The organism is Cupriavidus sp. FW306-01-F10A, from assembly GCF_058782785.1.
The window spans coordinates 1-44,356 of the sequence record NZ_JBYSYA010000036.1 but is presented as its reverse complement, the minus strand read 5'-3'; the positions used below and the strand labels follow the sequence as shown (position 1 = coordinate 44,356).

The window sequence follows — 44,356 nt, the reverse complement described above, 5'->3', positions numbered from 1 at the left end:
AACTACACGGGCCGGTCTGGCCGTCTAAACGACGCTCAGACTTTACCGCACTGGTCTGGTTTGAACATACAAGCGGCACCAGGCGCCTGTCAGCGGCCGCCGCCCTGGCGGCCGCCCTCCGCCCTGCGCTCAGTCGTAGATGACCTTGTAGCGCTTGCCAATCCGCTGCCATTCGTCAGCCTCCTGTGCCAGGCTGTATTCGATCAGCGGATTGGCCTCGATCCACACCTTCGGCAGGCGCACGGTGAAGCCTTCGTCCAGCGCCTCGGCCAGCTGGCTCACGCGGATATCGGGCAAGGCCACGTCCGAGCGGCGGCGGCACAGCACAAAGGCCAGGCGCAGGCTGAACAGCATGCGCCAGTCGACGAACCTGCCGCTGCCCGACAGCTTGCCGAGCTTGCCCGCATGGCCCAGCAGCAGCGTCGCCAGCCGCGCCTGGTCGGTCTTGGAAAAGCCCGGCATGTCGGCATGGGTGGCGATATAGGCCGAATGCTTGTGGTAGCCGCTGTGCGAGATCGACATGCCGGTCTCATGCAGGCTGGCGGCCCAGCCCAGCAGCGCCAGGTTGTCCTCGCGCCGTTCGTTGGCCGGCTCCGGGAACTGTGACAGCAGCGTCTGCGCGGCACGGCGCACGCGGCCGGACTGGGCCCGGTCCACGCCGTAGCGGCGCATGAACTGGTCCACCGTGACGGTGCGCATGTCCTCATGGTGGCTGCGTCCGAGCAGGTCGTACAGCACGCCCAGCCGCAGCGCGCCGTCGGTGACATCCATGCGCTCGATATCGAGTTCGGCAAACACGCCCAGCATGATCGACAAGCCGCCCGGCAGCACCGGGATGCGGTCCGCCTTGAGGCCGGTCAGCTTGACGCGGTTGGTGTTCTCGGCCTTGATCAGCGCGCGCTTGAGGCGCTCCAGCCCTTCGCGCGTGATACCGTGCTCGGCGGTGCTGTCGTTCATGCCATTGAGTTCGATCAGCTCGGCCAGCGCGCGCGCCGTGCCCGACGAGCCGACCGCCTGCTCCCAGCCCGCGGCGCGGTACTGGCGCACCAGCACCTGGATCTCGCGGCGCGCGGCCAGCTCGGCCTGCTTCATCGCGTATTCGTCGACGTTGCCGCTGGGGAAGAACTGGCGGCTGTGCGATACGCAGCCGATATACAGGCTTTCCATCAGCTTGGACTGGTAGCCGTTGCCGATGATGAACTCGGTCGAGCCGCCGCCGATATCGACCACCAGGCGGTTGCCCTGGCAGGCCGGGGCGTCGTGCGAGGCCCCGAGGTAGATCAGCCGCGCTTCCTCGCGCCCGGCGATCACTTCGATCGGGAAGCCCAGCGCGCTTTCGGCCTCGATCAGGAACTCGGACGCGTTCTTGGCCACGCGCAGTGTATTGGTGGCGACGGCACGCACCTGGTTGGGCGCGAACTCGCGCAGCCGGTCGCCGAAGCGCCGCAGCGCATCGATGCCACGGCGCCGCGCGGGCTGGTCCAGGTATTTGTCGGGAGTCAGGCCGGCGGCCAGGCGCACCGGCTCGCGCAGCGCGTCGACCTGGAAGATCTGGCTGGCCGGGCCATTGGCCGTGGGGGTCTCGTCCACCCGCCCGATCATCAGGCGGAAGCTGTTCGAACCCATGTCGACGGCAGCCAGCAGGCGTGGGGTGTTGTTCATCGTGTGCTAGGAGGGCTGGTTCGCGTTGGCGTTGCGTGGCGCGGCAGGTGCACTCTGGTGCCTGGGCCTGCCGGCGTTCGCGCCCGGGAAAAATATGTCCTGGTCATGTCTGCATCATGACAAAATCAAACTGTCATAAAAGTGACACGTTTTTATGAAAAAGTCGCCACATTACCAAAAGAAGGTCATGCTCATGTCGACGACTCCGTCCAGTACGCTGCTCAACCGCGAACTGGGCATCCTGGAATTCAATGCCCGCGTGCTGGCGCAAGCGGCGGACCCGAAGGTCCCGCTGCTGGAGCGGCTGAAATTCATCTGCATCGTGTCCAGCAACCTGGACGAGTTCTTTGAAATCCGCATGGCGGGCCTGAAGGAACAGATGCGCGACAACGCTTCGGGGCTGACGCCGGACGGCCTGTCATTCCAGCAGACCTACCAGCTTGTCACCGAGCGCACGCAACGGCTTGTGGCTTCGCAGTATGACATGCTGCAGAACACCATTTTTCCACTACTTGAAAAAGAGGGGGTCTTTTTCCACCTGACCACCACCTGGACCGACGCCCAGCGCGAATGGGCGCGCGAATTCTTCCAGCGCGAACTGGGGCCGGTGCTGACCCCGATTGCACTGGATCCCGCCCACCCCTTTCCCCGCGTGCTCAACAAGAGCCTGAACTTCGTGGTGGAATTGTCCGGCAAGGACGCCTTCGGCCGCGAGGCCGACCTGGCCATCGTGCAGGCGCCGCGCGCGCTGCCGCGCGTGGTGAAGATGCCGGAGAAGCTGTCGGGCTACCCGTATGGCTTCGTGATGCTGTCGTCGTTCATGCAGGGCTTCGTGCATGAGCTGTTCCCGGCGATTGCCGTGCACGGCTGCTACCAGTTCCGCGTCACGCGCAACTCCGACCTGTTCGTCTCGGAAGACGAGATCACCGACCTGCGCGAGGCGCTGCAGGGCGAGCTGCCCACGCGCCATTTCGGCGATACCGTGCGCCTGGAAGTCTCGTCGGACACGCCGGCACCGCTGGCGCGCCGGCTGCTGCTGGAATCGGGCCTCGCCGAGCAGGACCTGTATCGTGTTTCCGGCCCGGTGAACCTGGTGCGGCTGATGCAGATCCCCGACATGGTGGACCGGCCCGCGCTGAAGTTTGCGCCGTATGTGCCCGCCCCGGTCAAGGCCTTCTCCGCCGGCGCGTCGATGTTCGACGTGATGCGACAGCAGGACGTGCTGCTGCACCACCCGTACGAGAGCTTCAGTTCCGTGCTCGACCTGCTGCAGCTGGCCGCGGCCGACCCCAACGTGGTCGCGATCAAGCAGACCGTCTATCGCACCGGCAATGAGTCGCTGGTGATGGAAGCGCTGATGACCGCCGCGCGCAACGGCAAGGAAGTGACCGTGGTGGTGGAGCTGCTGGCGCGCTTTGACGAGGAAACCAACATCAACTGGGCCGAGCGCCTGGAATCCGCGGGCGCACACGTGATCTACGGCGTGGTCGGCCACAAGTGCCACGCCAAGATGCTGCTGATCGTGCGGCGCGAGCCCACCGGCCCCAAGGCCAAGCAGGTCAAGCTGCGGCGCTACGCCCACCTCGGCACCGGCAACTACCATCCGCGCACCGCCCGCCTCTACACCGACTTCGGCCTGCTGACGGCCAACGAGGAGATCTGCGAAGACGTGCACCACGTGTTCCAGCTGCTGACCGGCACCGCCGGCACCATCCGGCTGAACCACCTGTGGCAGTCGCCCTTCACCATGCAGAGCAACCTGGTCGACCATATCCGCGCCGAGGCCCGCAACGCGCGCGCCGGCAAGCCCGCGCGCATCATCGCCAAGATGAACGCGCTGCTGGAGCCATCGATCATCGACGAGCTGTACAAGGCCTCGCGCGCGGGGGTGAAGATCGACCTGATCGTGCGCGGCGTGTGCGCGCTGATGCCGGGCGTCCCGGGCATGTCCGAGAACATCTCGGTGCGCTCGATCATCGGCCGCTTCCTGGAACACCACCGGGTCTACTACTTCCACGCCGGCGGCGAAGAGGTGCTGTACCTGTCCAGCGCCGACTGGATGGACCGCAACCTGTTCCGCCGCGTGGAAGTTGCCTTCCCGGTGCTGGACAAGGCGCTGAAGGCACGCGTCATCAAGGAAAGCCTGCAGGTGCACCTGCGCGACAACGCCTCGGCGTGGATCATGCAGCCGGACGGCAACTATGCACGCAAGCAGACGCGCTCGAAGCGTCCACATGTGAGCCAGAACGATATGCTGGTGATGTTTGGGGGGATGCCCTGAGCGGGCTTCTGTTGCCCACCTTGCGCCAGGAGCCGAGGAGGCTTCCCTGAGGCATAACATGCAAAACCCCGCCGCGGCGGGGTTTTCCTTTCCGGCTCAGGCGGCGCGCCGCGAGGTGTCCGGCGACTGCGGCGGCGCGGTCGGGCCGCTGCCTGGCGCTGGCATGTCCGCGCCCTCCACGGCCGAACGCAGGCTGCGTTCAAGCGGGAAGATCACGCGGAACACGCTGCCCCGGCCCTCTTCGCTGGTCACGCGCAGGTCCGCATGGTGGCGTGACAGCACGTGCTTGACGATGGCCAGCCCCAGCCCGGTGCCGCCGGTGTCGCGCGAGCGGCTGCGGTCCACGCGGTAGAAGCGCTCGGTCAGCCGGGGAATATGCTCGGGAGCGATGCCCAGGCCGGTATCGGCCACCGAGAACACGGCATGACCCTCTTCCCAGGCCAGCTTGATGGTGATGCGCCCGCCGTCCGGCGTGTAGCGCACGGCGTTCGACACCAGGTTGCCCAGCGCCGACAGCAACTCGGTCTCTGCGCCGCGCATGCCGACGGTCGGGTCGATCTCGGCCGAGACCTGGTGCCGTCCCTGCGACAGCGCCTCGGCGTCGTGGGTCAGGTGCGCCACCATGGCACGGATCGGCACGATGTCATTGCCGGGCGGCTGCGCATCGCTTTCCAGCTTGGCCAGCGCCAGCAGGTCTTCGACGATGCTCTGCATGCGCACCGACTGCGCCAGCATCATGTCGATGTAGCGGCGCCGGTCGTCTTCCGATACCGGCAGGTCGCGCACGGTCTCCAGGAAGCCGGTCAGCACCGTCAGCGGCGTCTTCAGTTCGTGCGACACGTTGGCAACGAAGTCGCGCCGCATCGCCTCGGTGTTTTCGAGCTTGGTGATGTCCTGCGTGATCACCAGCTTGCGGTTGTCGCCATAGGGCAGGATCTGCACCGCGATCACGCTGTGCTTGTGTTCGCCCATGTCGCGCATCACCAGCGGATCGTCAAAACGCTGCCGGGTCAGGTAGTGGACGAACTCGGGCCGGCGGATCAGGTGGGTGATGCGCTGGCGCACGTCGCGCCGCGCGTTCAGGCCGAAGTGCTGCTCGGCCACGTCGTTGCACCACTCGATCTGGTCGGCGTCGTCCAGCATCAGCACGCCGTTGGGCGAAGCCTGGATGGCCTGGATAAAGCGCGTGTGCTGCTGCTCGACCTGCAGCACCTGGGTGCGCCAGCGCTTGACCAGCCGGTGCAGCCGGTAATACACCTCGCCCCAAAGTCCGAGTGCACTGGGGATCTCGCCGTAGACCGGCGCATCGAGCACCTTCCACAGGCGGTTGATCTGGTACAGGTAGTAGAACAGCAGCCCGAGCAGCGATACGCATGCCAGCGCCAGCGCCGGCACCGGGCCCACGGCCAGGTAAACACCGGCGGACAGCACCAGCAGGCTGATCAGGATGGCCACGGAACGGGCCCAGATGACATTCATGCGCAGGGTTCAGGCTCGCAGCCAGGGAAGGCTGCAGGGTTGCGACGGAGTGTGCCACGAATTCGCCGCGCCCTGCCAGCAGCGTGGGCTCTGGCAGGGCAGCACGTCAAGCCGCCCTCCCATGTCCGGCGCGTCAGGCGCCGGGCGTGCGCGCCAGGCGGTAGCCACTGCCGCGCACGGTTTCGATCATATTGCTGTAGCCGCCGGGGGTGAGCGCGGCGCGCAGGCGCTTGATATGGACGTCGACGGTACGCTCCTCGACAAAGACATGGTCGCCCCAGACCTGGTCGAGCAGTTGCGAGCGGCTGTGCACGCGTTCCGGATGCGTCATCAGGAAGTGCAGCAGGCGGAACTCGGTCGGACCCAGCTCCAGCTTGATCGCGCCGCTCTCGTCCTGGCCGGTGACGCGGTGCGTGGCCGGGTCCAGGCGCAGGCCGTTGATGGCCACCACATCGTCGGTCAGCTGCGGCGCACGGCGGCGCAGCACCGCCTTGATCCGCGCCAGCAGTTCCTTGGGCGAGAACGGCTTGGTGACGTAGTCGTCGGCGCCGGCCTCAAGCCCCATCACCTTGTCCTGCTCCTCGCCGCGGGCGGTCAGCATGATGATGGGGATCTGGCGGGTGCGGTCGTTGGCCCGCAACTCCTTGGCGAAGTTCGCGCCCGACTTGCCCGGGAGCATCCAGTCGAGCAGCACCAGGTCGGGCAGCACATCGCTCATCAGCGACAGCGCCTGCTCGGCGTTATAGGCCCGGATCGGATAGTGCCCCGCGTGCTGCAGGTTCACGGCGATCAGTTCGGCGATCGCCGGTTCGTCTTCGACAACGAGAATACTGCTTGGCATGTAATTGTTCTCCGTGGGCGGCTGAGTTCAGCTCAGCGCTTCGCGCTCCATGTCCTCGCGCGAGACATGGCGGACGTCCGTCCCCTTGACAATGTAAATGATAAATTCCGCGATGTTCTTGGCGTGATCGCCGATGCGCTCGACGGCCTTGGCGATGAACAGGAAATCCAGCGCGACCGAGATCGTACGCGGGTCTTCCATCATGTACGTGATCAGCTTGCGCACGAAGCCGCGGAATTCCTCGTCGATGGCCTTGTCGTCCTTGACGATGCGCGCCGCCGCCACGGTGTCCAGGCGCGCAAAGGCGTCCAGCGCCTGGCGCAGCAGCGAGATCGCCATCTCGCCCGAGAGCTTGACCTCGGCGTAGTTGATGCTGTGCGCCGACGCGTCTTCCATGATGTGCTTGGTGCGCTTGGCGATCTTCTCGGCTTCGTCGCCGGCGCGCTCCAGGTTGGTGATGGTCTTGGAGATGGCCATCACCAGGCGCAGGTCGCGCGCGGTCGGCTGGCGCCGGGCAATGATGTTGCCGCAGTCGGCATCGATCTCGACTTCCAGCGCGTTGAGCTGGATCTCCCGGGCGATGACCTGGTCGGCGGTCTCGCCATCGAAGTCGGCCAGCGCGCGCATGGCGAGCTCGATCTGCGACTCGACCAGGCCGCCCATCTGCAGCAGCTTGGTGTTGATCGCGTTGAGGTCGGCGTCGAACTGGGTCGACAGGTGCTTGTCTGGCATGGGATTCTCCTGGCCGCTTATGGATATGCTACGCCCTGCGGTAACGATCAGCCGAACCGGCCTGTAATGTAGTCTTCCGTTTCCTTGCGGTGCGGCTTGATGAAGATCTTCTCGGTCTCGCCGAACTCGATCAGCTCGCCCAGGTACATGTAGGCGGTGTAGTCCGAGCAGCGCGCCGCCTGCTGCATGTTGTGGGTAACGATCACCACGGTGTACTCATCCTTCAGTTCCGCGATCAGCTCTTCGATGCGGCCGGTGGAGATCGGGTCAAGCGCCGAGCATGGCTCGTCCAGCAGCAGCACTTCCGGGCGGATGGCAATGCCGCGCGCGATGCACAGGCGCTGCTGCTGGCCGCCGGACAGGCCGTAGCCGGACTGGTGCAGCTTGTCCTTGGCCTCGTTCCACAGCGCCGCCTTGGTCAGCGCCCATTCCACGCGGTCGTCCATCTCCGAGCGCGACAGCTTCTCGAACAGGCGCACGCCGAAGGCGATGTTGTCGTAGATCGACATCGGGAACGGCGTCGGTTTCTGGAACACCATGCCGACCTTGGCGCGCAGCAGCGCGATGTCCTGGCGCGCGGTCAGCAGGTTTTCGCCGTCCATGTTGATCTCACCCTCGGCGCGCTGCTCGGGGTACAGCGCATACATCTTGTTGAAGGTGCGCAGCAGCGTCGACTTGCCGCAGCCCGACGGCCCGATAAAGGCCGTGACCTTGCGGTCCGGGATCGACATGTTGATGTCTTTCAGCGCATGGAACTGGCTGTAGTAGAAGTTCAGATTGCGCACGTCGATCTTGGCGCGTACCGAATCGGGAATGTCGATGACGGTGGAGGTCATTGCGTTTCTCGCTTGCAGTCTTTGGGGCGGGACGGATTACCGGCCGCGCCGCTTATTTCTTGAACAGGATGCGCGCCAGGATATTCAGGGCCAGCACGCCAATCGTAATCAGGAACACACCCGCCCAGGCCAGTTGCTGCCATTCGGTGAACGGGCTCATGGCAAAGCGGAAGATCGTCACTGGCAGGTTGGCCATCGGCTTGTTCAGGTCGCTGGTCCAGAACTGGTTGGACAGCGCGGTGAACAGCAGCGGCGCGGTCTCGCCGGCGATACGGGCGACGGCCAGCAACACCCCGGTCACAATGCCGGCGTAGGATGACTTCACCGTGATCGACAGCACCATCTTCCACTTGGGGGTGCCGAGTGCGAAGGCCGCCTCGCGCAGCGCGTTGGGCACCAGGTTCAGCATGTTCTCGGTGGTGCGCACCACGATCGGCACCTGCAGCAGCGCCAACGCGCAGATCCCGGCCCAGCCCGAGAAGTGGCCCATGCGGGTCACCACCAGCGCGTAGACAAAGAGCCCGATCACGATCGACGGCGCCGACAGCAGGATGTCGTTGATAAAGCGGATAAAGCTGGCCAGCGGCGAGCTCTTGCCGTACTCGGCCAGGTAGATGCCGGCCAGGATGCCCAGCGGCGTGCCAAACAGCGTGGCCATGCCGACCATCACGAAGCTGCCGAAGATGGCGTTGGCCAGGCCGCCGCCGGCGGTATTCGGCGCCGGGGTCATCTGCGTGAACAGGTCCAGCGACAGGCCGCCCACGCCCAGCGTGACGGTGGTCCACAGGATCCACGCCAGCCAGAACAGGCCGAAGCCCATCGCCACCAGCGAGGCGGTCAGTGCATACAGGTTGGTGCGGCGGCGGCGCGCCTGCAGCCGGGTGCGGATGGCATCCGCGTCGGGGCGGACCGCCGGGATCGATACGGTAGACACGGCTTGACTCGCGCTCATTTGGTTCCCTCATTCTTTGCCAGTCGCAGCAGCAGCAGCTTGGACAGCGCCAGCACCACAAAGGTAATGAAGAACAGGATCAGGCCCAGTTCCATCAGCGCGGCGGTGTGCAGGCCGGCGCCGGCTTCGGCGAATTCGTTGGCGAGCGCCGAGGTGATGCTGTTGCCCGGCGAGAACAGCGAGGCGCTGTCCAGCAGGTTGGTGTTGCCGATCACGAAGGTGACGGCCATGGTCTCGCCCAGCGCGCGGCCCAGGCCCAGCATCACGCCGCCGATGACACCCGCGCGGGTATAGGGCAGCACCACGTTCCACATCACTTCCCAGGTGGTGCAGCCCACGCCGTAGGCGGATTCCTTGAGCAGCACCGGGGTGACTTCAAACACGTCGCGCATCACCGAAGCGATGTACGGGATGATCATGATCGCCAGGATCACGCCCGCGCACAGCAAGCCGATGCCCAGCGGCGCGCCCTGGAACAGCTTGCCGACCACCGGCAGCTGGCCCACCGTGGCGGCCAGGGGCTTCTGGAAATACTCGCCGAAGATCGGCGCGAACACGAGCAGGCCCCACATGCCGTAGACGATCGACGGCACCGCGGCGAGCAGTTCGATGGCGGTGCCCAGCGGGCGGCGCAGCCAGGCCGGCGACAGCTCGGTCAGGAACAGCGCGATGCCGAAGCTCACCGGCACCGCGATGATCAGCGCGATCAGCGAGGTCACGATGGTGCCGTAGATGGGCACCAGCGCGCCATAGACATCGGCGGGAGGATCCCACTCCGCGGTCCACAGGAAGCGCGCGCCGAAGGTCTGGATCGACGGCCAGGCGCTGATCGCGAGCGAGACGATGATGCCGCCCAGCAGCAGCAGGGTCACGATCGCGGCGCCCCGCGTCAGGCCGCCGAACAGGATGTCGCCCATGCGGCTCGGGGGCTGGACGTTGCGGATCTCGGAGGGGGTAGTCGCCATGTCGGGAATTCAGGGTGGATCGCCGCTCCCGCCTGGGCGGGAGCCCGGTGTCCGGGCCAGTTTCGGGCAGCCCGGCCACCGGCCCCGCACTCGCGCGGGGCCGGCGATGCCGTCAGGATCAGTACAGCGCCTTGCCCGAGGCGTCCTTGACGCTGGTCTTCCAGGTCGAACGGATCTGGTTCACAACGTTTTCCGGCAGCGGCACGTAGTCGAGGTCGGCAGCCATGTTGGCGCCGCTCTTGTAGGCCCAGTCGAAGAACTTCAGCACTTCGGCACCCTGCGCGGCCTTTTCCTGGTTCTTGTGGACCAGGATGAAGGTGGCGCCGGCGATCGGCCAGGCTTCCTTGCCCGGCTGGTTGGTCAGGATCTGGTAGTAGGTCTTGCTCCAGTCCGCACCGGCGGCGGCAGCCTTGAAGGCATCGTCGCCCGGCTTGACCACGGCACCCGACGCGTTCTTCATGTTCACGTGGGTCATCTTATTCTGCTTGGCGTAGGCGTACTCGACGTAGCCGATCGCACCGTTCAGGCGCTGCACGAAGGCGGCGACGCCCTCGTTGCCCTTGCCGCCGGTGCCGCCGCCCGGCCAGTTGACCGTGGTGCCCTCGCCCACCGCGCTCTTCCAGTCCGGGCTGACCTTGGACAGGTAGTTGGTGAAGATGAAGGTCGTGCCCGAACCGTCGGCGCGGCGCACCGGCAGGATGTCCTGGCTCGGCAGCTTGGCCTGCGGGTTCAGCGCCTTGATCGCGGGGTCATCCCACTTCTTGATCTTGCCCAGGTAGATGTTGGCCAGCACTTCGCCCGTGATGGTCAGTTCGCCCGGCTTCACGCCCTGCAGGTTGATCACCGGCACCACGCCGCCGATCACGGTCGGGAACTGGACCAGGCCCTGCTTGTTCAGGTCCTCGTCCTTCAGCGGCGCGTCCGAGGCACCGAAATCGACCGTCTTGGCGCCGATCTGCTTGATCCCGCCCGACGAACCGATGGATTGATAGTTGACCTTGTTACCCGTTGCTTTTTGGTATGCGTCGGCCCACTTGGAATACACGGGCGCGGGGAAAGAAGCGCCTGCACCGGTAATTTCCGCCGCGAACGCAGTGCCCGCCACCACCATCGAAACGATGCCTGCCACGGCAGTCTTGACCAGCTTCATATGTCCTCCAGAGAACATTGGTTGGGAATGACAAATTTTTGACAAGACGAACTCTATGCTCCCTGTATGACAATTCCGTGACATCTTTAAATCTTCTTGGAACCGGCCTCCAGCAAGGGATCGCCGCTACCATCCGGCAGTCATGGTGACGCAATATGACGGCGGTTAATTGCGTTATGGAATAAAAAAACGCCGGGACTGGCCCGGCGTTTCTGGTCAGGGGGCGGCATATCAGGCGCCCAAGGCATCGGCCAGCCGCCTGGCCGCGCGCTCGGCCATTTCGGCCTGCTCGGCCTCGACCATCACCCGCACCACCGGTTCGGTGCCGGAGGCACGGATCAGCACCCGGCCGCGCCCCTCCAGTTCAGGCTCGACCGCCGCGCGCGCGGCCTGCAGGCCGGCATGCGACTGCCAGTCGAAGCCTTTCTGCACGCGCACGTTGATGAGCGTCTGCGGGAACAGCCTTACGCCCTCGAGCAACTGCGCCAGCGTCTTGCCGCTGCGGCGCAGCGCGGCCAGCACCTGCAGCGCCGACACGATGCCGTCGCCGGTGCTGTGGCGGTCCAGGCACAGCAGGTGGCCGGAGCCCTCGCCGCCAAGGGTCCAGCTGCGCTTGTTCAACTCTTCCAGCACATAGCGGTCGCCTACGTTGGCGCGCACAAATTCCACGCCCTGGCGCTTGAGCGCCAGCTCCACCGCCATATTGGTCATCAGCGTGCCCACGGCACCCGGCACCGCCTGCCCAGCGGCCTGGCGGTCGCGCACGATCAGATACAGCAATTCGTCGCCGTTGTAGAGACGGCCGTCGGCATCCACCACCTGCAAGCGGTCGGCGTCGCCGTCAAAGGCCAGGCCCAGGTCGGCTCCATGTGCCTTGACCGCCTCAACCAGCTTGCCCGGCGCCGTGGCGCCGTAGCCGTCGTTGATATTGCGGCCGTCCGGCTGGTTGCCGATCGAAACCACGTCGGCGCCCAACTCATGGAACACGTGCGGCGCGATGTGGTAGGCCGCGCCATGGGCGCAGTCGACCACCAGCTTCAGGCCGTACAGGTCCTGCTCATGCGGGAAGGTACTCTTGCAGAACTCGATATATCGGCCGGGGGCATCGTTGATGCGGCGCGCGCGGCCCAGGTCATCGGACGGCGCGCACACCATCGGCTCTTCGATGGCAGCCTCGATCTCCGCCTCGACCGCATCCGGCAGCTTGTCGCCGTCGGCCGAAAAGAACTTGATGCCGTTGTCGTAGTAGGGATTGTGGCTGGCCGAGATCACCACGCCCGCGGACAGGCGCAGCGCCCGCGTCAGGTAGGCGATGCCCGGCGTCGGCAGCGGGCCGGTCAGCAGCACGTGCACGCCGGCCGAGGTAAAGCCGGCTTCCAGCGCCGCTTCCAGCATATAGCCGGAAATGCGCGTGTCCTTGCCAATCAGCACGGTCGGCTTGCCTTGCCCGGTCTTGGCGCCGTGGGCCAGCACCTTGCCGGCCGCATGGCCCAGGCGCATCACGAAGTCCGGCGTGATCGGCGCCTCGCCGACCCTGCCCCGCACGCCATCTGTCCCGAAATACTTGCGTGTCATTCGCTGATTCCCTTTCTTTACTCTGGTCGTTGATCTGTCTGCGGTGGCCGCGGCTGATTCAGGCCGCGCCAACGGACTCGTTGCGCACCGCCCACCAGGTCTTCACGGCATCCACCGTCTGCTCCACATCATGCACGCGCACGATAAATGCTCCGCGCTCCAGCGCACACACCGCGGCGGCAATGCTGGCCGCAACACGCTGCTGCGGCGGCCGGCCACCGAGGACCGCGCCCAGCGTGGACTTGCGCGAGATGCCCGCCAGCACCGGCAGGCCCTCAAGTGCCAGCCGCGGCAGTTGGCCGAGCAGGCGCAAATTATGATCGGGTGTCTTGCCGAAGCCAAACCCCGGATCGAGGGAGATGCGCGCATCGTCGATGCCGGCAGCGCGCAGCACGGCAATGCGCTCGGCAAGGAACCCGGCCACCTCGGCGACCACGTCATCGTAGTGCGGGTCTTCCTGCATGGTCTGCGGATCGCGCTGCATATGCATCACGCACAGGCCCGCCTGCCCCGCCGCCACGGCCTCGACCGCGCCCGGCATGCGGAAACCCCAGATATCGTTGATGAGATCGGCTCCGGCCGCAAGCGCGGCGCGCATGACCTCGGGCTTGTAGGTATCGACCGAGAGCGGCTTGCCGCAGTCGCGCAGCGCTTCCACCACCGGGATCACGCGCGCCAGTTCGTCTTCCAGCGGCAGCGCCGCCGAACCGGGCCGGCTCGATTCCCCGCCGATGTCGATGATGTCCACACCCTCGGCGATCATCTGCCCGGCATGGCGCAGCGCCGCGTCGCGGCTGGCATGCTGGCCGCCATCGGAGAAAGAATCGGGCGTGACGTTGAGGATACCCATCACCAGCGGGCGCTGGTCCAGGGCAAAGCGAAAACGGCCGCACTGGAAATACCGGGTCTGAGAAGTCTGCTGCAAGGTAGGAATGCTTGATTCAATCCGGGCGCCGCGGATGCCGCGCAAAAGGAAAAGCCGGTGCACCAGGCACCGGCTTCAGGGACAGGCACTACACAGCCATCACTACGGCGTCGTCTGTGAACGAACCAGGATCAGGCCGTGGCGGGCGCGTTGGTCGGCGCCACCGGCGAGCCGCCCGGAGGCGTGCTGCCGCCGCCGTTCGGGCCCGACGCGCTGCGCGGCGGACGCGGCGGCTTGCCGGCCATGATGTCGTTGACCTGGTCGGCATCGATGGTTTCCCATTCCATCAGCGCGTTGGTCATGGCTTCGACCTTGTCGCGGTTCTCTTCGAGCAGGCGCTTGGCCAGCGCGTATTGCTCGTCGATGATGCGGCGGATCTCGGCGTCGACCTTCTGCTGCGTGGCTTCCGACACGGTCTTCGACGACAGCTTGCCGAACATGCCATCCTGCTCGGTATCCACGTAGACCATGGCACCCAGCGAATCGCTCATACCGAAGCGGGTCACCATGTCGCGGGCAAGCTTGGTGGCGCGCTCGAAGTCGTTGGAAGCACCGGTGCTCATGGCGTTGAGGAAGACCTCTTCCGCCGCGCGGCCGCCGAAGAGGATGGCAACCTCTTCCAGCATGCTGTCCTTGTACTTCGAATACTTGTCATGCTCCGGCAGCTGCCAGGTCACGCCCAGCGCCCAGCCACGCGGCATGATGGTGACCTTGTGCACCGGATCGGCCTTGGGCAGCAGCTTGGCCACCACCGCATGGCCCGACTCGTGGTAAGCCGTGGCCCGGCGCTCTTCTTCGCGCATGACCGTCGACTTGCGCTCCGGACCCATATAGATCTTGTCCTTGGCATCTTCGAAGTCCTGCATATCGACCACGCGCTTGCTCCGGCGGGCGGCAAACAGTGCGGCTTCGTTGACCAGGTTGGCCAGGTCCGCGCCCGAGAAGCCCGGGGTGCCGCGCGCGATGATCGAGGCGTCGACATCGTTGCCGATCGGCACCTTGCGCATATGGACCTTCAGGATCTGCTCGCGGCCGCGGATGTCCGGCAGGCCCACGTAGACCTGGCGGTCGAAACGGCCCGGACGCAGCAGCGCCTTGTCCAGCACGTCGGCACGGTTGGTCGCGGCGATCACGATCACGCCCGAGTTGGCCTCGAAGCCGTCCATCTCGACCAGCATCTGGTTCAGGGTCTGCTCGCGCTCGTCGTTGCCGCCGCCCATGCCGGCGCCACGATGGCGGCCAACCGCGTCGATTTCATCGATGAACACGATGCAGGGTGCTTGCTTCTTGGCGTTCTCGAACATGTCGCGCACGCGGGCCGCACCCACGCCGACGAACATTTCCACAAAGTCGGAACCCGAGATGCTGAAGAACGGTACCTTGGCCTCGCCGGCAATGGCGCGCGCCAGCAGCGTCTTGCCGGTACCCGGAGGGCCGACCAGCAGCACGCCGCGCGGGATGCGCCCGCCCAGCTTCTGGAACTTCTGCGGGTCCTTCAGGAAGTCGACCAGCTCGACCACTTCTTCCTTGGACTCGTCGCAGCCGGCCACGTCCTGGAACGTGACGGCGTTCTGGTTCTCGTCGATCAGGCGCGCACGCGATTTGCCGAATGAGAAAGCGCCGCCTTTGCCGCCCCCCTGCATCTGGCGCATCATGTAGAACCAGAACACGATGATCAGCAGGGTCGGCCCGAGGTAATACAGGGCCTGGACCAGCACGTTGGGTTCGTCGTCCGCCTTGCCGGTCACCTGGACGCCGTACTTCATCAGGTCGCCAACCATCCAGATGTCGCCCGGCGAGATGATGGTGTACTTGGCGCCTTCCTTAGGCGAGACCACCAGGTTGCGGCCCTGCACGTCGACACGCGACACCTTGCCATTCTTGGCGTCATCCATGAACTGCGAATAGGTGACGCTGTCCTGCGCACGGGGCTTGTCGAACTGCTTGAAGACGGTAAACAACACCAGCGCGATCACGAGCCAGATTGCCGCCTTTTGAAACAGGTTGTTATTCAAGGCCGAACTCCTTTGCAATTGCCTTGCCAACGGATAGCTGCATTGTAATGCAGCGCCCGCCCTCGGGGGGAAACAGAGAAACTATGATGCCGATAGCACCGGGTGGGGCACTTTCCACGCTTCTTTTTTCGCCCTGGCTTGTATCGAGACCGGTCAATCCACTGCCTTGAGGTAGCGCCCAAGGATAAAGGTTTCGGAAGACTTGTCGCGAGACGCCTTGGGCTTGCGTTTCGCAACCACTTTGAAATGCCGTTTGAACTTCTCCACGATCTGGCTGTAGCCGCTCCCGTGGAAGCACTTTACCAGCAATGCCCCCTCCGGCTTAAGGTGGGCCTGCGCAAATTCCAGCGCCAGGTCGCACAGGTACTCGATCCGTGCTGCATCGGCGAAGGCCACACCGGACAAATTGGGGGCCATGTCCGACAAAACAAGGTCAATCTTGTTACCGCCGGAGGCGTCCAGCACCACACTTTCCAGTTCGCGGAAGACCGATTCCTCGCGGAAGTCCCCCTGGATGAAAGTGACGTCGGCGACCGGTTCCATCGGCAGCAGGTCGATCGCGACCACGGCGCCATCGATCCTGCCGTCCTTGGCCCGGGGCGAGTCCGCCAGCTTGTTGCGGGCGTACTGGCTCCAGCTGCCCGGCGCCGCGCCCAGGTCGACGATCACCTGCCCCGGGCGGATCAGCTTGTCCTGCTCGTCGATCTCCTTGAGCTTGTAGGCCGCGCGGGCGCGATAGCCCTCGCGCTGGGCCATTTTCACGTACGGATCGTTGATGTGGTCGTGCAGCCACGAATGATTGAACTTGTTTTTTGCCATGCCAGTTACCAGCCTGTTCCCTGCCCCGCCCGCCGCTCAATGCCGCCCGCGAAGGTTTTCCTACTGTTTTGATGATTTTGCTGCCCGACAGTGCCGGATTGACGGATAATACGCGCCAATCCGCATACCGACCGCCGGCTCGCCTTATCAGCTGCCGGCTTGCCGCCCCCGGGCGGCCGTCGGCAGCCTGTCCTTGCCCGACCCGCCGTGTCACGACCGGCGCGGGCTGCAGCGCCCGATTTCCGGCGCCCACGCGCTCTATCACTATTTCAAGCGCCTAATAATCAGCGCCAACCTATGCCCGCTCTACAACTAGTCCCTGCCCAGCGCTCTGACCTGCGCTCCCGTGCCCATGCCCTGAACCCGGTCGTGATGGTCGGCGCCGAAGGCCTGACCCGTGCCGTACTGGCCGAGATCGACCGCAGCCTGGCCGCCCACGACCTGATCAAGATCCGCGTGTTCGGCGACGATCGCGACGCGCGCATCGCCATCTACGAGGAAATCTGCGACCAGCTCAGCGCCGCGCCGATCCAGCATATCGGCAAGCTGCTGGTGGTCTGGCGTCCGGGCGAAGCGCGCCTGAAGGAAAACCAGGCCGAAGACCTGGGCCGCCACACCCCCGCCCGCCGTGGCGGCGCGGCCCCGCGCACGGTGACGGTCAAGAAGCCCAGCGCCGCGCCGAACCGCCGTCCGACCCGCAAGGAAGTCACGGTGCTTGGCAACGAGCGCGTCACCGCCGGCGGCAATGTGAAGCGTTCGCGCGCACGCCCGACCAGCCAGAAGAAGAAGGCGCTGGGCTGAGCACGATCAGCTGAAGCATGACGGGGTTGCTGCCAGGCGACGCCCGATGCCGGCACGCCACGCCCGTGGCCGTGCCGGCGGCCGGGCCTCACTCCCCGGCCGAACGCGGCGCCGAAGCGCGCCACACCAGCACCAGCGCCAGCAGGCTTTGCAGCAGGTAGAAGGCGCTCGACACGCCGTGCAGCATGCCGAACTGCGCCTTGTAAGGCGATTCCGAAACGCCGACGCCCAGTGCCAGCGCCTTTTCCTTCAGGCCGGCCATGAACGGCTGGGTGCCGAAGTAGCCCGCCAGCACGCAGCACAACATGCCCAGCACCAGCCAGCGCAGGCCGCGATAGCGGTGGGCACCGCGCCGGATCATCACGTTGCACAGCACCAGCTGCAGCACGCCGATGGTGACCCCGACGATGGCCTCGGTATGGAACAGGTGCCCGGCGATCATGCCCGCCATCTCGCGGCTGGGCAGCACCGAAAACAAAGTCGGCGCCACCATGTAGCCGACGGTCCAGAGGCTGCCCGCCCACACCACCGTCAGCAGCAGGAAGATGCGGTGCGGCAGCGGCGGCAGATTGTTATAGGAATTGGAGAACACGTGCCGGTCTTTCCGGGGGCCGGGCCAGGTGCAAGCCTGCCGGCCGGGCCGGCGTCAGATATAGCGTACGGTAATGACTTCGTACTCGCGCTCGCCGCCAGGGGCCAGCACGGTTGCGACGTCGCCTTCGAACTTGCCGATCAGCGCACGCGCGATGGGCGAGCTGACCGAGATCTTGCCGACGTCGATGTCGGCTTCGTCATCGCCCACGATCTGGTAGCTGACGGGACTGCCGGACTCCAGGTCTTCCAGGTCCACAGTCGCGCCAAAGACGATGCGGCCGTCGGTGTCCAGCTGGGTCGGGTCGATGATCTGTGCGGCCGACAGCTTGGCCTCCACTTCCAGGATGCGGCCTTCGATAAAGGCTTGCTTTTCCTTGGCGGCGTCGTATTCGGCGTTTTCAGACAGGTCGCCCTGTGCGCGGGCTTCCGAGATCGCATTGATCACCGACGGACGCTCGACAGCCTTCAGGCGCTGCAGCTCCTCCTTCAGGAGCTCTGCGCCACGCTTGGTAATCGGAATGGTGCTCATGTCTTCGTTCAACAAAAAAATGAGCCGCAGCGGAGCTGGAGCCATCCCTGGCCAATGCTGCCAGGGCACTTCCGCTCAACCGCGGCTTTCAGACAGGACCGAATGCGGGCACGCCGCATCGATCGGCGAATTTGACGTAGTTTAGGCCAGGAAGCCCGCCGGCAGCAACTCCGGCGGGCTTCCTGGACTTGACCGGGCACAACCCGCCCGGCCAGTGGCAATGTGCCGCTTGCCTTACCTGCGGGGCTTCAGGCCAGCGAGGCGTGCAGGCTCTGCAGGTCGTAGACCTCCAGGCTCTGCATGTGCTTCAGGCCCTCCACCGCGGCGCGGGCGCCGGCGATGGTGGTGTAGTAAGGAATGCGGTGAGCCAGCGCCGAGGTCCGGATCGAGCGCGAATCGGCAATCGCGGTGCGGGTTTCGTCCACAGTGGTGAACACCAGCGCCAGTTCGCCGTTCTTGATCATGTCCACGATATGCGGACGGCCGTCCTTGACCTTGTTGACGGTCTTGACCGGGATGCCGGCGGCCTCGATGGCCGAGGCGGTGCCGCGGGTGGCAACGATCGGGTAGCCCATGTCGTGCAGCATGCGAGCCACGCCAACGGCGCGCGGCTTGTCGCTGTCCTTCACGGTGATCAGCACGGTGCCCTTCTCCGGCAGGCGCGAACCCGCGGCCAGCTGGCTCTTGAACAGCGCCTCGCCGAAGGCCTTGCCCACCCCCATCACTTCGCCGGTCGAGCGCATTTCAGGTCCGAGGACCGGATCGACGCCCGGGAACTTGTTGAACGGGAACACCGCTTCCTTGACGCTGTAGTACGGCGGGATGACTTCTTCGCCGATGCCCTGCTCGTCCAGCGACTGGCCCGCCATGCAGCGCGCGGCGATCTTGGCCAGCTGCAAGCCGGTGGCCTTGGACACGTACGGCACAGTACGCGAGGCGCGCGGGTTCACTTCCAGCACATAGACGGTATCGACGCCGTCGTTCTGCTGGATCGCGAACTGCACGTTCATCAGGCCGATCACGTTCAGCGCCTTGGCCATCGCGGCGGTCTGGCGCTTCAGTTCAGCCACGGTCTCGGCCGACAGCGAGTACGGCGGCAGCGAGCAGGCGGAGTCGCCCGAGTGCACGCCAGCCTGCTCGATGTGCTCCATCACGCCGCCGATGAAGACGCGCTTGCCGTCGGAGATGGCATCGACGTCGCACTCGATGGCGTCGTTCAGGAAGCGGTCCAGCAGCACCGGGGAATCGTTCGAGACCTTGACGGCCTCGCGCATGTAGCGCTCGAGGTCGCGCGGCTCATGCACGATTTCCATGGCGCGGCCGCCCAGCACGTACGACGGGCGCACCACCAGCGGGTAGCCGATCTCTTCGGCCAGGCGCAGCGCCTCGTCCTCGGCACGCGCGGTGCGGTTGGGCGGCTGGCGCAGGCCCAGCTCCTGCAGCAGTTTCTGGAAGCGCTCGCGGTCTTCGGCCGCGTCGATCATGTCGGGGCTGGTGCCGATGATGGGCACGCCGTTGGCTTCCAGGTCCAGCGCCAGCTTCAGCGGGGTCTGGCCGCCGTACTGCACGATCACGCCGACCGGCTTCTCGAGCGCGACGATCTCCAGCACGTCCTCCAGCGTCAGCGGCTCGAAGTACAGGCGGTCCGAGGTGTCATAGTCGGTCGACACGGTTTCCGGGTTACAGTTGACCATGATGGTCTCGTACCCGTCTTCGCGCAGCGCCAGCGCGGCGTGCACGCAGCAGTAGTCGAACTCGATGCCCTGACCGATCCGGTTCGGGCCGCCGCCCAGCACCATGATCTTCTTCTTGTCGGTCGGCTGCGCCTCGCACTCGCCATGCTCGGCCTCGTAGGTCGAGTACATGTAGGCGGTGTTGGTGGCGAACTCGGCCGCGCAGGTGTCCACGCGCTTGTAGACCGGGCGCACGTTCTGGGCGATGCGCGCTTCGCGCACGGCCTTGGCGTCGGTCTTCAGCAGCTTGGCCAGGCGGCGGTCGGAGAAGCCCTTCTGCTTCAGGAAACGCAGCTCGGCGGTCGACAGGCTTTCCAGCGTGCGCGTCTTGACCAGGCCTTCGGTCTTGATGATGTCTTCGATCTGGGCCAGGAACCAGGGGTCGATGTCGGTCTCGGCATAGACCTCTTCCAGCGACATGCCCAGGCGGAAGGCGTCGCCCACGTACCAGATGCGGTCGGGGCCGGCTTCGCCGATTTCCTCGACGACCTCGTCACGGTCCGACGACTTTTCGTCCAGGCCGTCGACGCCCACTTCCAGGCCGCGCAGGGCCTTCTGGAACGATTCCTGGAAGGTGCGGCCCATCGCCATCACCTCGCCCACCGACTTCATCTGGGTGGTCAGGTGGCTGTCGGCCTGCGGGAATTTCTCAAACGCGAAACGCGGCACCTTGGTGACCACGTAGTCGATCGACGGCTCGAACGAAGCCGGGGTCGCGCCGCCGGTGATCTCGTTCTTCAGCTCGTCCAGCGTGTAGCCCACGGCCAGCTTGGCCGCGACCTTGGCGATCGGGAAGCCGGTGGCCTTGGAGGCCAGCGCCGACGAACGCGACACGCGCGGGTTCATCTCGATGACGATCATGCGACCGTCCTTCGGGTTGATCGAGAACTGCACGTTGGAGCCGCCGGTGTCGACGCCGATCTCGCGCAGCACGGCCAGCGACGCGTTGCGCAGGATCTGGTATTCCTTGTCGGTCAGGGTCTGGGCCGGAGCGACGGTGATCGAGTCGCCGGTGTGGATGCCCATCGGGTCCAGGTTCTCGATCGAGCAGATGATGATGCAGTTGTCCTTCTTGTCGCGGACCACTTCCATCTCATACTCTTTCCAGCCCAGCAGCGATTCTTCGATCAGCAGCTCGCGCGTCGGCGACAGGTCCAGGCCGCGCTTGCAGATCTCTTCGAATTCTTCGCGGTTGTAGGCGATGCCGCCGCCGCTGCCGCCCAGCGTGAACGACGGGCGGATCACGATCGGGTAGCCGCCGGTGCCGGTTTCCTGGGCAATGCGCGACTGCACGGCCATGGCTTCGTCCATCGAGTGGGCGATGCCCGACTTGGCCGAACCCAGACCGATCTTGGTCATGGCGTCCTTGAACTTCTGGCGGTCCTCGGCCTTGTCGATGGCTTCCGGCGAGGCGCCGATCAGCTCGACCTTGTATTTCTCCAGCACGCCGTGACGGTGCAGGTCCAGCGCGCAGTTCAGCGCGGTCTGGCCGCCCATGGTCGGCAGGATCGCGTCCGGGCGTTCCTTCTCGATGATGCGCTCGACCACTTCCCAGGTGATCGGCTCGATGTAGGTCACATCGGCCGTGTTGGGGTCGGTCATGATGGTCGCCGGGTTCGAATTGACCAGGATGACCTTGAAGCCTTCCTCGCGCAGCGCCTTGCAGGCCTGGGCGCCGGAGTAGTCGAACTCGCACGCCTGGCCGATGATGATGGGGCCCGCGCCGATGATCAGGATGCTCTTGATGTCTGTGCGTTTTGGCATTGCACGCTCTCTTTATGGGCCGGCCCGCCTTGCCTGCGGACCGCGCCGGTAATCAGGGAATCCGTCAGGATTCAAAAATATCGTCTTGCTCAGTTCATCGTGGCCGTCGCCAGCTTGGCGCCGAAGCCGATGAACATCGCGCCCACCCCGCTCGACATGCCCGCCGACAGGCGCCGGCGGCGCCGGAATGCGTCGGCCAGCTTCGCGCCCACGAAGATGATCGTGGTCAGGTAGGCAAAGCTGCAGAACTGGGCGACCAGGCCCAGCACGGAGAACGACAGCACCGGGTAAGCGAAGGCCGGGTCGACAAACTGGATGAAGAACGAGATGAAGAACAGGATCGCCTTCGGGTTCAGCAGGCTGATCAGCAACGCCTTGCGGAACGGGTCGGACTGGTCGGCCTTGCTAACCGGCGCGGTGGCGGCGGCATCGCCGCGCGCGGCCCAGTTGCGCAGCGCGCCGCGCAGCATGCTGAAACCAATCCACGCCAGGTAGGCCGCGCCAACGTACTTCACCACGTAGAACAGCGCCGGGCTGGCCTTGAGCAGCGAGGCCACGCCCGCCGCCGACAGCACCATCAGCACGAAGTCGCCCAGGAACACCCCGCACGCGCCCTTGTAGCCGGCGCGCACGCCGCGCTGCGCCGCCACCGACAGCACATACATCGAGTTCGGCCCCGGCAGCAGCACGATAAAGATCGTGCCCAGCACATAGGTCCAGAAATCGGTGATGCCGAAAGCGGTATGCATGAAGGCGTTCATGGGATGTCCCTGAGGTCTGCGCTGTTCTTCTTGCCCGCTTACTTGCGCGCGTCCGTCATCAGCTTGATGAAGCGGTCGAACAGGTAAGCCACGTCGTTCGGACCGGGCGACGCCTCCGGGTGGCCCTGGAAGCAGAAAGCCGGCTTGTCGGTCAGCGCGAAACCCTGCAGCGAACCGTCGAACAGCGACTTGTGCGTCACGCGCACGTTCGACGGCAGCGTGTCCGCATCGACCGCGAAGCCGTGGTTCTGCGACGTGATCACCACGCGGCCATCGTCCAGGTCCTTGACCGGGTGGTTGGCGCCGTGGTGGCCGAACTTCATCTTCAGGGTCTTGGCGCCAACTGCCAGCGCCATGATCTGGTGGCCCAGGCAGATGCCGAAGGTCGGGATGCCGCGCTCGATGAACTCGCGCGTGGCGGCGATGGCGTAGTCGCACGGCTCGGGGTCGCCGGGGCCGTTGGACAGGAACACACCGTCCGGATTCAGCGCCAGCGCGTCGGCGGCGCTCGCCTGCGCGGGCAGCACCGTGACCTTGCAGCCGCGCTCGGCCAGCATGCGCAGGATGTTGTACTTGACGCCGTAGTCATAGGCGACCACGTGGAATTGCGGCTTGTCCTGCTTGCCGTAGCCTTCGCCCAGCTTCCATTCGGACTGGGTCCACTCGTACGGTTCCTTGACCGAGACCACCTTGGCCAGGTCCATGCCGGCCAGGCCGGGGAACGAGCGGGCCAGGTCGATGGCCTTCTGGACATTGTCTTCGCCGGCCAGGATGCAGCCGTTCTGGGCACCCTTTTCGCGCAGGATACGCGTCAGCTTGCGCGTATCGATGCCGGCGATGGCCACCACCTTTTCCTGCTTCAGGTAGTGGGCAAGGGTGTGCTCCTTGCGGAAGTTCGAGGCCAGGATCGGCAGATCCTTGATGATCAGGCCGGCGGCATGGACTTTCGTGGCTTCGACATCCTCAGGATTGACCCCGTAGTTACCGATATGCGGATACGTCAGCGTGACGATCTGCCGGGAGTAACTCGGGTCGGTGAGGATTTCCTGGTAACCGGTGATGGCGGTGTTGAACACCACTTCACCGATGGTATGGCCGGAAGCGCCAATGGAATAGCCACGAAAGACCGTGCCGTCTGCAAGCGCGAGAATGGCGGACGGAAAAGACGGTAACACGGGTAGGCTCCTGCTGGACTCACCCCGTGACCGACCAATCGACGCCTCGTGCCTCCCAGGCTGGATCCGTGACGGCGGCAGCGGCATTGCGCCGATGCGGTCGGATCCGGTTGCGACATGCTCCTTGCGTCACATTGAATGCGGACAGCAAAGGCGGCGCGGCTGGGGGCGGCGGAAGGTGGAAAGCGGTAGGCGCTAGGGTGAAGGGTTCTGAAAGCGAAACTTTCAAATTATATCCCGCGCAACCCAATTTCTCAAGTTTTCAAGGACTTGCACGCGGCAGGCGCCGGCTGCGCCACGCCGCCGGCCACCATCCAGCCCTGTGCCTGCTACGTTACGCCCGCGGCGGCACGACCGCCGTGACCTCGATTTCCACCTTGGCGCGCGGCTCCACCAGGTCCGCGACCTCGACCGCCGTCATCGCCGGAAAGTGGCGGCCGATGATGGCCCGGTAATGCTGGCCGATCGCCCCATAGGCGCCGACATATTCCGCCTTGTCCTTCACATACCAGGTCATGCGCACGATATGCTCGGGCAGCGCGTCGCCGGCCGCCAGCACGGCAACCACGTTGCGCAGCGCCTGCGCCACCTGCAGGCCGAAGTCGTCGGTCTCGAATTCACATTTGCCGGTCCAGCCGATCTGGCCGCTGACAAAGAGGAGGCGGCTGCCGACCTGCATTTCGGTCATGGTGCCGTTGGCGTAGCCACGCGGGGGCGCCCAGTCGGGCGGCTGCAGGATGTTCATGGTGCGTTTTCCTGTTGGTATCTGTATGAGTAGATGGAATTCGGGGATTCAGGCCGTCGCGACCAGGTAGGACGACATGGCCTGGCGCACGGCATCGGGCAACGGCTGCGGAGCAATCGAGCCGGTATCGACGCAGACCAGCCGCTGCGTCACTTCCATGCGGGTATCGTCATACGGGCCGGCGAAGCGGATCGCGAGGGTAAAGCTGGACTGGCCCAGCTTCAGCACGCGCAGCTCGCGCGTCAGCACCTCGCCCAGCCGGCTCGGAGCCAGGAAGCGGCACTCCAGCTCGGCGGTCGGCACGCCGGCGCGGCCCTCGCCATGCATGGCATCGAAGGGCCAGCCCAGCGCCTCGCTGAACCAGTCTTCGATCAGGTCGTTGAGCATCTCGAAATAGCGCGGGTAGAACACGATGCCCGCGGCGTCGCAGTGCTTGAAGCGCACCAGGACGGTGCTGCGGAACACGGGGCTCATGGCTTCCCCGCCTGGTTGACGCCGCCATTGCCGCCGCCATTGCCCTGCTCCGCCATCTGCCGCAGCCGGAAGCGCTGCAGCTTGCCGGTCTCGGTGCGCGGCAGCGCCGGCACGAACACAATGCGGCGCGGATACTTGTAGGGCGCGATCTGGCGCTTCACGTAGTCCTGCAGCGCGGTGCGGGTAGCGTCGTCCGCCGCCACGCCCTCGCGCAGCACCACATAGGCCATCACCACCTGGCCGCGCCCGTCGTCGGGCGCGCCGACCACACCGCATTCGGCCACTGCCTCGTGCTGCATCAGTGCGCTTTCCACCTCCGGCCCGGCGATGTTGTAGCCGGCTGAGATGATCATGTCGTCCGAACGCGCCTGGTAGAAGTAGTAGCCGTCCTCGTCGACGAAAAAGGTATCGCCCGGCAGGTTCCAGCCCGCCTTCACATAGTTGGACTGGCGTGGATCGTCCAGGTAGCGGCAGCCGGTCGGCCCCTGCACCGCGAGCTTGCCGACCTGCCCCGGCGGCAGGGGCTGCATGTTCTCGTCGACGATCTGCGCGACATAGCCCGGCACCACGCGCCCGATCGCGCCCGGCCTGACCTCTGCGCCGGCGCTGGAGATAAAGATATGCATCATCTCCGTGCCGCCGATGCCGTCGGTCATCTCGATGCCGGTGGCCGCCTTCCAGCTCTGGCGCGTGGCGTCCGGCAGGGCTTCGCCGGCCGACACGCTCTTCTTCAGGCTGGACAGGTCGTAGCGCCGCGCCAGCGCTGCCATCTGCCGGTAGAAGGTCGGGGCGGTAAAGACAATGGTGGCGCGGAAATCCTGGATCAGCCCGAGCAGCGTCTCTGGCGTCAGCTTCTCGGCCAGCACGGCGCTGGCGCCGATGCGCAGCGGGAAACACAGCATGCCGCCCAGCCCGAAGGTGAACGCGATCGGCGGCGTGCCGCAGAACACGTCGTCGGGCCGCGGGCGCAGCACGTGGCGCGGGAACAGGTCGCACATGGCCAGCACGTCGCGATGGAAGTGCATGGTGCCCTTGGGCTGGCCGGTGGTGCCGCTGGTAAAGGCGATCAGGCAGACGTCGTCGCTGGCGGTGTCGCAGGCCTCGAAGGCATCCGGCTTGCCCGCCATCGCCGCCTCCAGCGAACCCTCGCCTTCACCGTTGAAGTACAGCGTGCGCGCCAGGCTCGGGCAATGGAATTCGCCGCCGGCCTGCAGGTTGGCATCGAGTTCCTCGCGCAGCCGCGCATCGCACAGCGCGGCGCCGACCTGGGCCTTGTCGATGATCTGCTTCAGTTCCTTGGCGCGCAGCAGCGGCATGGTCGGCACCGCGACCAGGCCCGCCTTGAGCGTGGCCAGCCAGCTGGCGGCCATCATCAGGTTGTTGGGCCCGCGCAGCAGCACGCGATTGCCGGGCACCAGCTGCATGTCCTCGACCAGCACATGGGCGATGCGGTTCACCAGCGCCGCCAGCTGCGCATACGTGACCGTCTCGACCTGTCCGTCGCGGCGATGGCGGATGGCGATGCGCTCGCCGCGGCCTTCGCGCACATGGCGGTCTACCAGTTCCACCGCGGCATTCATCCGCTCCGGGTAGTCGGTATCGGCATTGAAGCGGAACACCGGCCACATATCGGGCGGCGGCAGGCGGTCGCGCGCGAAGGTATCGAGGTGGGCTGTGGTCGCCATGGCTTGTCTCCTGTCTGCTCTGTATCGGTACGGCAGTTCGTGGGTGGCACGCGGGCGCGTCAGGCTTTGCGCCCGGCCAGCGTCTCGCGCGCAATGATCAGCTTCTGCACTTCGGTGGCGCCTTCATAGATGCGCAGCGAGCGGATCTCGCGGTACAGGCTTTCCACCCGCGTGCCGACCTTGACGCCCAGGCCGCCGAACATCTGCACCGCACGGTCGATCACCTGCTGCGCATTCTCGGTCGCCACCATCTTGGCCATGGCCGCCTCGCGCGTGGTGCGCTGGCCCTTGACATCGCGCAGCCAGGCCGCGCGGTAGGTCAGCAGCGCCGCGGCGTCGATCGCGGTGGCCATGTCGCCGATGGCGGCCTGCGTCAGCTGCAGGTCGGCCAGCACGCCGCCGAACATCGGGCGCGCGCAGGCGCGCGCCAGTGCATCGTCCAGCGCGGCGCGGCCAAAGCCCAGCGCCGCCGCCGCGACCGAGGCACGGAAGATGTCGAGCGTCATCATCGCCACCTTGAAGCCCTGCCCCGCCTCGCCCAGCCGGTTGCCCACGGGCACGCGGCAGTCGTCGAAACGCAGCGTGGCGAGCGGGTGCGGCGCCATCACGTCGATGCGCTCGGCGATGGTCAGGCCCGGCGTATCGGCGTCCACCACAAAGGCGGAGATGCCGCGCGCGCCCGGCGCCTCGCCGGTGCGCACGAACACGCAGTAGAAGTCGGCAATGCCACCGTTGGAAATCCAGGTCTTGGCGCCATCGATCACATAGTGGCTGCCGTCGTCCGACAGCCGTGCGCTGCACTGCATGGCGGCCACATCGGAACCGGCCTCCGGCTCGGACAGCGCAAACGCGGCAATCGCCTCGCCGCGGGCCACGCGCGGCAGGTAATGCGCGCGCAGCGCATCGCTGCCGGCCAGCGAGATCGCGCCCGAGCCCAGCCCCTGCATGGCAAAGGCAAAATCGGCCAGGCCGTCATGGCGCGCCAGGGTCTCGCGCAGCAGGCACAGCGAGCGCGAATCCAGCGCCGGCAGCGCGCCGCCGTGCGCGGCCGGCACGCAGTAGCGCAGCCAGCCGGCATCGCCCAGCTGGCGCACCAGCGCGCGGCAGGCGGCGTCGGTATCGCTGTGGTCGACATGGAGGTGTTGCGCGCACCAGGCGTCCAGTTCGCGCTCCAGTGCGCGGTGCGCGTCGTCGAACAGCGGCAGGTCGAGATAGGTCTTGTCGGACATGGCGCTTCAGTCCCCTTCGAACACCGGCTTGGTCTTGGCGACGAAGGCCTCGTAGGCGCGGCGGAAGTCGCGCGTCTGCATGCAGATGGCCTGGGCTTCGGCCTCGGCCTCGATGGCCTCGTCCAGCCCCATGTTCCATTCCTGGTGCAGCAGCTTCTTGGTCACGCCGTGGGCAAAGGTCGGGCCGGCGGCCAGTTGCGCGGCCAGTGCCTGCGCCTGGGCCAGCACCGCTTCGGACGGATGCAGCGCATTGAAGAAGCCCCACTGCAGGCCCTCTTCCGCGCTCATCGAGCGGCCGGTGTAGAGCAGCTCGCTGGCACGCCCCTGCCCGATCACGCGCGGCAGCAGCGTGCACGCGCCCATGTCGGCGCCGGCCAGGCCGACGCGCGTGAACAGGAACGCGGTCTTGGCCTGCGCCGTGCCCAGGCGCATGTCGGAGGCCAGCGCCATCATCGCGCCGGCGCCGGCGCAGATGCCGTCGACCGCGCTCACCACCGGCTGCGGGCAGGCGCGCATGGCCTTGACCAGATCGCCGGTCATGCGCGTGAAGTCGAGCAGCTCAGGCATGGTCATGCGCGTGAGAGGCCCGATGATCTCGTGCACGTCGCCGCCCGAGCAGTAGTTGCCGCCCGCGCCCGTCACCACCACCGCCTTGATGTCGCTGGCATAGCACAGGCCGCGGAACAGATCGCGCAGCTCGGCGTAGGAATCGAAGGTCAGCGGGTTCTTGCGCTCCGGCCGGTTCAGTGTCACGGTGCCGACCTTGCCGTCGCCGGACACCGACCACAGGAAGTGCTCCGGCTGGTAGCCGGCAAAGCTGCGCTTGTGGTGGCGCATGTCGAGTGCGATCTCTGTCATGGGTTCTCTCTCAGGTCCTTGTGCTGTCGTTGTCAGCCGGCCATCACCTCGCCGCCGGCCACCGGGATTGCCTGGCCGGTGATCGCCGCGGCGGACGGCTGGCACAGCCAGGCCACGGCGTCGGCCACTTCCTCGGGCTGCACCAGGCGGCGCTGCGGATTGCGCGCGGCCAGTTCAGCGCGGGCCTCGGCTTCAGTGCGGCCGGTCTTGCCGACGATATTGGCCACCGCGTCGCGCACGATGTCGGTTTCGGTATAGCCCGGGCAGACCGCGTTGACGGTCACGCCCTTGGCCGCGGTTTCCAGCGCCAGCGCGCGCGTCAGGCCGATCACCCCATGCTTGGCCGCGCAATAGGCACTGACATAACCATAGCCGATCAGGCCGGCCGTGCTCGCCACATTGACGATACGGCCCCAGCCCGCGTCGAGCATCGCCGGCAGCGCCGCCTGCGTGCACAGGAAGGTGCCGGTCAGGTTCACGTCCAGCATGCGCTGCCACAGCGCGGCGTCGGTCTTCAGGAACGGAGCGCTGTGCGCCTGGCCGGCATTGTTGACCAGCATCGACACCGGGCCGGCCTGTTCCGCGGCGGCGGCGAAGGCGCGTGCCACGCTGTCGGCATCGGCAATATCGGCCGTGACAAAGGAGACTACGGCGCCTGCGGAAGCAAGCTCACGCAGCGCTTGCACGGTCGCCTGCAAGGCGCCGGCATCGCGGCCCAGCAGTGTCACGCTGGCGCCGTCGGCCAGCAGCCGGCGCGCGATGGCCGCGCCGATGCCGCGCCCGCCGCCGGTGACCAGCGCGTGGCGCCCTGACAGTGAACCCGTGCTGCGCGTCATCCCTGCTTCTCCTGCGCCGCGGCGCGTTCCAGGTTGGTTTCAAGTTGCCGCTTGCCGGCCTGGTACTGCTTGGGCCAGGCGATATCGCGATAGCCGATGCGCGCCGCTTCCTGCAGCGTCCAGGCCGGGTTGGCCAGATGCGGCCGCGCGATCGCGCACAGGTCGGCACGGCCCGCGGCGATGATCGAGTCGACGTGGTCGGCCTCGAAGATCGCGCCCACGGCAATGGTGGCGATGCCGGCTTCGTTGCGGATGCGGTCGGCAAACGGGGTCTGGTACATGCGGCCGTAGACCGGGGCCTGGTCCGGGCTGACCTGGCCCGACGAGCAGTCGATCATATCGGCGCCGGCGGCCTTGAAGGCGCGTGCGATCTCGATCGCGTCGTCGGGGGTGATGCCGCCTTCGACCCAGTCGTGCGCCGAGATGCGCACCGACATCGGCTTGTGTTCCGGCCACACCTCACGCACCGCGGCAAACACCTCCAGCGGGTAGCGCAGCCGCGCGGCCAGCGAACCGCCGTATTCATCTTCCCGCGTATTGGTCAGCGGCGAGATAAAGCTCGACAGCAGGTAGCCGTGCGCGCAGTGTAGCTCCAGCCAGTCGAAGCCGGCCTCGGCGGCGCGGCGCGCGCTGGCGACGAAGTCATCGCGCACACGGTCCATGTCTGCGCGCGTCATCTCGCGCGGGGTCTGCGACTCGCCCGGCAGGTAGGGCAGCGGCGAGGCCGAGATCACCGGCCAGTTGCCGTCCGGCAGCGGATGGTCCATTGCCTCCCAGCCGAGCTGGGTCGAACCCTTGCGGCCCGAGTGGCCGATCTGCATGGCGATGCGCGCATCGCTGTTGGCATGCACGAAGTCGACGATGCGGCGCCAGGCATCGCGCTGTGCGTCGTTCCACAAACCCGGGCATCCCGGCGTGATGCGCGCATCGGGCGACACGCAGGTCATCTCCGCCACCACCATGCCGGCGCCGCCCAGCGCGCGCGAACCCAGGTGGACCAGGTGGAAGTCGCCGGGCACGCCGTCGGTGCATGAGTACATCGCCATCGGCGACACCACCACGCGGTTCTTCAGCGTGACGCCGCGCATGCGGAACGGCGTGAACATCGGCGGCAGCGGCTGATGCTCGCGCAGTTGCAGGCTTTCCGGTTGCACGCCGGCCTGCCGCGCCAGCCAGTGCTCGAACTGCGCCACGTAGTCCGCATCGCGCACGCGCAGGTTCTCATGCGAGATGCGCTGCGAGCGGGTCAGCAGGGAATAGGCGAACTGCTCCGGCGGCAGGCTGCCCGCGTAGCGCTCGACGTTCTCGAACCATTCGGTCGAGTTGCGCGCCGCGTTCTGGATCTTCAGCACTTCCACGCCGCGCGTGGCTTCGTAGCGCGACAGTGCATCGGGCAGGCCGTCATGACCCCTGCCACGGATTTCCTCGGCCAGGTCAATCGCATCTTCCAGCGCCAGCTTGGTTCCCGAACCGATCGAGAAGTGCGCGGTGTGCGCGGCATCGCCCATCAGCACCACCGGCACGCGGCGGCCGTCGGGCAAGGTGTTCCAATGCACCCATTGGCGGCAGATCACGCGCGGGAAGCGGATCCAGATCGCCGAGCCGCGCAGGTGCGCCGCATTGGTGATCAGCTTGTTGCCGTCGAGGTAGCGCGCGAACAGGCGCTCGCAGTAGGCCACGCCCTCTTCCTGGCTCATCTGCTCGATGCCCGCGGCGCGCCAGACCGACTCCGGGGCCTCGACGATAAAGGTCGAGGTGGTGTCGTCAAAGCGGTAGGCGTGCGCCTGGAACCAGCCGTGCTCGGTCTTCTCGAAGGCAAAGGTGAAGGCGTCGAACAGCTTGTGCGTGCCCATCCAGACAAAGCGGCACTGGCGCGTGTCGATGTCAGGCTGGAAGGTGTCGGCGTAGCGGGTGCGGATGCGGCTGTTCAGGCCGTCCGAGGCGATCACCAGGTCGGCCTGGTATTGCATCGCCAGCGCCTGGTCGTCGGACACATCGATCTCGAACACCAGCTTCACGCCCAGCGCCTCGCAGCGTGCCTGCAGGATATTGAGCAGGCGCTTGCGGCCGATGCCGATAAAGCCATGGCCGCCGGAGCGGATGGTGCGCCCGCCGATATGGATGTCGATATCGTCCCAGTGGTTGAAGGCCGCGTTGATCTCGGCCGCGCTGACCGGGTCGGCTTGCTTCAGGTTGTCCATGGTGGCGTCAGAGAACACCACGCCCCAGCCGAAGGTGTCGTAGGGCCGGTTGCGCTCGACCACGATGACCTCGTTGGCCGGATCCTGCAGCTTCATCAGCAGCCCGAAGTACAGGCCTGCCGGGCCACCACCAATACAAAGCACTCGCATCTGTCGCCTCCTGCCGGCTGCGCCGGGCACCTTTGCCCAGGATCACACCGCCATCTAGATGATGTCTAAATATTTTATGCTTCAAATATTAGACTGCATCACGGCCGATGGCAAGGGCGGGATGCGGAGTGCCCCGCACGGCACCCGCATCCCACGCCCTCAACCCGCCATCTAGCCTTTCAGCGCTGCCTGCAACTGTTCCAGCGCACCCGGATCCTCGATCGTGGTCAGGTCGCCCGGATCGCGTCCTTCGGCCACCGCCTGCATGGCGCGCCGCAGCAACTTGCCGGAGCGCGTCTTGGGCAGCGCATTGACAAAGAATACGCGCGCCGGCCGCGCCACGGCACCCAGTTGCTGCTCCACTGTCTTCATCAGCTCGCCCTCCAATGCCAGCCGCGCTTCGGCCGTGGCCGTGCGCGCCGGATCGCGGGCGATGCAGAAGGCCATGGCCACCTGCCCCTTGAGCGCGTCCTGCACGCCCACCACCGCCACCTCGGCCACGGCGGCGTTGGACGACAGGCTTTCCTCGATCTCGCGGGTGCCCAGCCGGTGGCCGGCCACGTTGATCACGTCGTCGGTGCGGCCCAGGATAAAGACGTAGCCGTCGGCGTCGCGCACGCCCCAGTCGAAGGTCGAATAGCACAGCCGGTTCGGCACCGCCTGCCAGTAGGTGCGCACGAAGCGGTCGTCGTCGCCCCAGACCGTGCTCATGCATCCCGGCGGCAGCGGGCCGTCGATGGCGACCACGCCCTTCTGCCCCGGCGGGCATTCAGCGCCGGTGTTCTCATCGACGATCTTCAGGTCATAGCCATAGGCGGGCACGCCGGGCGAGCCCAGCTTGGGCGGCAGCGCCTCGATGCCGCGCTGGATCGCGAGGATCGGCCAGCCGGATTCGGTCTGCCAGTAGTTGTCGACCACGGGCTTGCCCAGGCCGTCCTGGATCCAGCGCGCGGTGGGCTCGTCCAGCGGCTCGCCGGCCAGGAACAGCAGGCGCAGGCTGGACAGGTCATAACGCGTCAGCCAGGCCGGGTCCTGCTTCTTCAGCACGCGGATCGCGGTCGGCGCGCTGAACATCAGGTTGACCTGGTATTGCTCCACCAGCCGCCACAGGATGCCACCGTCGGGGCGGATCGGCGTGCCTTCATACATCAGCGTGGCCATGCCGGCCAGCAGCGGGCCGTAGACGATATAGCTGTGCCCCACCACCCAGCCGATGTCCGACGCGGTGAACATGGTGTCGCCGGGCTTGCCGCAGAAGATGTATTCCATCGAGGTGGCCAGCGCCACCGCGTAGCCGCCGGTATCGCGCTGCACGCCCTTGGGCTTGCCGGTGGTGCCGGAGGTGTAGAGCACGTACGACGGCTCGCTCGATTCCAGCCACACGCACGGCACCTGCACGCCGGCCACGCGTTCGCGCCAGGCGGCGTAGTCCTCATCGCGGCCCTTGGTACGGGGCATTTGCGCCAGTTGCCGGTCCACCAGCAGCACCTTCCCGGGCTGGTGCGACGAGAGCCGGATGGCCTCGTCCAGCAGCGGCTTGTAGGGCACCACCTTGCCGGCGCGCGAGCCGGCGTCGGCGCTGACCACCACGCGCGGCCGGGCATCCTCGATGCGCGCGGCCAGGCTGACCGAGGCAAAGCCGCCGAACACCACCGAATGGATCGCGCCGATGCGCGCGCACGCCAGCATGGCAAAGGCGGCTTCCGGGATCATCGGCATGTAGATCAGCACGCGGTCGCCCTTCTGCACGCCCAGGCCCAGCAGGATCGCGGCCATGCGGCTGACTTCGTCGTGCAGCTCGGCGTAGGTAAAGGTGCGGGCCTGGTCGGTCTCGCTCGAGACCCAGTGCAGCGCCGGCTGGCTGGCGCGGGCCGCCAGGTGGCGGTCGACCGCGTTGTGGCACAGGTTGGTGCGCCCGCCGGCGAACCAGCGCGTAAAGGGCGCGCGGCTGTTGTCGAGCACCTGGCCGAACGGGGTTTCCCAGTCGATGCGCGCCGCCTGTTCGGCCCAGAACCCCTCGGGGTCGGCCAGCGAACGGGCATGCACGGCATGGCTTGCCGTCATGTCTGTCTCCTCCGCGTCTGCGGTCATTGTGATGATGACCGTAGTTTGCCACCGGCGCGGGTGCGCGTGGACACAGATTCGGAGAGGGGAGCGCGGGCCCCGGGGGCCGGCACATGAAAAAAGGGGCGTGCCGACGGCATCGCCCCTTCTTGCGCCATGCGCCGGACCAGCCGGCGCCCGCATTCGTCAGCGGGCCTTGGCCCCCTTGGCGCCGGCCTTGGCCGACGCCTTGACGGTCGGCCCCGGCTTGGACTCGCGCACCACGCGCGCCGGCGCCGCCTTGACTGCCGTTCGCCGCGAGGCCGCCTCGACGGTGACGCGCTTGCGCGGCTCCGCCTTGCCCGCCTTGCCCTTGGCCGAGACCCGCACGATGCCGCCCTTGCTGCTTCGCTCGGAACGCTCCGCACGGTCGGCGCGCTCGGCACGGTCAGCCTGTTCGGCACGTGCCGCCCGAACCGCGCCGGCGCCGCGCACCGGCACCATCAGCACCAGGCTCTGCCCGGCGACCAGCTTGGTGCCGGAGAGCTTGTTCCACGACTGCACCTGCCCCGCCGAGACGCCATAGCGCCGCGCCACCGAGGCCACGGTGTCGCGCCGGCCGGCTCGCACCACCACGCGGCGCGCATCCGGCAAATCAGGCTCCATCGCCAGCATGGCGCTGTCGGCCAGGGTCGCGCTGATATCCTGGTCGTGGCGGCCCGAGCGCGGGATCATCACGGTCGAGCCGGCCTTCAGGCGCATGCCCTTCGGGATGCTGTTGATCTCGCGCAGCGTATCGGCGTCGACGTTCAGCCGTGCCGCCAGCGCTTCGATACGCTCACGGCTGTCCACCGTCACCGCCGACCAGCTCGACAACCCGCCGCGGTAGGTGTTCAGGTTGTACTGGAAGCGCTCGGCGTTATCGAACGGCAGCAGGATCTGCGGGTTGGACGCGCCCAGGATCACGGGCCGGTTGAACGACGGGTTGAGCGCCTTGAATTCCTCTACCGACATGTCCGCCAGCTTGGCCGCCAGGTTCACGTCGATATCGCGCGAGGTGGTCACCGTGACAAAGTACGGGTGGTCCGGGATCTCGGGCAGCTTGACGCCATACGCGGCCGGGTTGGCGATGATGTTCTTGACCGCCTGCAGCTTCGGCACGTAGTAGCGCGTCTCGTTGGGCATGGGCAGGCTGGCGTAGTCGGTCGGCAGCCCTCGCGCCTGGTTGCGTGCGATCGCGCGCGACACCGCGCCCTCGCCCCAGTTGTACGCCGCCAGCGCCAGGTGCCAGTCGCCGAACATGTCGTAGAGCCGCGCCAGGTAGTCCAGCGCGGCGTCGGTCGAGGCCAGCACGTCGCGGCGCTCGTCGCGGAACATGTTCTGCTTCAGGTTGTACGACTTGCCGGTGCTCGGGATGAACTGCCACATGCCGGCCGCCTTGGCGGTGGACTGGGCCTGCGGGTTGAACGCGCTCTCGACGAACGGCAGCAGCGCCAGCTCGGTCGGCATCTTGCGCCGTTCCAGCTCTTCTACGATGTGGTACAGGTAACGGCTTGAGCGCCCGACCATCCGTTCCATGTATTCCGGCCGCTGCGCATACCACTGGGTGCGGTCATCGACCAGCGTGCCCTCCAGGTCCTGCATGGCAAAGCCGCGCCGGATGCGGTCCCAGATGTCGTTGGACGGGCCGCGCAGCCAGTCCAGGCCACCCTGGTCGACATTGATCGTGGATGCGGAAGAAAGCGCCGATTTGTCGCTGAGCGAGTTGAGCGGGTCCTGGCGCTTGGCGGTCTGGGCGGTCGCGGCGCCGTTGGCGCCATCAGGCGGCGTGGGGGTGCTGGCGCACGCTGCAAGCAGCGCGGCGCACGCGACCACCGCCAGTAATCGACCAATTTTCATTAAGTTCTCGAATCGTGACGCCAAAAGGATGCGTGATGCTAAAAAAAACCGCGTATCGCGTCAATCAGATTTTCCATATAGCCAATATCCGCCGGGCAGCCGGAAAGCCTTGCGGCGCAAGGCGCGCAGGCCAGGCAGGGCTCAGCGGAAATTGTCCTTCCAGCCGCGCAGCGCACCGAAGGCCTGCGCATCGCCCGTGGCGGCCCCGCCCTGCGCCGCCACCGCCGCGCGCACCGCGGGCTCGCGCGAGCGCAGGAAGGGATTGACCTCGCGCTCATGGGCGATGGTGGTCGGCAGCGTCGGCTGGTCCGCCGCGCGCAGCGCGTCGACCCGCTGCGCCCACGCCGCCAGCGCGGCATTGGCCGGTTCCACCGCCCGTGCAAAGCGCACATTGCTGCGCGTATATTCGTGCGCGCAATAGACGCGGGTATCGCCCGGCAGTGCCGCCAGCTTGTCGAGCGAGTCCAGCATCTGTGCCGGCGTGCCTTCGAACAGGCGCCCGCAGCCACTGGCAAACAGGGTATCGCCACAGAAGACCGCCGGGCCGGCTTCGCCCAGGTCGCCCACATAGGCGATATGGCCGGCGGTGTGCCCGGGCACGTCCAGCACGTGCAGCGTCAGGGCCGGCGTCTCCAGCGTCACGACATCGCCTTCGCGCAGGGCCCGGGTGCGCCCGCCAATGCGTTCGCCGGCCGGCCCCAGCACCGGCATCGGCGCGCCCGACGGGGTGCGCGGGTGCGCCGCCAGCAACTCGGCCACCCCGCCCTGGTGATCGCCGTGGTGATGGGTGATTACAATAGCGCCCAGAGCCAGACCGCTTTGCGCCAGGAAGCGCTCCACCGGCGCGGCCTCGCCGGGATCGACCACGGCGGCGCTATGCCCGTCGTGGATGGCCCAGATATAGTTATCCTGGAACGCCGGGATCGGCTCAACCTTCAACATGCGCATGCTCCTATGTCCAATCGTCCCAATCATCCGATTGTAAGCTGGGAAGACTGGCTGGCCTCGCCGCCCGGTGAGTACATGCTGCGCTGGGAAGCGCAGCAGTACGACCGGATCGTGACCGACATCTTCGGCTACCACGCCGTCCAGTTGGGCCTGCCCTTTATCGACACCCTGCGCGAGAACCGGATGCCGTTCTCGGCGCTGGCGCTGGACCCTTCCAGCGGACCGCACGGGCCGCGCGCCGCACATCCCGATGCGCGCCAGCTGCTGTGCCGCTTCGACGAGCTGCCGTTCGACACCCAGAGCATCGACCTGGTCACCCTGCCCCACATCCTGGAATTCGCCGAAGACCCGCACGAAGTGCTGCGCGAGGTCTCGCGGGTGCTGATGCCCGAGGGGCGCGTGGTGGTCACCTGCTTCAACCCGATGAGCCTGTGGGGCGCGCGCCAGGGCATGAACCGGCTCGGCGCCACGCCCTTCCTGCCGACGGACGCGCAGCAGATCGGCTTCGTGCGCATCAAGGACTGGCTCAAGCTGCTGGGCTTCGATATCATCCGCGGCCGCTTTGGCTGCTACTGCCCGCCCTACCGCACCGACCGCTGGCTGCAGCGCGCCGCCTTCATGGAAAAGGCCGGCGACCGCTGGTGGCCGATCTTCGGCGCGGTCTATATGATCTCGGCGATCAAGCGCGTGCGCAATATCCGCCTGGTCGGCCCGGCCTGGAAGAGCAAGCCGGCGCTGGCTCCGGTGTCATCGCCCGTGGCCACGCCTACCGGCACCCACGGCAAGACCCCCGGCGAAGAGCGCTGACGCCGGCGCGCGCCCGCGCTCTCACCCAATTCGCCCTCAAAGCGCCACCTGCCCGGCGGGTGGCCACCTTGGAATCACATGCAAGAAGTCACGATCTACTCCGACGGCGCCTGCAAGGGCAATCCCGGCCGCGGCGGCTGGGGCGCGGTGCTCGTCGCCGGCACCAGCGAGAAAGAAATGTTCGGCGGCGAGCCCAACACTACCAACAACCGCATGGAAATGACCGCCGTGATCGAAGCGCTGCGCGCGCTCAAGCGGCCCTGCGTCGTGCGCGTCTATACCGACTCGCAGTATGTCCAGAAGGGCATCAGCGAATGGCTGCCCGGCTGGAAGGCCCGCGGCTGGAAGACCGCCGACAAGAAGCCCGTCAAGAATGCCGACCTGTGGCAGGAACTGGACACCCTGGCGCAGCCGCACCAGATCTCCTGGCACTGGGTGCGCGGCCACAACGGCCACCCCGGCAATGAGCGCGCCGACGCACTGGCCAACCGCGGCGTCGAATCGATCGGCCGCTGATCCCTCTCGCTAACAAGAAACCGCGGAGCGCCCGCGCCGCTCCGCTAGAATGCCCGCCATGCGACAAATCGTTCTCGACACCGAAACCACCGGCCTGAGTGCCGCCACCGGCGACCGCCTGATCGAAATCGGCTGCGTCGAGCTGATGAACCGCCGCCTGACGGGGCGCCACCTGCACTTCTACGTCAACCCGGAACGCGATATCGACGAGGGCGCGATCGCCGTGCACGGCATCACGGTCGAGTTCCTGGCCGACAAGCCCCGCTTTGCCGAAGTCGTCAACGACATCCGCGAGTTCATCCAGGATGCCGAGCTGATCATCCACAACGCGCCGTTCGACCTGGGCTTCCTCGACATGGAATTCCAGCTGCTGGGCCTGCCGCCGTTCCGCCAGCATGCCGGCAATGTGATCGACACCCTGCGCGAAGCCCGCCAGATGTTCCCCGGCAAGCGCAACTCGCTCGACGCCCTGTGCGACCGCCTGGGCATCAGCAACGCCCACCGCACGCTGCACGGCGCCCTGCTGGATGCCGAGCTGCTGGCCGAGGTCTACCTGGCCATGACGCGCGGCCAGGATTCGCTGGTGATCGACATGCACGACAGCAGCGCAGGCAACGGCGGCGCGGTTGCCGTGGCCGACCTGTCGCGCCTGGCCCTGCCCGTGCTGCGCGCCACGGACGAAGAGCAGCAGGCCCACCTTGCCCTGCTCAAGGGCCTGGACAAGGCCAGCGGCGGCAAGACAGTGTGGCAGGAGGCCCCCGCGGCAGAGTCCGGAAGCCTCGCCGCCTGACAAAAATCAAAAAAGGGCTTTACAAGATACAAGAACCTCTGCATAATCTCACTTCTCCGCTGCACGACGGCAACGACGACGCAGTAAGGGGTGGTTAGCTCAGCGGTAGAGCACTGCCTTCACACGGCAGGGGTCACAGGTTCAATCCCTGTACCACCCACCAGACAAATGGCCAGCAACTGCCTAAGTTGCCAGGAAACCCAGACAGCGCAAGCTCTCTGGGTTTTTTGTTGCCCGGCGTTTGCCCACGTTTTCTACCCTCCCCGGAAAACCGTGGTTCATCACGCCAATCAAGGAAAGCTGGCCTGGCATATTTGCGCCTGGCACGCATACTTGTCCACAGGACGACGGGCCAGGCAGGCACAGTCGCCCTCGCTCCCACGGGCACAGCCCCTATCGCCCATCCGATCATCGACGCAGCTTTCGGGAGTCCGCCATGCCCGATTCACCCAGGACGACGATCCATGCCGGCGCGACCGTGCCGCCGGAGGATGCCCAGACACGGGAGCCGGTGCTGGACGTAGTGGATCGCGTCTCCGAGATGTGCTTCGGCCTGTTCATGGCGCTCACTTTTGTCGGCGCGGTGTCGAGCGGCACGGGCGGCCCGGATGCCAGCCGCACCATGATGCATGCCGCGCTGGGCTGCAACCTGGCCTGGGGCATGGTGGACGCGGTCATGTTCCTGATCCGTACGCTGGCGAGCCGCGGCCAGCGGATCTCCCTGGCACTTGCCGTCAGGAATGCTAGCGACCAGGCCACGGCGATCGGCCTGATTCGCGATGCGCTGCCTCGCGCAACGAAGTCGCTGGTCACCGACAAGGAACTGGAAGCCATGCGGGCACGGCTTGCCGCCGCCCCGGCACTGCCGCCCCGCCCCCGCCTGAACATGGCCGACCTGCTCGGTGCCGTGCGCATCTTCTTTATCGTTGTACTGGCCACGTTTCCGGTCGCACTGCCGTTCGTACTGCTGGACAATGTCAAACTGGCGCTACTGATCTCGCGCGGGCTGACCCTGGCCATGCTGTTCGCCGCCGGGTGGGCGCTGGGCCACTATGCCGGCTTTGGCGGCTGGGTCACTGGCGCAGCCATGACTGCGCTGGGCGTGGTCATGACCATCGCCATCATCGCGCTGGGCGGCTGAGATGCGAGGCGCGATCCTACTGCTTGCCGCCGCCCTTGGCGCGGGCACGGTCCAGGCACAGGAGCCGCCCCAGCCCGCGCCGGATGCCGCCGGGCAGGCGGCCGGCTCGCCCTGGACCTTCTCGGCAACAGGCTACTGGAACATGCCGCGCCAGAGCGGCGACTACCTCTCCGGCATCTTCATCGCCGAAAGGAAGCAGCTTCACCTCGAGGCAAGAAGCAACTACGAAGCAGTCCACTCGCAGTCAGCCTTCATCGGCTGGACCTTCTCGGGCGGCGAAACCATCCAGTTCAAGGCGACCCCCATCGCTGGCTTCGTGGGAGGCTCCACCCACGGCCTGATCGGCGGGATCGAGGCCAGCGTCGCAGTGAGCAAGTTCGACTACTACATCGAAGCCGAATACCTGGACGCGCGCGGCGAAGAGCCGGGCTATCTCTACGCCTGGAGCGAACTTGGCTTCCGCCCGGTCGAATGGCTGAGGCTGGGCCTGGTCGCGCAACGTACCCGGATCTACGCGGAAGACCGCGAACTCCAGCGAGGCGGCTTTTTCCAGGTTACGGTGCGCAGGTTCACGGCGGGCTTCTACTGGTTCAACCCGGGCTCGACGGACCAGGTCGCGATCCTTTCGCTGGGCGTGAGCTTCTAGGCCGTAGCCACGTCGCGACGCAACCTTTCCGTTGCCGGCGATAAGGCTTATCTCATATCCACCCACTCATTCGCCGGCTACCTTGACCGCTCCGACCTTTACCGGAGCACGACTTGCCATCCGCCTGCCTCCCCACCGCGACCGAAACAGAACCCGCCCTACCCTGGACCGGCCGCAACCCGGTCAGTGCCGGCTGGTTCGAGATGCGCCCGGCGCGCGTGCCGCGTGATGCGCGGCCGGTCTATGACGAAGACATGGATTGCATCATCGGCTATCACCGCAGCTTTGCCTCGGTGGCTTCCACCTATGACCTGACGGGCGCGGTCGTGGCGCTCGATGCATACGTGGATGAAGCTGGCGCGGGGCGCGCACCGCTGCTGGTTGCCGGCACGCTGTGGCAGCCGCGCGTGCGCGGCATGACGCGCAGCGGCGCCGAGGGCGAAGGGCTGGCGGCGCCCGCGGCGACGCTGGCGCGGCTGCGCGGGCGCTTCATCGCACTGGCCCGGCAGCCACTGCATTTCACGCTGGCCGCGCTGGCAGACATGCAGGAGCCGGAGCGGTTCGTCCCGCTGCATATCCTGCGGCTGGCGATGCGCTGCGGCACGCGCCTCGCTGCGGCAGCGGACATGACACGCTTTGTCGCGCCAATCACGCGGCGGGGCGTGCCGACCGCACTGGAATTGACGCTGCGCCCGCGCGACCATACCGTGCTGCGCGTGCGCACCTGGACCGTCGCTGGTTAGCCGTGCCAGGCCCCTGCGTCCGCGACGACCGTGGCGAAGCGGTCGTTCAACGCGGCCAGCGTGCTGCGGTGGAGATCGGCCGCAGGCACGGCGGGGCCGCCCAGCGGGTCAGGCAGGTCGCGCGTGGCGCAGGCCGCGGCCACCACGGTGCTGCGATAGCCGTGGTCGAGCGCGGAGCGCACCGTGGCGCTTACGCACATATGCGTCTGGAAGCCGGCCACGATCAGCTCCTTGCGGCCGAGCCTGGCCAGCTCGTCGGCCAGGGTGGTGCCGGCGAAGCTGTTGGGCAAGCCCTTGGTGACGGTAATCTCACCGGCCTGCGGCCCCACCCCTCCAATGAAGGCGGCATACGGCCCGGTCGGATCGAACGCCATGCTTCCCGGACGGCCGTGGTGCGCGACATGGATCACCGGCGTGCCGTGGCTGCGCGCCAGCGCCAGCAGCTGCGCGCAGGCAGTCACGGCCGCGGGCATGCCGACCAGCGGCAGGCGGCCGTCGACATATTCGCGTTGATGGTCTATCAGGATCAGGACGGCGGCATCCCAGGCGGAAGGGGTGCGGCTGGCGCCGGCCAGGTCGAGCAGCGTAGTCGGTAAGGTCATTGGCGTTTGGACTGGAAGGAATCGGGAACGGCAATCAGGAACCGCGAGACGGGCCCGCCACATCGCGGGCCATCCCGCATGCTAATGCCAAGCCGGAATCCATGCATGAGTGCGCGTGGCGATCTCGCCACCGGCCGCGCCCTTCGCTGTAGCGCGGCAGGCACGCTGCGCTTGCACGATGGGCGCGCGGTTGCAAACAGTTGCGAATTTCATCTTGACATCTGCTAATCTTGGTTTCACGTCCCGGACAGAATCTCGGTCGGCAACACAATGCGCCGGGGACGGGATACGGGTCAGTGCGCACAAGAAACAAGTCAATCATGCAGCACTCTTTGAAGTACCGGATGGCGTTCGCCACGGCGGGTGTGGTGACGCTGATCATCGTGCTGCGCGCGCTCTACGCGCAGTGCTACGCATACGACGGCCTGAAGACTTTGCAGCAGACGCAGCAGGACACGCTGGTCAAGATGGTGGCCGAGCAACTCGATGAAAAGCTGCAGGGCCGGGCCGCCGTCCTGCGGCGCGTGGCACGCCAGCTCTCCCCCATGCTTTCGGCAAAGCCGGCCGAGCTGCGCCGGGCCGCGGAGGGCCTGGTGGAAGTGCCCGAGACCTTCAACGCCGTCTTCCTGGCCGCGCCCGACGGGCACCTGGTGTTCAGCACCGCCGTGCCGGACGGAGTGCGCCTGCGCGTCGACGACCGCGACTATTTCCGCGATATCCAGCAAGGCCAGCCATTTGCGGTGTCGGACCTGGTCCAGGGCAAGCAGACCAATGCCCCCGGCGTGGTGCTGGCAGTGCCGCTGCACGGTCCGGGCGGCGAGCTGCGCGGCGTGGTCGGGGGCGTCCTGAACCTCGCGGACAGCAACTTCCTGCGCGAGCTTGCGCACAGCCGCGTGGGCACGACCGGCAGCTTCTGCCTGGTTTCCGCCGGCACCAATCCCCGCTATGCAATGCACCCGGACGTTGCCCGCGTGCTGAGTCCCGCACGCGCGATCGGCGAAGCCTGCGGCGCCGATCATGCCCCCGCCTTCCTGGAAGTCCTGACGCCGACGCAGCCGATCGTGGCGCGCCATCTGCTGGCATCCAACGGCTGGGAGTTGGTGGCGGTCCTGCCCGCAGCCGAAGCCTACGCGCCGCTGCTCGCGGTGCGTCAACGGACCCTGGTCATCGGCGCCATCACCATGCTGCTTGCCGCCGCGATGATGTGGCTGGTCATGCGCCGGCTGCTTGAACCGCTGCAGCGGCTGCACCGCGCCGTGCGCCAGATCGGCACCAACCCGGCCGCGGTGGCAGACCTGCCCGCCGGCCGTGCCGACGAGATTGGCGAACTGGCCGTGACCTTCGCCGAAGTGGTGGCGCAGCTGTCCGAGCGCGAAGCCGCGCTGAAAACGGCCAAGGACCGCGCCGCCGAAAGCGAGAAGCGCATCGAGGCGATCGCCAACCATGTGCCGGACTTTGTCTCGTTCATCGACATGCAGCAGCGCTATGTCTTCGTCAACCAGGCCTATGCGCAGCGCTACGGCGTGCCGGCGCAGCAGATCGTGGGACTGTCGCTGCGCGAACTGTGGGGCATGCAGGAATACCTGGCTTGCCAGCAGTACCTGGAACAAGCCCGGGCCGGGCGCTCAGTGACCTTTACGCGGGAAAGCGCCGACGGCACCGAGTGCATCGAGATCACCTGCCAGCCGGCCTGGAACGATGCCCAGGACACCGTCCTCGGCCTGCACATGTTCGGACGCAACGTCACCCATGAGCGCGAAAAACTGCGCAGCCTGGAAGCGCAAACCATCTCCGACTACCTCACCGGCCTGCTCAACCGCAAGGGTTTCGACCGGCGCCTGGCCGAATGCATGGCCCGCGCCAGCGCCGACGGCCGCTCGCTGGCGCTGCTGCTGGTGGACCTGGACGACTTCAAGGGCGTCAACGACAGCCTTGGCCACCCGGTGGGCGACCAGTTGCTGGTCGCCTTTGCACAGCGGCTGCGCGCCTGCGTGCGCAAGGGCGACGCGGTCGCGCGCATCGGCGGCGATGAGTTTGCGGTGATCCTGGACGGCGTTGCCGACCGCCAGGCCATGGCATCCATCGCCAATACCATCGTGCAGGCCGCGCGCATGCCCTTCGTGATCGATGGCCACACGCTGGCGGCCTCGGCCAGCGTCGGCTCGGCCATCCATGACGCGCGCCATGCCATGACCGCGAGCGAGCTGTTCATGCACGCCGACATAGCGCTGTATGAGGCCAAGCGGCATGGGAAGGCGCGTTATGCGGTGCAGTCAGTGGCGAACGAGCCCCACTCGGAAACATCGGACTTGGCCACGTAGAGAGCGAGCGCCGAAGTCAGGGCCGGATGACCTGTTGAGTGCCCCCCTCTCCCGCATGTATAGACCGGGGACATAGGTAACACCTGTTCGGGGACATGGGTAACACAACTAGACTGGCTGGCAGTGTCTTTTG

General features: G+C 66.5%; 37 protein-coding genes and 1 tRNA gene. 10 read left to right on the top strand and 28 right to left on the bottom strand.

Annotated features, from left to right (window positions below):
- Window positions 1–129 precede the first annotated feature (129 nt).
- Window positions 130–1,662: an exopolyphosphatase gene (gene ppx, locus AC3WLF_RS29765; protein ID WP_492320602.1), complete on the bottom strand. Its 1,533-nt coding sequence runs from the start codon at window positions 1,660–1,662 to the stop codon at window positions 130–132.
- Between the two features lie 154 nt (window positions 1,663–1,816).
- Between ppx and ppk1 the strand changes: the two genes are divergently transcribed.
- Window positions 1,817–3,943, top strand: a complete 2,127-nt coding sequence (gene ppk1 / locus AC3WLF_RS29760) for a polyphosphate kinase 1 (protein ID WP_081050189.1) — start codon at window positions 1,817–1,819, stop codon at window positions 3,941–3,943.
- Between the two features lie 96 nt (window positions 3,944–4,039).
- On the opposite strand, the gene phoR is transcribed toward ppk1, so the two are convergent.
- From phoR to AC3WLF_RS29705, 11 genes are all read right to left on the bottom strand, one after another.
- A complete protein-coding gene (phoR, locus tag AC3WLF_RS29755) occupies window positions 4,040–5,422 on the bottom strand; it encodes a phosphate regulon sensor histidine kinase PhoR (protein WP_492320601.1) in 1,383 nt (460 codons plus the stop codon).
- Between the two features lie 133 nt (window positions 5,423–5,555).
- A complete protein-coding gene (gene phoB, locus AC3WLF_RS29750) occupies window positions 5,556–6,263 on the bottom strand; it encodes a phosphate regulon transcriptional regulator PhoB (RefSeq protein WP_492320600.1) in 708 nt (235 codons plus the stop codon).
- Between the two features lie 27 nt (window positions 6,264–6,290).
- Window positions 6,291–6,995, bottom strand: coding sequence for a phosphate signaling complex protein PhoU (gene phoU, locus AC3WLF_RS29745; RefSeq protein WP_018309301.1), 705 nt, complete (start codon window positions 6,993–6,995; stop codon window positions 6,291–6,293).
- A gap of 47 nt (window positions 6,996–7,042) precedes the next feature.
- The gene (gene pstB, locus AC3WLF_RS29740; RefSeq protein ID WP_013957282.1) at window positions 7,043–7,831 is read right to left on the bottom strand and encodes a phosphate ABC transporter ATP-binding protein PstB; all 789 of its coding nucleotides are present in this window, start codon (window positions 7,829–7,831) and stop codon (window positions 7,043–7,045) included.
- 52 nt (window positions 7,832–7,883) lie between these two features.
- Window positions 7,884–8,783 (bottom strand): phosphate ABC transporter permease PstA, encoded by a 900-nt coding sequence (gene pstA, locus AC3WLF_RS29735; RefSeq protein WP_492320599.1) that lies wholly within the window; start codon window positions 8,781–8,783, stop codon window positions 7,884–7,886.
- Window positions 8,780–9,748, bottom strand: coding sequence for a phosphate ABC transporter permease PstC (pstC, locus tag AC3WLF_RS29730; RefSeq protein WP_011615657.1), 969 nt, complete (start codon window positions 9,746–9,748; stop codon window positions 8,780–8,782). The genes pstA and pstC overlap by 4 nt, the downstream gene beginning before the upstream one ends.
- Window positions 9,749–9,866: 118 nt before the next feature.
- Complete coding sequence (gene pstS, locus AC3WLF_RS29725) at window positions 9,867–10,898, bottom strand: phosphate ABC transporter substrate-binding protein PstS (protein ID WP_492320598.1); 1,032 nt, start codon at window positions 10,896–10,898, stop codon at window positions 9,867–9,869.
- 231 nt (window positions 10,899–11,129) lie between these two features.
- The gene (gene glmM / locus AC3WLF_RS29720; protein ID WP_492359217.1) at window positions 11,130–12,473 is read right to left on the bottom strand and encodes a phosphoglucosamine mutase; all 1,344 of its coding nucleotides are present in this window, start codon (window positions 12,471–12,473) and stop codon (window positions 11,130–11,132) included.
- 58 nt (window positions 12,474–12,531) lie between these two features.
- Window positions 12,532–13,398, bottom strand: coding sequence for a dihydropteroate synthase (gene folP, locus AC3WLF_RS29715; RefSeq protein ID WP_041687450.1), 867 nt, complete (start codon window positions 13,396–13,398; stop codon window positions 12,532–12,534).
- 131 nt (window positions 13,399–13,529) lie between these two features.
- Complete coding sequence (gene ftsH / locus AC3WLF_RS29710) at window positions 13,530–15,413, bottom strand: ATP-dependent zinc metalloprotease FtsH (protein ID WP_010814315.1); 1,884 nt, start codon at window positions 15,411–15,413, stop codon at window positions 13,530–13,532.
- 153 nt (window positions 15,414–15,566) lie between these two features.
- The gene (locus AC3WLF_RS29705) at window positions 15,567–16,232 is read right to left on the bottom strand and encodes an RlmE family RNA methyltransferase (RefSeq protein ID WP_010814316.1); all 666 of its coding nucleotides are present in this window, start codon (window positions 16,230–16,232) and stop codon (window positions 15,567–15,569) included.
- Between the two features lie 297 nt (window positions 16,233–16,529).
- Between AC3WLF_RS29705 and AC3WLF_RS29700 the strand changes: the two genes are divergently transcribed.
- Window positions 16,530–17,033 (top strand): YhbY family RNA-binding protein, encoded by a 504-nt coding sequence (locus AC3WLF_RS29700; RefSeq protein WP_010814317.1) that lies wholly within the window; start codon window positions 16,530–16,532, stop codon window positions 17,031–17,033.
- 88 nt (window positions 17,034–17,121) lie between these two features.
- Here the strand turns inward: AC3WLF_RS29700 and AC3WLF_RS29695 are convergent, their stop codons facing one another.
- From AC3WLF_RS29695 to gloB, 15 genes are all read right to left on the bottom strand, one after another.
- Window positions 17,122–17,625, bottom strand: coding sequence for a DUF4149 domain-containing protein (locus AC3WLF_RS29695; protein WP_010814318.1), 504 nt, complete (start codon window positions 17,623–17,625; stop codon window positions 17,122–17,124).
- Window positions 17,626–17,679: 54 nt separating this feature from the next.
- Window positions 17,680–18,156, bottom strand: a complete 477-nt coding sequence (gene greA / locus AC3WLF_RS29690) for a transcription elongation factor GreA (RefSeq protein WP_492320594.1) — start codon at window positions 18,154–18,156, stop codon at window positions 17,680–17,682.
- 248 nt (window positions 18,157–18,404) lie between these two features.
- Window positions 18,405–21,653, bottom strand: a complete 3,249-nt coding sequence (gene carB, locus AC3WLF_RS29685; protein WP_492320593.1) for a carbamoyl-phosphate synthase large subunit — start codon at window positions 21,651–21,653, stop codon at window positions 18,405–18,407.
- An 89-nt stretch (window positions 21,654–21,742) separates the two neighbouring features.
- Window positions 21,743–22,414 carry a leucine efflux protein LeuE gene (gene leuE, locus AC3WLF_RS29680; RefSeq protein WP_439670747.1) on the bottom strand — a complete coding sequence of 224 codons (672 nt, stop codon included), beginning with the start codon at window positions 22,412–22,414 and terminating at the stop codon, window positions 21,743–21,745.
- Between the two features lie 38 nt (window positions 22,415–22,452).
- Window positions 22,453–23,589 carry a glutamine-hydrolyzing carbamoyl-phosphate synthase small subunit gene (gene carA / locus AC3WLF_RS29675; protein WP_492320592.1) on the bottom strand — a complete coding sequence of 379 codons (1,137 nt, stop codon included), beginning with the start codon at window positions 23,587–23,589 and terminating at the stop codon, window positions 22,453–22,455.
- Window positions 23,590–23,923: 334 nt separating this feature from the next.
- Window positions 23,924–24,334: a RidA family protein gene (locus tag AC3WLF_RS29670; RefSeq protein ID WP_010814323.1), complete on the bottom strand. Its 411-nt coding sequence runs from the start codon at window positions 24,332–24,334 to the stop codon at window positions 23,924–23,926.
- Between the two features lie 48 nt (window positions 24,335–24,382).
- The gene (locus AC3WLF_RS29665) at window positions 24,383–24,808 is read right to left on the bottom strand and encodes an acyl-CoA thioesterase (protein WP_492359216.1); all 426 of its coding nucleotides are present in this window, start codon (window positions 24,806–24,808) and stop codon (window positions 24,383–24,385) included.
- A complete protein-coding gene (locus tag AC3WLF_RS29660) occupies window positions 24,805–26,493 on the bottom strand; it encodes an AMP-binding protein (protein WP_492356225.1) in 1,689 nt (562 codons plus the stop codon). Before AC3WLF_RS29660 ends, AC3WLF_RS29665 begins: the two co-directional genes overlap by 4 nt.
- Window positions 26,494–26,552: 59 nt before the next feature.
- A complete protein-coding gene (locus AC3WLF_RS29655) occupies window positions 26,553–27,722 on the bottom strand; it encodes an acyl-CoA dehydrogenase family protein (protein ID WP_492356224.1) in 1,170 nt (389 codons plus the stop codon).
- A gap of 6 nt (window positions 27,723–27,728) precedes the next feature.
- Window positions 27,729–28,580: an enoyl-CoA hydratase family protein gene (locus tag AC3WLF_RS29650; RefSeq protein WP_316150529.1), complete on the bottom strand. Its 852-nt coding sequence runs from the start codon at window positions 28,578–28,580 to the stop codon at window positions 27,729–27,731.
- 32 nt (window positions 28,581–28,612) lie between these two features.
- A complete protein-coding gene (locus AC3WLF_RS29645) occupies window positions 28,613–29,416 on the bottom strand; it encodes an SDR family NAD(P)-dependent oxidoreductase (RefSeq protein WP_492320588.1) in 804 nt (267 codons plus the stop codon).
- The gene (locus AC3WLF_RS29640) at window positions 29,413–31,767 is read right to left on the bottom strand and encodes a bifunctional salicylyl-CoA 5-hydroxylase/oxidoreductase (RefSeq protein WP_492320587.1); all 2,355 of its coding nucleotides are present in this window, start codon (window positions 31,765–31,767) and stop codon (window positions 29,413–29,415) included. Before AC3WLF_RS29640 ends, AC3WLF_RS29645 begins: the two co-directional genes overlap by 4 nt.
- A 171-nt stretch (window positions 31,768–31,938) precedes the next feature.
- Window positions 31,939–33,831, bottom strand: coding sequence for a propionate--CoA ligase (locus AC3WLF_RS29635; RefSeq protein WP_492359215.1), 1,893 nt, complete (start codon window positions 33,829–33,831; stop codon window positions 31,939–31,941).
- Window positions 33,832–34,017: 186 nt separating this feature from the next.
- On the bottom strand, window positions 34,018–35,709 hold the full coding sequence (locus tag AC3WLF_RS29630; protein ID WP_492359214.1) for a transglycosylase SLT domain-containing protein: 1,692 nt from the start codon (window positions 35,707–35,709) through the stop codon (window positions 34,018–34,020).
- A gap of 141 nt (window positions 35,710–35,850) precedes the next feature.
- A complete protein-coding gene (gloB, locus tag AC3WLF_RS29625; RefSeq protein ID WP_492320584.1) occupies window positions 35,851–36,651 on the bottom strand; it encodes a hydroxyacylglutathione hydrolase in 801 nt (266 codons plus the stop codon).
- Between the two features lie 12 nt (window positions 36,652–36,663).
- On the opposite strand from gloB, the gene AC3WLF_RS29620 reads away from it, so the two are divergent.
- The 7 genes from AC3WLF_RS29620 to AC3WLF_RS29590 all read left to right on the top strand — a co-directional run bounded on the left by AC3WLF_RS29620 (window position 36,664) and on the right by AC3WLF_RS29590 (window position 41,300).
- Window positions 36,664–37,464 (top strand): methyltransferase domain-containing protein, encoded by an 801-nt coding sequence (locus tag AC3WLF_RS29620; protein ID WP_010814333.1) that lies wholly within the window; start codon window positions 36,664–36,666, stop codon window positions 37,462–37,464.
- A gap of 78 nt (window positions 37,465–37,542) precedes the next feature.
- A complete protein-coding gene (rnhA, locus tag AC3WLF_RS29615) occupies window positions 37,543–37,980 on the top strand; it encodes a ribonuclease HI (RefSeq protein WP_010814334.1) in 438 nt (145 codons plus the stop codon).
- 49 nt (window positions 37,981–38,029) lie between these two features.
- Window positions 38,030–38,770 carry a DNA polymerase III subunit epsilon gene (dnaQ, locus tag AC3WLF_RS29610; protein ID WP_492320583.1) on the top strand — a complete coding sequence of 247 codons (741 nt, stop codon included), beginning with the start codon at window positions 38,030–38,032 and terminating at the stop codon, window positions 38,768–38,770.
- Between the two features lie 88 nt (window positions 38,771–38,858).
- Window positions 38,859–38,933: transfer RNA gene (locus AC3WLF_RS29605), tRNA-Val, on the top strand.
- 273 nt (window positions 38,934–39,206) lie between these two features.
- Complete coding sequence (locus AC3WLF_RS29600; protein WP_492320582.1) at window positions 39,207–39,911, top strand: hypothetical protein; 705 nt, start codon at window positions 39,207–39,209, stop codon at window positions 39,909–39,911.
- 1 nt (window position 39,912) lies between these two features.
- A complete protein-coding gene (locus AC3WLF_RS29595; protein ID WP_492320581.1) occupies window positions 39,913–40,557 on the top strand; it encodes a hypothetical protein in 645 nt (214 codons plus the stop codon).
- Window positions 40,558–40,670: 113 nt separating this feature from the next.
- Complete coding sequence (locus tag AC3WLF_RS29590; RefSeq protein ID WP_492356220.1) at window positions 40,671–41,300, top strand: hypothetical protein; 630 nt, start codon at window positions 40,671–40,673, stop codon at window positions 41,298–41,300.
- Here AC3WLF_RS29590 and AC3WLF_RS29585 read toward each other — a convergent pair.
- Window positions 41,297–41,902, bottom strand: coding sequence for a cysteine hydrolase family protein (locus AC3WLF_RS29585; protein WP_492356219.1), 606 nt, complete (start codon window positions 41,900–41,902; stop codon window positions 41,297–41,299). The two genes, AC3WLF_RS29590 and AC3WLF_RS29585, sit on opposite strands and share 4 nt — an antisense overlap.
- Before the next feature lie 320 nt (window positions 41,903–42,222).
- On the opposite strand from AC3WLF_RS29585, the gene AC3WLF_RS29580 reads away from it, so the two are divergent.
- Entirely contained in the window at window positions 42,223–44,223 is a 2,001-nt protein-coding gene (locus tag AC3WLF_RS29580; protein ID WP_492320578.1) for a sensor domain-containing diguanylate cyclase, read from the top strand.
- The last annotated feature ends 133 nt before the right edge of the window (window positions 44,224–44,356 follow it).

Excerpts from the sequence above, each read along its gene's own strand:
- ppx (WP_492320602.1), bottom strand. The coding sequence starts at position 1,662 with ATGAACAACACCCCACGCCTGCTGGCTGCCGTCGACATGGGTTCGAAC.
- ppk1 (WP_081050189.1), top strand. The coding sequence starts at position 1,817 with ATGAAAAAGTCGCCACATTACCAAAAGAAGGTCATGCTCATGTCGACG.
- phoR (WP_492320601.1), bottom strand. The coding sequence starts at position 5,422 with ATGAATGTCATCTGGGCCCGTTCCGTGGCCATCCTGATCAGCCTGCTG.
- phoB (WP_492320600.1), bottom strand. The coding sequence starts at position 6,263 with ATGCCAAGCAGTATTCTCGTTGTCGAAGACGAACCGGCGATCGCCGAA.
- phoU (WP_018309301.1), bottom strand. The coding sequence starts at position 6,995 with ATGCCAGACAAGCACCTGTCGACCCAGTTCGACGCCGACCTCAACGCG.
- pstB (WP_013957282.1), bottom strand. The coding sequence starts at position 7,831 with ATGACCTCCACCGTCATCGACATTCCCGATTCGGTACGCGCCAAGATC.
- pstA (WP_492320599.1), bottom strand. The coding sequence starts at position 8,783 with ATGAGCGCGAGTCAAGCCGTGTCTACCGTATCGATCCCGGCGGTCCGC.
- pstC (WP_011615657.1), bottom strand. The coding sequence starts at position 9,748 with ATGGCGACTACCCCCTCCGAGATCCGCAACGTCCAGCCCCCGAGCCGC.
- pstS (WP_492320598.1), bottom strand. The coding sequence starts at position 10,898 with ATGAAGCTGGTCAAGACTGCCGTGGCAGGCATCGTTTCGATGGTGGTG.
- glmM (WP_492359217.1), bottom strand. The coding sequence starts at position 12,473 with ATGACACGCAAGTATTTCGGGACAGATGGCGTGCGGGGCAGGGTCGGC.
- AC3WLF_RS29705 (WP_010814316.1), bottom strand. The coding sequence starts at position 16,232 with ATGGCAAAAAACAAGTTCAATCATTCGTGGCTGCACGACCACATCAAC.
- AC3WLF_RS29700 (WP_010814317.1), top strand. The coding sequence starts at position 16,530 with ATGCCCGCTCTACAACTAGTCCCTGCCCAGCGCTCTGACCTGCGCTCC.
- greA (WP_492320594.1), bottom strand. The coding sequence starts at position 18,156 with ATGAGCACCATTCCGATTACCAAGCGTGGCGCAGAGCTCCTGAAGGAG.
- carB (WP_492320593.1), bottom strand. The coding sequence starts at position 21,653 with ATGCCAAAACGCACAGACATCAAGAGCATCCTGATCATCGGCGCGGGC.
- leuE (WP_439670747.1), bottom strand. The coding sequence starts at position 22,414 with ATGAACGCCTTCATGCATACCGCTTTCGGCATCACCGATTTCTGGACC.
- AC3WLF_RS29670 (WP_010814323.1), bottom strand. The coding sequence starts at position 24,334 with ATGAACATCCTGCAGCCGCCCGACTGGGCGCCCCCGCGTGGCTACGCC.
- AC3WLF_RS29665 (WP_492359216.1), bottom strand. The coding sequence starts at position 24,808 with ATGAGCCCCGTGTTCCGCAGCACCGTCCTGGTGCGCTTCAAGCACTGC.
- AC3WLF_RS29660 (WP_492356225.1), bottom strand. The coding sequence starts at position 26,493 with ATGGCGACCACAGCCCACCTCGATACCTTCGCGCGCGACCGCCTGCCG.
- AC3WLF_RS29655 (WP_492356224.1), bottom strand. The coding sequence starts at position 27,722 with ATGTCCGACAAGACCTATCTCGACCTGCCGCTGTTCGACGACGCGCAC.
- AC3WLF_RS29650 (WP_316150529.1), bottom strand. The coding sequence starts at position 28,580 with ATGACAGAGATCGCACTCGACATGCGCCACCACAAGCGCAGCTTTGCC.
- AC3WLF_RS29645 (WP_492320588.1), bottom strand. The coding sequence starts at position 29,416 with ATGACGCGCAGCACGGGTTCACTGTCAGGGCGCCACGCGCTGGTCACC.
- AC3WLF_RS29640 (WP_492320587.1), bottom strand. The coding sequence starts at position 31,767 with ATGCGAGTGCTTTGTATTGGTGGTGGCCCGGCAGGCCTGTACTTCGGG.
- AC3WLF_RS29635 (WP_492359215.1), bottom strand. The coding sequence starts at position 33,831 with ATGACGGCAAGCCATGCCGTGCATGCCCGTTCGCTGGCCGACCCCGAG.
- AC3WLF_RS29630 (WP_492359214.1), bottom strand. The coding sequence starts at position 35,709 with ATGAAAATTGGTCGATTACTGGCGGTGGTCGCGTGCGCCGCGCTGCTT.
- gloB (WP_492320584.1), bottom strand. The coding sequence starts at position 36,651 with ATGTTGAAGGTTGAGCCGATCCCGGCGTTCCAGGATAACTATATCTGG.
- AC3WLF_RS29620 (WP_010814333.1), top strand. The coding sequence starts at position 36,664 with ATGTCCAATCGTCCCAATCATCCGATTGTAAGCTGGGAAGACTGGCTG.
- rnhA (WP_010814334.1), top strand. The coding sequence starts at position 37,543 with ATGCAAGAAGTCACGATCTACTCCGACGGCGCCTGCAAGGGCAATCCC.
- dnaQ (WP_492320583.1), top strand. The coding sequence starts at position 38,030 with ATGCCCGCCATGCGACAAATCGTTCTCGACACCGAAACCACCGGCCTG.
- AC3WLF_RS29600 (WP_492320582.1), top strand. The coding sequence starts at position 39,207 with ATGCCCGATTCACCCAGGACGACGATCCATGCCGGCGCGACCGTGCCG.
- AC3WLF_RS29595 (WP_492320581.1), top strand. The coding sequence starts at position 39,913 with ATGCGAGGCGCGATCCTACTGCTTGCCGCCGCCCTTGGCGCGGGCACG.
- AC3WLF_RS29585 (WP_492356219.1), bottom strand. The coding sequence starts at position 41,902 with ATGACCTTACCGACTACGCTGCTCGACCTGGCCGGCGCCAGCCGCACC.
- AC3WLF_RS29580 (WP_492320578.1), top strand. The coding sequence starts at position 42,223 with ATGCAGCACTCTTTGAAGTACCGGATGGCGTTCGCCACGGCGGGTGTG.